This is a genomic window from Nocardia sp. NPDC051750 (assembly GCF_044453135.1).
GTDB lineage: Bacteria > Actinomycetota > Actinomycetes > Mycobacteriales > Mycobacteriaceae > Nocardia.
Window position 1 is genome coordinate 553,390 of record NZ_JBITCK010000004.1, and the last position, 57,671, is coordinate 611,060.

The 57,671-nt window shown below is 68.6% G+C and carries 51 protein-coding genes, 1 pseudogene and 1 riboswitch (1 of these 53 running past the window's edge); of the genes and pseudogenes, 45 read left to right on the plus strand and 7 right to left on the minus strand.

Annotated features, from left to right (window positions below):
• Positions 1 to 473, minus strand: the beginning of a protein-coding gene (metE, locus tag ACIA75_RS20950) for a 5-methyltetrahydropteroyltriglutamate--homocysteine S-methyltransferase (protein ID WP_397106374.1). Its footprint begins 1,795 nt before the window's first position; only the first 473 of its 2,268 coding nucleotides appear in the window; the start codon lies at positions 471 to 473; its stop codon lies beyond the left edge, outside the window.
• A 150-nt stretch (positions 474 to 623) separates the two neighbouring features.
• Positions 624 to 817, minus strand: a riboswitch (cobalamin riboswitch).
• 277 nt (positions 818 to 1,094) lie between these two features.
• Between metE and ACIA75_RS20955 the strand changes: the two genes are divergently transcribed.
• The 3 genes from ACIA75_RS20955 to coaD are packed head-to-tail and all read left to right on the plus strand — an operon-like array spanning position 1,095 to position 5,572.
• Positions 1,095 to 4,493, plus strand: coding sequence for a pyruvate carboxylase (locus tag ACIA75_RS20955; RefSeq protein ID WP_397106376.1), 3,399 nt, complete (start codon positions 1,095 to 1,097; stop codon positions 4,491 to 4,493).
• Positions 4,490 to 5,083 (plus strand): 16S rRNA (guanine(966)-N(2))-methyltransferase RsmD, encoded by a 594-nt coding sequence (rsmD, locus tag ACIA75_RS20960; RefSeq protein WP_397106379.1) that lies wholly within the window; start codon positions 4,490 to 4,492, stop codon positions 5,081 to 5,083. Before ACIA75_RS20955 ends, rsmD begins: the two co-directional genes overlap by 4 nt.
• 3 nt (positions 5,084 to 5,086) lie before the next feature.
• Complete coding sequence (coaD, locus tag ACIA75_RS20965; protein ID WP_397106381.1) at positions 5,087 to 5,572, plus strand: pantetheine-phosphate adenylyltransferase; 486 nt, start codon at positions 5,087 to 5,089, stop codon at positions 5,570 to 5,572.
• Here coaD and ACIA75_RS20970 read toward each other — a convergent pair.
• Entirely contained in the window at positions 5,540 to 6,115 is a 576-nt protein-coding gene (locus ACIA75_RS20970) for a GtrA family protein (RefSeq protein ID WP_397106383.1), read from the minus strand. The genes coaD and ACIA75_RS20970 overlap by 33 nt on opposite strands.
• Before the next feature lie 224 nt (positions 6,116 to 6,339).
• Here ACIA75_RS20970 and ACIA75_RS20975 point away from each other — a divergent pair, with 224 nt between their 5' ends.
• The 13 genes from ACIA75_RS20975 (at position 6,340) to smc (ending at position 18,918) form a co-directional block, all read left to right on the plus strand.
• Positions 6,340 to 7,107, plus strand: a complete 768-nt coding sequence (locus ACIA75_RS20975) for a DivIVA domain-containing protein (RefSeq protein WP_397106720.1) — start codon at positions 6,340 to 6,342, stop codon at positions 7,105 to 7,107.
• 176 nt (positions 7,108 to 7,283) lie between these two features.
• Positions 7,284 to 7,943 carry a YceD family protein gene (locus ACIA75_RS20980; RefSeq protein ID WP_397106385.1) on the plus strand — a complete coding sequence of 220 codons (660 nt, stop codon included), beginning with the start codon at positions 7,284 to 7,286 and terminating at the stop codon, positions 7,941 to 7,943.
• A 2-nt stretch (positions 7,944 to 7,945) separates the two neighbouring features.
• On the plus strand, positions 7,946 to 8,128 hold the full coding sequence (gene rpmF / locus ACIA75_RS20985) for a 50S ribosomal protein L32 (RefSeq protein ID WP_083884195.1): 183 nt from the start codon (positions 7,946 to 7,948) through the stop codon (positions 8,126 to 8,128).
• A gap of 14 nt (positions 8,129 to 8,142) precedes the next feature.
• The gene (gene rnc / locus ACIA75_RS20990) at positions 8,143 to 8,865 is read left to right on the plus strand and encodes a ribonuclease III (protein WP_397106388.1); all 723 of its coding nucleotides are present in this window, start codon (positions 8,143 to 8,145) and stop codon (positions 8,863 to 8,865) included.
• A 1-nt stretch (position 8,866) separates the two neighbouring features.
• On the plus strand, positions 8,867 to 9,754 hold the full coding sequence (mutM, locus tag ACIA75_RS20995; protein WP_397106390.1) for a bifunctional DNA-formamidopyrimidine glycosylase/DNA-(apurinic or apyrimidinic site) lyase: 888 nt from the start codon (positions 8,867 to 8,869) through the stop codon (positions 9,752 to 9,754).
• A gap of 81 nt (positions 9,755 to 9,835) precedes the next feature.
• Positions 9,836 to 10,417 (plus strand): dihydrofolate reductase family protein, encoded by a 582-nt coding sequence (locus ACIA75_RS21000; protein ID WP_397106392.1) that lies wholly within the window; start codon positions 9,836 to 9,838, stop codon positions 10,415 to 10,417.
• Between the two features lie 3 nt (positions 10,418 to 10,420).
• Positions 10,421 to 11,476 (plus strand): PHP domain-containing protein, encoded by a 1,056-nt coding sequence (locus ACIA75_RS21005; RefSeq protein ID WP_397106394.1) that lies wholly within the window; start codon positions 10,421 to 10,423, stop codon positions 11,474 to 11,476.
• Positions 11,477 to 11,626: 150 nt separating this feature from the next.
• Positions 11,627 to 13,150, plus strand: coding sequence for a PstS family phosphate ABC transporter substrate-binding protein (locus ACIA75_RS21010; protein WP_397106396.1), 1,524 nt, complete (start codon positions 11,627 to 11,629; stop codon positions 13,148 to 13,150).
• Positions 13,151 to 13,339: 189 nt separating this feature from the next.
• Positions 13,340 to 13,483 carry a hypothetical protein gene (locus ACIA75_RS21015; RefSeq protein ID WP_397106398.1) on the plus strand — a complete coding sequence of 48 codons (144 nt, stop codon included), beginning with the start codon at positions 13,340 to 13,342 and terminating at the stop codon, positions 13,481 to 13,483.
• A gap of 33 nt (positions 13,484 to 13,516) precedes the next feature.
• On the plus strand, positions 13,517 to 13,990 hold the full coding sequence (locus ACIA75_RS21020) for an OsmC family protein (RefSeq protein ID WP_397106400.1): 474 nt from the start codon (positions 13,517 to 13,519) through the stop codon (positions 13,988 to 13,990).
• A gap of 2 nt (positions 13,991 to 13,992) precedes the next feature.
• Positions 13,993 to 14,298 carry an acylphosphatase gene (locus ACIA75_RS21025; RefSeq protein ID WP_397106402.1) on the plus strand — a complete coding sequence of 102 codons (306 nt, stop codon included), beginning with the start codon at positions 13,993 to 13,995 and terminating at the stop codon, positions 14,296 to 14,298.
• A gap of 377 nt (positions 14,299 to 14,675) precedes the next feature.
• Positions 14,676 to 15,101 (plus strand): DUF1707 domain-containing protein, encoded by a 426-nt coding sequence (locus tag ACIA75_RS21030; protein WP_397106404.1) that lies wholly within the window; start codon positions 14,676 to 14,678, stop codon positions 15,099 to 15,101.
• A 202-nt stretch (positions 15,102 to 15,303) separates the two neighbouring features.
• A complete protein-coding gene (gene smc / locus ACIA75_RS21035) occupies positions 15,304 to 18,918 on the plus strand; it encodes a chromosome segregation protein SMC (protein ID WP_397106406.1) in 3,615 nt (1,204 codons plus the stop codon).
• 226 nt (positions 18,919 to 19,144) lie between these two features.
• Here the strand turns inward: smc and ACIA75_RS21040 are convergent, their stop codons facing one another.
• Positions 19,145 to 19,534 carry a DUF2237 family protein gene (locus ACIA75_RS21040; protein ID WP_030521801.1) on the minus strand — a complete coding sequence of 130 codons (390 nt, stop codon included), beginning with the start codon at positions 19,532 to 19,534 and terminating at the stop codon, positions 19,145 to 19,147.
• 177 nt (positions 19,535 to 19,711) lie between these two features.
• Here ACIA75_RS21040 and ftsY point away from each other — a divergent pair, with 177 nt between their 5' ends.
• From ftsY to ffh, 6 genes are all read left to right on the plus strand, one after another.
• A complete protein-coding gene (gene ftsY, locus ACIA75_RS21045) occupies positions 19,712 to 21,487 on the plus strand; it encodes a signal recognition particle-docking protein FtsY (protein ID WP_397106409.1) in 1,776 nt (591 codons plus the stop codon).
• A 262-nt stretch (positions 21,488 to 21,749) separates the two neighbouring features.
• A complete protein-coding gene (locus ACIA75_RS21050) occupies positions 21,750 to 23,054 on the plus strand; it encodes an ammonium transporter (RefSeq protein ID WP_397106722.1) in 1,305 nt (434 codons plus the stop codon).
• A 5-nt stretch (positions 23,055 to 23,059) separates the two neighbouring features.
• Complete coding sequence (locus tag ACIA75_RS21055) at positions 23,060 to 23,398, plus strand: P-II family nitrogen regulator (protein WP_280401346.1); 339 nt, start codon at positions 23,060 to 23,062, stop codon at positions 23,396 to 23,398.
• A 116-nt stretch (positions 23,399 to 23,514) separates the two neighbouring features.
• A complete protein-coding gene (locus tag ACIA75_RS21060) occupies positions 23,515 to 25,986 on the plus strand; it encodes a [protein-PII] uridylyltransferase (protein ID WP_397106412.1) in 2,472 nt (823 codons plus the stop codon).
• A gap of 123 nt (positions 25,987 to 26,109) precedes the next feature.
• Entirely contained in the window at positions 26,110 to 26,418 is a 309-nt protein-coding gene (locus ACIA75_RS21065) for a hypothetical protein (protein WP_397106414.1), read from the plus strand.
• A gap of 148 nt (positions 26,419 to 26,566) precedes the next feature.
• Complete coding sequence (ffh, locus tag ACIA75_RS21070; RefSeq protein ID WP_397106416.1) at positions 26,567 to 28,129, plus strand: signal recognition particle protein; 1,563 nt, start codon at positions 26,567 to 26,569, stop codon at positions 28,127 to 28,129.
• Positions 28,130 to 28,367: 238 nt separating this feature from the next.
• Here the strand turns inward: ffh and ACIA75_RS21075 are convergent, their stop codons facing one another.
• On the minus strand, positions 28,368 to 30,242 hold the full coding sequence (locus ACIA75_RS21075) for a VWA domain-containing protein (protein WP_397106418.1): 1,875 nt from the start codon (positions 30,240 to 30,242) through the stop codon (positions 28,368 to 28,370).
• A 332-nt stretch (positions 30,243 to 30,574) separates the two neighbouring features.
• On the opposite strand from ACIA75_RS21075, the gene rpsP reads away from it, so the two are divergent.
• The 4 genes from rpsP to trmD are packed head-to-tail and all read left to right on the plus strand — an operon-like array spanning position 30,575 to position 32,488.
• Positions 30,575 to 31,024, plus strand: coding sequence for a 30S ribosomal protein S16 (gene rpsP, locus ACIA75_RS21080; protein WP_397106420.1), 450 nt, complete (start codon positions 30,575 to 30,577; stop codon positions 31,022 to 31,024).
• On the plus strand, positions 31,024 to 31,266 hold the full coding sequence (locus ACIA75_RS21085; protein WP_033241373.1) for an RNA-binding protein: 243 nt from the start codon (positions 31,024 to 31,026) through the stop codon (positions 31,264 to 31,266). The genes rpsP and ACIA75_RS21085 overlap by 1 nt, the downstream gene beginning before the upstream one ends.
• Positions 31,267 to 31,791 (plus strand): ribosome maturation factor RimM, encoded by a 525-nt coding sequence (gene rimM / locus ACIA75_RS21090; protein ID WP_397106423.1) that lies wholly within the window; start codon positions 31,267 to 31,269, stop codon positions 31,789 to 31,791.
• 10 nt (positions 31,792 to 31,801) lie between these two features.
• On the plus strand, positions 31,802 to 32,488 hold the full coding sequence (gene trmD / locus ACIA75_RS21095) for a tRNA (guanosine(37)-N1)-methyltransferase TrmD (protein ID WP_397106425.1): 687 nt from the start codon (positions 31,802 to 31,804) through the stop codon (positions 32,486 to 32,488).
• 15 nt (positions 32,489 to 32,503) lie between these two features.
• On the opposite strand, the gene ACIA75_RS21100 is transcribed toward trmD, so the two are convergent.
• The gene (locus tag ACIA75_RS21100) at positions 32,504 to 33,355 is read right to left on the minus strand and encodes a LuxR C-terminal-related transcriptional regulator (protein WP_397106427.1); all 852 of its coding nucleotides are present in this window, start codon (positions 33,353 to 33,355) and stop codon (positions 32,504 to 32,506) included.
• A gap of 88 nt (positions 33,356 to 33,443) precedes the next feature.
• On the opposite strand from ACIA75_RS21100, the gene ACIA75_RS21105 reads away from it, so the two are divergent.
• The 13 genes from ACIA75_RS21105 to ACIA75_RS21165 all read left to right on the plus strand — a co-directional run bounded on the left by ACIA75_RS21105 (position 33,444) and on the right by ACIA75_RS21165 (position 47,556).
• The gene (locus ACIA75_RS21105) at positions 33,444 to 35,066 is read left to right on the plus strand and encodes an AMP-binding protein (RefSeq protein WP_397106429.1); all 1,623 of its coding nucleotides are present in this window, start codon (positions 33,444 to 33,446) and stop codon (positions 35,064 to 35,066) included.
• Between the two features lie 313 nt (positions 35,067 to 35,379).
• Entirely contained in the window at positions 35,380 to 37,875 is a 2,496-nt protein-coding gene (locus tag ACIA75_RS21110) for a Tex family protein (RefSeq protein WP_397106724.1), read from the plus strand.
• 29 nt (positions 37,876 to 37,904) lie between these two features.
• A complete protein-coding gene (locus ACIA75_RS21115; RefSeq protein WP_397106431.1) occupies positions 37,905 to 38,837 on the plus strand; it encodes a hypothetical protein in 933 nt (310 codons plus the stop codon).
• A 126-nt stretch (positions 38,838 to 38,963) separates the two neighbouring features.
• A complete protein-coding gene (rplS, locus tag ACIA75_RS21120) occupies positions 38,964 to 39,305 on the plus strand; it encodes a 50S ribosomal protein L19 (RefSeq protein WP_357235862.1) in 342 nt (113 codons plus the stop codon).
• A 113-nt stretch (positions 39,306 to 39,418) separates the two neighbouring features.
• Positions 39,419 to 40,207 (plus strand): signal peptidase I, encoded by a 789-nt coding sequence (lepB, locus tag ACIA75_RS21125; RefSeq protein ID WP_397106434.1) that lies wholly within the window; start codon positions 39,419 to 39,421, stop codon positions 40,205 to 40,207.
• Positions 40,208 to 40,241: 34 nt separating this feature from the next.
• Positions 40,242 to 40,967 carry a ribonuclease HII gene (locus ACIA75_RS21130; protein WP_397106436.1) on the plus strand — a complete coding sequence of 242 codons (726 nt, stop codon included), beginning with the start codon at positions 40,242 to 40,244 and terminating at the stop codon, positions 40,965 to 40,967.
• 140 nt (positions 40,968 to 41,107) lie between these two features.
• A complete protein-coding gene (locus ACIA75_RS21135) occupies positions 41,108 to 41,413 on the plus strand; it encodes a DUF2469 domain-containing protein (RefSeq protein WP_011210678.1) in 306 nt (101 codons plus the stop codon).
• A gap of 363 nt (positions 41,414 to 41,776) precedes the next feature.
• Positions 41,777 to 42,133, plus strand: coding sequence for a YraN family protein (locus ACIA75_RS21140; RefSeq protein ID WP_397106438.1), 357 nt, complete (start codon positions 41,777 to 41,779; stop codon positions 42,131 to 42,133).
• Positions 42,133 to 43,641 carry a YifB family Mg chelatase-like AAA ATPase gene (locus ACIA75_RS21145; protein ID WP_397106440.1) on the plus strand — a complete coding sequence of 503 codons (1,509 nt, stop codon included), beginning with the start codon at positions 42,133 to 42,135 and terminating at the stop codon, positions 43,639 to 43,641. The genes ACIA75_RS21140 and ACIA75_RS21145 overlap by 1 nt, the downstream gene beginning before the upstream one ends.
• Positions 43,638 to 44,846, plus strand: a complete 1,209-nt coding sequence (gene dprA, locus ACIA75_RS21150) for a DNA-processing protein DprA (protein WP_397106442.1) — start codon at positions 43,638 to 43,640, stop codon at positions 44,844 to 44,846. The genes ACIA75_RS21145 and dprA overlap by 4 nt, the downstream gene beginning before the upstream one ends.
• Positions 44,847 to 45,086: 240 nt before the next feature.
• Positions 45,087 to 46,010, plus strand: coding sequence for a tyrosine recombinase XerC (locus ACIA75_RS21155; RefSeq protein ID WP_397106445.1), 924 nt, complete (start codon positions 45,087 to 45,089; stop codon positions 46,008 to 46,010).
• An 828-nt stretch (positions 46,011 to 46,838) separates the two neighbouring features.
• Positions 46,839 to 47,225, plus strand: coding sequence for a YidH family protein (locus ACIA75_RS21160; RefSeq protein WP_397106447.1), 387 nt, complete (start codon positions 46,839 to 46,841; stop codon positions 47,223 to 47,225).
• Positions 47,226 to 47,235: 10 nt separating this feature from the next.
• The gene (locus tag ACIA75_RS21165) at positions 47,236 to 47,556 is read left to right on the plus strand and encodes a DUF202 domain-containing protein (protein ID WP_397106449.1); all 321 of its coding nucleotides are present in this window, start codon (positions 47,236 to 47,238) and stop codon (positions 47,554 to 47,556) included.
• Between the two features lie 286 nt (positions 47,557 to 47,842).
• Here the strand turns inward: ACIA75_RS21165 and ACIA75_RS21170 are convergent, their stop codons facing one another.
• Positions 47,843 to 48,385, minus strand: coding sequence for a M23 family metallopeptidase (locus ACIA75_RS21170; protein ID WP_397106451.1), 543 nt, complete (start codon positions 48,383 to 48,385; stop codon positions 47,843 to 47,845).
• Positions 48,386 to 50,569: 2,184 nt separating this feature from the next.
• Here ACIA75_RS21170 and rpsB point away from each other — a divergent pair.
• The 5 genes and pseudogenes from rpsB to ACIA75_RS21195 form a co-directional block, all read left to right on the plus strand.
• Complete coding sequence (rpsB, locus tag ACIA75_RS21175) at positions 50,570 to 51,412, plus strand: 30S ribosomal protein S2 (RefSeq protein ID WP_397106453.1); 843 nt, start codon at positions 50,570 to 50,572, stop codon at positions 51,410 to 51,412.
• Positions 51,413 to 51,560: 148 nt separating this feature from the next.
• Positions 51,561 to 52,385, plus strand: a complete 825-nt coding sequence (gene tsf / locus ACIA75_RS21180) for a translation elongation factor Ts (RefSeq protein ID WP_397106455.1) — start codon at positions 51,561 to 51,563, stop codon at positions 52,383 to 52,385.
• A gap of 257 nt (positions 52,386 to 52,642) precedes the next feature.
• Positions 52,643 to 53,371, plus strand: a complete 729-nt coding sequence (pyrH, locus tag ACIA75_RS21185) for a UMP kinase (protein ID WP_397106457.1) — start codon at positions 52,643 to 52,645, stop codon at positions 53,369 to 53,371.
• Positions 53,372 to 53,421: 50 nt separating this feature from the next.
• A complete protein-coding gene (frr, locus tag ACIA75_RS21190; RefSeq protein ID WP_397106459.1) occupies positions 53,422 to 53,979 on the plus strand; it encodes a ribosome recycling factor in 558 nt (185 codons plus the stop codon).
• A 526-nt stretch (positions 53,980 to 54,505) separates the two neighbouring features.
• Positions 54,506 to 55,327: pseudogene (locus ACIA75_RS21195) on the plus strand (phosphatidate cytidylyltransferase); the annotation flags it as partial.
• A 15-nt stretch (positions 55,328 to 55,342) separates the two neighbouring features.
• Here the strand turns inward: ACIA75_RS21195 and ACIA75_RS21200 are convergent.
• The gene (locus ACIA75_RS21200) at positions 55,343 to 55,729 is read right to left on the minus strand and encodes a lipopolysaccharide assembly LapA domain-containing protein (protein WP_397106461.1); all 387 of its coding nucleotides are present in this window, start codon (positions 55,727 to 55,729) and stop codon (positions 55,343 to 55,345) included.
• 143 nt (positions 55,730 to 55,872) lie between these two features.
• On the opposite strand from ACIA75_RS21200, the gene rlmN reads away from it, so the two are divergent.
• Complete coding sequence (gene rlmN / locus ACIA75_RS21205; RefSeq protein WP_397106463.1) at positions 55,873 to 56,982, plus strand: 23S rRNA (adenine(2503)-C(2))-methyltransferase RlmN; 1,110 nt, start codon at positions 55,873 to 55,875, stop codon at positions 56,980 to 56,982.
• Positions 56,983 to 57,671: the final 689 nt, after the last annotated feature.

The following is a 57,671-nucleotide window of genomic DNA, read 5'->3' on the forward strand; positions in this document are numbered from 1 at the left end:
CGGGCAGGGACACCGAGTTCGATCGCCTCACTCAGCTGCGCGAGCACCTCGCCGGGGTACAGCGCGAACGTCGTCTCCGGCCCGATCTCGGGGACCAGGTAGTGATAGTTGGTATCGAACCATTTGGTCATCTCCAGTGGTTCCACCGCATCGGTACCGCGGGCCGCGGCGAAATAGCGGTCCAGCGGATCGGTGATATCGGTGACCCGCGGCGGCAGGGCGCCGAGCAGTGCCGCCGTGTCGAGCATCTGGTCGTAGTAGGAGAAGGTGCCGACCGGGATCGAATCCAGGCCCGCGGCCTGCAGTTCGGCATACTGATCGCGGCGCAGGGTGCGCCCGGTTTCGTGTAGCTGTTCGGCGTCGATGCGCCCGGCCCAATAGGATTCGGTCGCGCGTTTGAGCTCCCGGCGCGGCCCCACCCGGGGAAGTCCGAGAACGGTTGCGGTGAACGGGCTGTGCGAAGTAACAGTCACGGTGTTCTCCAGTGCTGATGGTCGGCCGACCCTCGCCTTACGCGGGCGCACGGACACCGATGAGACCCCGGATTCCCGGCCGCACGGCCGGAACATGTCAGCATTGGTGGACCGCGACGCCCAATCCACGAGGCGGTGGTCACCGGGTACGGCGTACCCGGTACAACCGGCAGGTCTTCGGACTCGCGGGCTCCGGCCGATCGGCCGACCTACTGACCATCGCTTCCCAGGCTGTGCGCCCAGTGCTGATGATGGCGTTCGTTCCTGCTCACCGCTGCGGGACAGTTCCGGATTCCCACCGGATTCCCTCTCACCCGCTCGGTGCGGGCTTCGACGCCGTGCCGGTCGTTCGGGGCTCCGAGTCGACCGGCCGGCGAACCAGCTGCGTGATCCACCATAGTCCGCACCGCATCCGGCGGGGCCGGGCCGGAGCCCGATGGGGGTGCGGAAAGTTGCCGGGTGTTGTCCGTACCCGGCCGGGCGCACCATCCGCCGCCGCCTGCGGTGAGATATGACCGGACGATGACCAATACTTCGCAGTGCTGCCATACCCCCTTGTGAAGATTCTGCGAAGTGGACTTCGGAGTCGATCCTGGATGTGGCGCCGGGTACGTTGGGTCAATGTTCTCGAAAGTCTTGGTTGCCAATCGTGGCGAAATCGCCATCCGGGCCTTCCGTGCGGCCTACGAGCTCGGTATCGGAACGGTTGCCGTGTTCCCGCACGAAGACCGGAATTCGGTCCACCGCCTGAAGGCGGACGAGGCATACGAGATCGGTGAGGAAGGGCATCCGGTCCGGGCCTATCTATCGGTCGACGCGATCATCGAGGCGGCCAAGACCGCCGGCGCCGACGCCATCTACCCCGGATACGGGTTCCTCTCGGAGAACCCGGACCTCGCCGCCGCCTGTGCGAACGAGGGCATCACGTTCATCGGCCCGTCGGCCGAGGTCCTCGAACTGGCCGGTAACAAAGCCCGCGCGATCGCGGCGGCGAAGGCGGCCGGGCTGCCCGTGCTGAATTCCAGCGCCCCCTCCGCGGATGTCGGCGAACTGCTCGCGGCGGCCGAATCCATGGAGTTCCCGGTATTCGTGAAGGCGGTCGCCGGTGGCGGCGGCCGGGGGATGCGCCGGGTACAGACCCGCGAGCAATTGCGCGAGTCGATCGAGGCGGCGTCCCGCGAGGCCGAATCCGCGTTCGGCGATCCGACGGTCTTCCTGGAACAAGCGGTGGTGAACCCCCGACATATCGAGGTGCAGATCCTGGCCGATACCCAGGGCAATGTGATGCACCTGTTCGAGCGTGACTGTTCGCTGCAGCGCCGGCACCAGAAGGTGATCGAGCTGGCGCCCGCCCCGAACCTGGACCCGGAACTGCGGGACCGGATCTGCGCCGACGCGGTGGCATTCGCGCGGCAGATCGGCTACAGCTGCGCGGGCACCGTCGAATTCCTGCTCGACGAACGCGGTAACCATGTCTTCATCGAGATGAATCCGCGGATCCAGGTCGAGCACACGGTGACCGAGGAGATCACCGATGTGGACCTCGTGCAGTCGCAGCTGCGGATCGCGGCCGGGGAGAGCCTGGCCGATCTGGGGTTGAGCCAGGACACGGTGACCATTCGCGGTGCCGCGCTGCAATGCCGGATCACCACCGAGGATCCGTCCAACGGCTTCCGGCCCGACGTCGGCCGGATCACCGCCTACCGCACCCCCGGTGGCGCGGGAATCCGGCTCGACGGCGGCGCGAATCTGGGTGCCGAGATCGGGGCCTACTTCGATTCCATGCTGGTCAAGCTCAGCTGCCGGGGCCGGGATTTCCCGGCAGCGGTCGCCCGGGCGCGCCGTGCGCTGATGGAGTTCCGGATCCGCGGGGTCACCACCAATATCCAGTTCCTGCTGGCGGTTCTCGACGACCCCGATTTCAAAGCCGGGCGGGTTACCACCTCGTTCATCGACGAGCGTCCCCAACTGCTCTCCTTGCGTGAACCGGCCGACCGCGGCACCAAGATCCTGAACTACCTGGCCGATATCACCGTGAACAAACCGCACGGTGCGCGGCCGACCGCGGTGTACCCGCACGACAAACTGCCGGCGATCGACCTGTCGGTGCCGCCGCCCGACGGGTCCCGGCAGAAACTGCTGACGCTGGGGCCGGAGGGTTTCGCGCGGGCGCTGCGCGAACAGAAGGCCGTCGGGGTTACCGATACGACCTTCCGCGACGCCCACCAATCACTGCTGGCGACCCGGGTGCGGACCAACGGCCTGCTCGATGTCGCGGGGCACGTCGCCCGGCTGACTCCCGAATTGCTCTCGGTCGAATGCTGGGGCGGGGCGACCTACGATGTCGCCCTGCGGTTCCTGTACGAGGATCCGTGGGAGCGGCTGGCGGCGTTGCGCGAGGCGATCCCGAATATCTGCCTGCAGATGTTGCTCCGCGGCCGCAACACCGTCGGCTATACGCCCTATCCCGAACGGGTGACGCGGGCCTTCGTCGCCGAGGCCACCGCGACCGGGATCGATATCTTCCGGATCTTCGACGCGCTCAACAATGTCGACCAGATGCGTCCGGCGATCGATGCGGTCCGCGAGACGGGCACCGCGGTAGCCGAGGTCGCCCTGAGCTACACCGGGGATCTGACCAGCCCGGACGAAAAGCTCTACACCCTGGACTACTACCTGAAACTGGCCGAGCAGATCGTCGACGCGGGCGCGCATGTGCTGGCGATCAAGGATATGGCGGGTCTGCTGCGCGCCCCGGCGGCGGCGAAACTGGTGACCGCGCTGCGCAGTAATTTCGATCTGCCGGTCCATGTGCACACCCACGACACCCCGGGCGGTCAGCTGGCCACCTATCTGGCGGCGTGGCAGGCCGGCGCCGACGCCGTCGACGGTGCCGCCGCGGCCATGGCCGGGACCACCAGCCAGCCCGCGCTGTCGGCGATCGTCGCCGCTGCCGCACACAGCGATTACGACACCGGCCTGAACCTGGGCAATGTCTGTGATCTGGAGCCGTACTGGGAGGCGCTGCGCAAGGTCTACGCCCCGTTCGAATCGGGTCTGCCCGCCCCGACCGGCCGCGTCTACACCCACGAGATCCCCGGCGGCCAGCTGTCGAACCTGCGGCAGCAGGCCATCGCGCTCGGCCTGGGCGACCGGTTCGAGGAGGTCGAGGCGAAATACGCCGCGGCCGACCGGCTGCTGGGCCGGTTGATCAAGGTCACCCCGTCGTCGAAGGTCGTCGGTGATCTCGCGCTGTCGCTGGTCGGGTCCGGTGTGGAGGTCGCCGATTTCGCCGCCGACCCCGGCCGCTACGACATCCCCGATTCGGTGATCGGGTTCCTGCGCGGCGAACTCGGCACCCCGGCGGGCGGCTGGCCCGAACCGTTCCGGGAGAAGGCGCTCGCCGGCCGTGGTGCCGCCAAGCCGGAGACCCCGCTCTCGGCGGAGGACGAGGCCGGGCTGGCCGGGACCTCCCAGGAGCGTCGCGGCACCCTGAACCGGCTGCTGTTCCCCGGACCCACCGCCGAATTCCTCGCGCATCGCGAGAAGTACGGCGATACGACCGGGCTGTCGGCGAATCAGTTCTTCTACGGCCTGCGCCACGGCGAAGAACATCGCGTCCAGTTGGAGAAGGGCGTCATCCTGCTGATCGGGCTGGAAGCCATCTCCGAACCCGACGAGCGCGGTATGCGCACGGTGATGTGCATTCTCAACGGGCAACTGCGCCCGGTCTCGGTGCGCGACCGCTCCATCGCCAGCGAGATCCCGGCCGCGGAGAAAGCCGATAAGAACAACCCGCACCAGATCGCCGCACCGTTCGCCGGTGTGGTCACTCTCACCGTGGCCGAAGGTGACACCGTCGCGTCCGGCGACACCATCGCCACGATCGAGGCCATGAAGATGGAGGCCGCCATCACCGCGCCCCGCGGGGGTGTCGTGGGCCGGGTGGCCATCACCCAGGTGCAACAGGTCGAAGGCGGTGACCTCCTGGTCGAACTGGGCGAGCGCGAGTCCGAATGACCCGGATCGTCGCCGGGATCGCCGGCGGGCGGCGCCTGCGCGTGCCGCCCGCCGGGACCCGGCCCACCTCGGACCGGGTCCGCGAGGCGCTGTTCTCCTCGATCGAGGCCCGGCTGGACCTCGACGGTGCCCGGGTACTCGACCTCTACGCCGGGTCGGGCGCGCTGGGGCTCGAGGCGCTGTCCCGCGGCGCCGAATCAGCATTGCTGGTGGAATCGGACCGGCGCGCGGCGGCGGTGCTACGCGGCAATATCGCGGATCTGGGATTCGGTGCGGCGCAGCTCCGGGTCGGTGCGGTGACCCAGGTGCTGGCACAGGGCGGCGCGGGCGCTTTCGACCTCGTCTTCGCCGACCCGCCCTACGATCTGCCCACCGCGTCCGTCGAGGGAGATCTCCGGGCGCTCGCGGCACACGACTGGCTGGCCGAGGACGCGCTGCTGCTGATCGAACGGTCCGCGCGGTCGGCGGAGATCGAGTGGCCCGCGGGGTTCGCCGGGCGCGCGGCGAAACGCTACGGCGAGACCCGGATCGAATCGGCCGTGTACTCCGGCGTCGCCGTGGTGAGTCACACCTCACCTGCTAGCGTTTGAGCCATGGCAGGAGCATTGTGCCCGGGTTCGTTCGATCCGGTGACCAACGGTCACCTCGACGTCTTCCGCCGGGCCGCGGCCCAGTTCGACGAGGTCGTCGTCACGGTCAATGTGAACAAGAAGAAGCAGGGCATGTTCGGTATCGAGGAGCGCATCGAAATGCTGCGCGACGCCACCGCCGATCTGCCGAACGTGCGGATCGCGTCCTGGGACGGCCTGACGGTCGATTTCGCGCGGGAACAGGGCATCACCGCCATCGTCAAGGGCCTGCGCGATGCCGGGGATTTCGGCTATGAACTGCAGATGGCACAGATGAACAAGAAACTGGCCGGGGTGGACACCTTCTTCATCGCCACCAATCCGGCGTTCAGCTATCTGTCCAGCTCACTTGTCAAGGAAGTGGCGGCCTTCGGCGGCGATGTCAGCGATATGCTGCCGCCGCTGGTACACAAGCGGTTACTCGACCGGCTCGCCGAGCGCGCGAGCTGATCCTTCGCGCGCGGCCGTCACTTCCCGGGCCCGCTGCAGCGGCCGGAACACCAGCCCGCGTAATGCCAGGAAACGCAGCCCGCCGACCGCGGCGCTGATGGCCAGGACCGCCGCCGCCTGCGCCGGTTCGCTCAGCGTCGGGGCGAGGACTTCCAGCGCTGCCAGCGCCGATGTGCTGATACCCAGGCCCAGCAGCGCCAGGCCGCCGCCCTCCCACTGGGCCGTGAACCAGCCGACCCGTTCGGCCGCGTGGAAGGTGAGCCGGCGGTGCAGTTCGTTGGCCAGGACCGTGCTCACCACCGAACCGGCGACATTGGCCAGCAGGGTTCCCGCGCCGGTGAGGGTGAGGAACAGCAGCACATAGGAGATGTTGCTCAACCCGCCGACCAGCGCGAACCGGATCAACTGGGGAAATGCCCGATCGCCCCGCAGATACCGGAGCAGCCGCCGCTGCCAGGCGACCGCCGATATCGATTCCGGCCAATCGATATCCAGATCCCCGGTGGTCAGTGCCCTGGACTGGGGCAGCTGCAGGATGGTCATGGGCGGTTTCCGATCGGGCAAAGGATTACGGCCCGCCGCGGTGTGCGTGGGGGCTCCTACGAATTTATCACCAAGCGGAGAGAAGGTCTCCAGTTGGCTCCGAAGTCTGTGGATATCCGGCGGAACCAGCGACACACCGAAAGGTGGTTCGGCTCTGCCGAGGGGCCGGGGCACACTGGGAACGGCGTGATATTTCGCCGATCGTCAGCAGGAGGGCAGTGAGCATGTACCGGGTATTCGAGGCGCTCGACGAACTGGTCGCCATAGTCGAGGAGGCACGCGGGATCCCCGCGACTCGTAACTGCATCGTCCCGCGTCCGGAAACGCTCGATCTGCTCGACGACGTCCGCGACGCCTTGCCGACCGAGATCGACGACGCCCAGGATGTGCTGGACCACCGGGACAAGATCGTCGACGACGCCCGCGGGCTCGCGGAGGACACCGTCCGGACCGCCGACGAACAGGCCACCGGCGCCGTCGCCGCCGCCCGCGCGGAAGCGGACCGGATCCTCGCCGAGGCGAAGGCGCACGCCGACCGGATGGTCGCCGAGGCCACTGCGCACGCGGACCGGGTGGTCGATACGGCCACCACCGAGGCGCAGCGCCTGGTCGCCGACGCCAAGGCCGAATACGAATCGGTCACCGGCCGGGCCCGGACCGAAGCCGACCGGATGGCCGAGGCCGGACGGGCGTCCTATGACCGCTCAGTGGCCGACGGGCAGGCCGAACAGCGGCGCCTGGTGGAGGACACCGAGGTCGTCCGGGCCGCGCATGCCGAATCGGCGCGGCTCATCGATACCGCACAGGCCGACGCGGACCGGATGCGGGCCGATTGCGACCACTACGTCGACACGAAACTCGCTGAATTCGAGGACACTCTCGGCGGCGCCCTGCGCACCGTCGGCCGCGGCCGGCAGCAGTTGCGCAACGGGCTGGGTGTGCCCGATTATGCCGCGGAATTCGGCGCCGGCCCGCTGCGGGACCGGCGCTAACCGCTGCGGGACCGGCGCTGGCCCGCCGCTGGACCGGCGCCGGCAGGCTACCGGACCGTCGCTGGAGCGCTGCGGTATTTTGGAGCTGACCACACGGTTCGCGTACTGTGGTGTGGTTGCTCGCCGACTCCGGCGCCCAGCACAAATCCCCGAACGACCCAGTGGAGTGTTCTTCGATGCCTGCCGATACGACAGCGCGCTCGCGTTCCGGTGCACGTCGTGCACACGACGCGGGTTTCGTGCTCGATGTCCGCAGCCTCGGTCGCGCCCCCGGATCGATGCGCGAACTGCGGCGAACCGTCACCACCTCCGAACGGCTCGGGCTCGACCTGATCGCCGTGCCGGCCGGTTCCGAAGTCGAATTGGACCTGGTTCTGCAGTCGGTATCAGAAGGTGTGCTCGTCACGGGAACCCTGACCGCGCCGCTGACCGGTGAATGCTCACGCTGCCTGGAATCGTTCACCGATACCGTCGATCTCTCGCTGACCGAACTGTTCGCCTACCCGGACAGCACCACGGATCGGACCACGGAGGACGACGAGATCTACCGGATGGTCGACGACCTCATCGACCTCGAACCCCTGGTGGTCGACCAGCTCGGCCTGGAATTGCCGCTGCAGCCGCTGTGCACTCCCGAATGCGCGGGACTGTGCCCGGAGTGCGGTGTTCGGATGGCGATTGCAGGATCTGATCACGGGCATGAGATACTGGATCCCCGCTGGGCCGGGCTGGCGAAATTCGCCTCCGGATCGCCCGGCAGCGGCAGCCCCGACAAGGGTGCGGCCACCGGAGATCATTCCGCAGACATTGCACGTAACAGCACAGAGGAGAAGTAGTCGTGGCCGTTCCCAAGCGCCGGATGTCCCGTTCCAATACCCGGTCGCGGCGCAGCCAGTGGAAAGCTGCCGCGCCTACCCTGATCACCTGCCCGAACCGGGCCTGCGGTGAGAAGACCCTGCCGCATATCGCGTGCCCGTCCTGCGGTACCTACAAGGGCCGCCAGGTCACGTCCGCCGTCTGATCCCCGGTCTACCGTTGACCGCGGGCAAGGACGAACCCGGCGAGCGGCCGGATCAAGCAGGTCTGCTCGCCGCGCTGGGTGTCGAGGTGCAGCCCGAATTGCTGCGCCTGGCGCTGACACATCGCTCGTACGCGTACGAGAACGGCGGACTGCCGACCAATGAGCGGCTCGAATTCCTCGGGGATTCGGTACTCGGCCTGAGCATCACCGAGCGGCTGTACCACGAACATCCGGAGAAGTCCGAGGGTGAGCTGGCCAAGCTGCGCGCGAGTGTGGTGAATATGCACGCACTCGCCGAGGTGGCCCGCAATCTCGGTACCGGCGGTCTGGGTGCGCATCTGCTGCTCGGCAAAGGTGAGGAGCTCACCGGCGGCCGGGACAAACCGAGCATCCTGGCCGACGGGATGGAATCGCTGCTCGGTGCCGTGCACCTCGAGCACGGTATCGACGTGGCCCGGGAAGTCGTGTTGCGGCTGTTCGCCGATCTGCTGGAACGGGGCCCCCGGATGGGTGCCGGGCTGGACTTCAAGACCAGCCTGCAGGAGCTGACCGCCGAACGCGGTCTCGGCGTGCCCAACTACGAGATCACCTCCACCGGACCCGACCACGACAAAGAGTTCACCGCGACCACGGTGATCGCCGGGAACGCCTACGGTCAGGGTGTCGGGCGGTCGAAGAAGGAAGCCGAACAGAAGGCGGCGGGCGCGGCCTACCGCGCGTTGACCGGCGAATCCTGAGGTGCCCGAGCTTCCCGAGGTCGAGGTCGTCCGCCGCGGCCTGACCCAGCATCTGTGCGGCCGGACCGTGGAATCGGTCACCGTCACCCACCCACGGTCGGTGCGGCGGCATGTGGCCGGTGCCGCGGATATGGCGGCCCGGCTGACCGGTCTGTCGGTCGCCGCGGCCCGGCGTCGCGGAAAATACCTGTGGCTCACGTTCGACGAGCCCGGTGACGGCCCGGCCGATACCGCCCTGGTCGTGCACCTGGGGATGAGTGGGCAGATGCTGGTGCAGCCCGCCGGCGCCCCGGTGGAGAAACACGCGCATATCCGGGTGACCCTCGACGACGGCCGGGAGTTGCGCTTCGTCGACCAGCGAACCTTCGGTGGCTGGGTGCTGGCACCGCTGGTCGACGTGGACGGTGATCTGCTGCCGGATCTGCTCGCGCATATCGCCCGCGACCCGCTGGATCCCCGGTTCGATCCCGAACGGGTCGTGGCCGTCGCGCGGACAAAGGACACCGAGATCAAACGGGTGCTGCTGGATCAGTCGGTGATCTCCGGAATCGGCAATATCTACGCCGACGAGGCGCTGTGGCGCGCGAAAATACACGGTGGCCGGACAGCGTCCGGGATCGGCCGGCCGGTGCTGCGGCAGCTGCTCGCCGAGGCGGGCGCGGTGATGAGCGATGCGCTGGCCGCGGGCGGGACCTCGTTCGACGCGCTGTATGTGAATGTGAACGGCGAATCCGGATATTTCGAGCGGGCCCTCGCGGTCTACGGCCGCGGTGACCGGCCCTGCCCGCGCTGCGGTGCGGTGATAGTCCGGGAGAAGTTCATGAACCGCTCCTCGTTCTCGTGCCCGCGTTGCCAGCCGCCGGCTCGCCGCCGGAAAGTCGCGTCGTAGGAACCCTCGCGGCGGCACCCGCCGAGGGGTTACGGTCTTCTCGGGCAAGATCGCCAACCCGGTCAGTCTGGGAAGGACGCCATGCGCAAGCTCACCTATTACGTGGCCGCCACCATCGACGGATTCATCGCGACCGAGCAGGGCGCGGTCGATTTCTTTCCGGTCGGTGGCGACCACGGGCCCACGATCACGGCGCAGTATCCGGAGACGCTGCCGTCCGAAGTACGCGAGGCACTCGGTATCCGCAGCGCCAACGCCAACTTCGACACGGTGATCATGGGCCGGAAGACCCACGATTTCGGGGTGCGCACCGGTACGGCGAGTCCGTACGCGCATCTGCGCCAGTTCGTGGTGTCCACCACCTTGACCACGCCGCCGGATCCGGCGGTGGAGTTGATCTCCGCGGACCCGCTGGCCCGGGTGCGTGCACTCAAACGGGAGCAGGGGCTCGGGATCTGGTTGTGCGGCGGCGGCGAGCTGGCCCAGGAGTTGCTGCCGGAAATCGACCAGATATTCCTCAAGTTGTATCCGACCGTGCTCGGGCGGGGGCGGCCGCTGTTCGGCGCCGGCCCGCGGCTGCCCGAACCCGCGCAGTTCAAGATCATCACCAGCCAGGTCTTCGAGGACGGTGTCGCGTTCTTGAAGTACGCGCGGGTGAGCTGAACAGTGTCGGCGGACGGGCCGGAGACCGCCGGTCGCCCCGCGCCGGGGCCGGTCGCGGCCCTGCGCGAGATCGGTTTCTGGCTGGAGCGGAGCCGGGAGAAAACCCACCGGGTGAAGGCGTATCGACGGGCCGCCGATATCGTCGCCGGCCTCGACGAGGGCGAGCGGGAGCGGCGCCGGGCGGCACGGAACTGGCAGGAGCTGTCGGGGATCGGTCCCAAGACCGCGGCGGTGATCGAGGAGGCGTACGCCGGTGTGGTACCGGGGTATCTCGCCGAATTGCGTGCGGCCGCCAAGCCGATCGGCGCCGAGGGCGCCGCGTTGCGTGCGGAGCTGCGCGGCGATCTGCACACCCACTCGGACTGGTCCGACGGCGGAAGCCCGATCGCGGAGATGATGGGCTGCGCCGCGGCTCTCGGACATGAATATTGTGCGCTGACCGATCATTCGCCGCGGCTCACGGTGGCCAACGGTCTGTCCGCGCAGCGCTTGCGCCGTCAGCTCGAGGTGGTCGCCGAGGTGAATGCGGAGCTCGCACCGTTCCGGGTGCTCACCGGAATCGAGGTCGACATCCTGGACGACGGCAGCCTGGATCAGGACACCGACCTGCTCGCCGAACTCGACATCGTCGTCGCGAGTGTGCATTCGCGGCTGCGTGACGATCGCGACACCATGACCCGGCGGATGGTGTACGCAGTGGCGAATCCGCAGGTGGATGTGCTCGGGCACTGCACCGGCAGGTTGGTCGAGGGCGGGCGGGGAACACGGCCCGAATCGGAATTCGACGCCGAGATCGTGTTCGAGGCCTGTCGCCGCTACGGTACGGCGGTCGAGATCAACAGCCGGCCGGAGCGGCAGGATCCCCCGGAGCGGCTGATCCGGCTCGCGGCCGAGATGGGTTGCGATTTCGCCCTCGACACCGACGCCCACGCCCCGGGCCAGCTGGACTGGCAGGGCTACGGTTGCGCCCGGGCCACGGCCTGCGAGATCGCGGCCGACCGGATCATCAATACCCGCGTCGTGGACGATCTGCTGGAGTGGACCCGATCGGGCGGCTGAGCCCCGTGGCGGGGTGCGCACGAGCGCGGCGCCACCCGGGCGCATGACATCTCGGTGAACGGCATCCGAACATTTCCGGGGCTCACTCGTTTTCGCATCGAGCTGGCCAAAGATGGTGAGAAATGGGTGGATTCGGGGTGGTAGCGGCCGATGGGTAGTGATCTGTTCTTCGGTGTTGTGCTTCCGCTCGCCGGTATCGCGATCCCGGTGGGTGCCTTTGTCTGGGAATTCGTTTTCGTCGGGCGTAAACGGCTCGGCTGGCGGGTGCAGATGGATACCCCGGTCACCGGCGAAGCGGAATCGGGGCATGCCGGCGCGCTACGGCAACTACGGCAGACGGCCGGGGGCGCGGAGCGCAATCTGCAGGACCTGTCGGTGGTGCTGGTCCGGATCGAGAACAACGGCACCACCACCATCGATGCCACCGACTATGTGACCGGGCAGAACGGTCAGGCCGGATTGCATCTGCATTTCCCGCGGCGCCGGGTGATCGGGATGGCGGTCACCGAACTGAGCCAACCGGGCCTCGCCGTCTGTTTCGAACCGGATTCCGGCTTCGGCCACCGCGAACTCACCGGTCAGAGCGTCGGCGTCATCGACCTGCCGAAGGTTCCGCTGAGCCGTTCGGACCACTACAAGATCCTGGCCACGCTGGAACGGACCGAGGGCACCGGTGATTATCCGGAGCCCACGATGCAGGGTGTCGTCACCGGCGGCGGTATCACCAAGACCCGGGGCCGCTCCGGGGTGTCGAAGCTGATGCTGGGGCTGACCGGCTTCCTCGTGACCGTTATCGCCGCGATGGCCGTGGTCGATATCGTCGAAACGGATGCGCCGAGCGGCTGTGCCACGGGCCGGCTCACGGTGGTGGGTTCCACCGCGTGGAAACACGTGATCGAGGACGCGGGCTCACTCTACGAACAGACGTGCCCGGGATCGGACCTCGACTACGCGTTCGGGGGCAGTGAACTCGGAATGACGCGGGTGACGGATGAGCGCGGCGGCGACGGCACGCTCCTGGCGATCGGTGACGCGCCCAAGGGCTCGGATTTTCCCGAATTGGAGCAGCGCCCGCTGGCCCTGTCGCTGTTCAGCGTGGTTGTGCACCCGAGTGCCGAGGTAACCGACCTCTCTGTCGAGCAGATCCGCGATCTGTTCCTCGGAAAAGTCACGAACTGGCGGCAGGTGGGCGGCGCCGATCTGCCGGTGCGGGTCGTCAACCGCTATGCCGGGTCCGGTACCCGCTGGAACTTCGAGACCGGGCTGCTGGAAACCGGGCAACCCCTGGAACCCAGCATCACCTGCAACAAACTCCTGCGTGACGGCGGCCCCGGTCGCTGTCAGACCGGGAGCACGGGGGAACTGCTCGGTGAGGTCGCCGAGATGCCGGGCGCCGTCGGGTACAGCGAGTACGCGGATGCCGCGGGCACCGCGGGCGTGGACAGTGTGACGATCGGCGATGTGCCCGCGTCCCGGGACGCGGTCGCCGAAGAGACCTACCCGTTCTGGGGCGTGGAGTACGCGTTCTCCTACGGCGATTTCGCTCCCGGCTCGATCGGCGCGAGCTTCGTGCGCTTCCTCCTCCAGGATGCGGGCCAGGATGTGATCCGCAGCTACGGGAACCTGCCCTGTGCCGAACTGGCCGACCCGTCGCGGTGTCATCCGCAACGGTGACGGTGCCCGGGCCGAACCTCGCCGGCGTCCTCATGCGCTCCCGTATCCGTCCTGATTCCCGCCGTAAAGATTGCGCAAGCAACCGGTTTCGAGCCGGCACCGAGGGGTAGTTTTCCCTGCGCACCGCCGTTTCGCGGCGCCGGAATGCCGGCACCACCGGCGGTGCAGAGCCGGAACGGAAGGACGCCCATGTCCCTGGTGACCCCCGCGTTGATCGCCGCGTTTCTCGTCGGTCTGCTGCTGCTGCGGGTGCTGGCGGTGACTCTGGAAAACCGGTCGCAGCGCCGGGTCCGGGTGGCCGTGCGCCGCCCGCGCCCGCCGTACCGGCGCTGACCGCCGCCGTCCGCGGATGGCAGGATCGCCACCATGGCTGATGACACCACTGCGGCGGCTGCCGCGGCGCCGGCCGGCGCACCCCCGGGCCCGACGACACTGTGGGTGGAGCGCACCGGCACCCGGCGCTATACCGGCCGGAGCTCACGCGGCGCCGAGGTCCTGGTCGGTTCCGACGGGGTGCCCGGTGTGTTCACACCCGGTGAACTGCTGAAAATCGCGCTGGCGGCCTGTTCGGGGATGAGTTCGGATTTTCCGCTTTCCCGCCGGCTCGGTGACGATTACGACGCCACCATCCGGGTCGCCGGTGCCGCGGACCGGGAGAACGAGGTGTACCCGCAGCTGGACGAGGTGTTCGAGCTCGACCTCAGCGAACTCGACGAGGCTGCCCGGGAGCGCTTGCTGGTGACGGTGCAGCGGGCGATCGACAAGGTGTGCACGGTGGGCCGGACGCTGAAGGCGGGCACCAAGGTGACGCTGTCCTTCGATATCGATACCGCCGACTGATCATGAGCCGGGAGACAGCGGCGGCATCGGGGGACGATCCGGTGCGGCTCAGCGCCTGGGTGCACGGGTACGTGCAGGGGGTGGGGTTCCGCTGGTGGACCCGATCCCGGGCCTTGGAACTCGGGCTCACCGGGCATGCCACCAATGCCGCCGACGGGCGGGTACATGTGGTGGCCGAAGGACCGCGGCGCGCGGCGGCCGAACTGCTGGCGCTGCTGCGTTCGCCGGCGACACCCGGCCGGGTGGATCTGGTGGTCGAGAACTGGGAGCCGGCTCGCGGGGGCTTCGAAGGGTTCGTCGAGCGGTAGGACCCGCCGGGTGACGGGCGGTGGCTGCCGGGCAGCTGCTCGGCGTCGCCGGCGCCTCGGCCGCAGCGAACTACACCGGCACCGCCCCTACCAGTACCTCTGCCACCGGCAACACGAGCGGTCAGCAAGTCCAGAGCCTGGAATGGGTATTCGACCTCGGCGCGAGAGCCGGAGTTGCCGGCCGGGGTCCTCGTTCGCCGGGTCGTGCAGGTGGTGGACACCTTCGGCGACCCACAAGGTGGCCGATTGCTGGGCGGACGTCCCGCGGGCCGTGCGCGCGGTATCGGTCGTGCAGAAACCCTTGACATTCCACAGTGGGAGGAGCACGCTGAGTTCATTCCACAGTGGAGTGTGGATCGACGCGTAAGGGGAGCGATATGGAGATCTCGACCGGAATCCGCGCATCGGATGCCGAACGTGATCGATTCGTGCGGGAACTGAGCCGGCATCTGGGCGACGGCAGGATCGATCTCGCCGAATACGACCAGCGGGTCGCGCAGGTATACCGGAGCGCGACCCGCGAGGAACTGCAGGGCGTCCTCGCGGACCTGCCCGCGCTGAAGCCGGCAACCGGTCCGGCCTCCGCGTCGCGCTCGCGGTTTCCGATCTGGCAGCGGATCGAAGGCAGCGCCTGGCTGGGCGTCGGTGTGCTGGTGCTGATGATCTGGGCAGCGATCTCGCTGGGCGCGGGATCGTTCACCTACTTCTGGCCCATATGGGTCATCGGCCCGTGGGGTACCGTGCTGGCACTGCGTGCGGCAACCGGCATCGAGGCCGGCCGCTGCCATCGTCGTAAGGCATAACACCCGGTAGCCTCGGTGGTATCCGGTCGGCGGAACCACCGGGCTACGGTGCCGGGCGCCCTCGGCAACCGCACCGCGACCGCCCGCAACCGATCGGCCACCTCCGGTGCGCCGGATGGGGTTATCTCGCCGCGGCCCTATAGCATGGCTGATCGGCCTGAGCGAGGCGGACAGTACGTGGAGGCGGAAAGGGTCGTCGGCGTTGCATCTGAAGAGCTTGACGTTGAAGGGATTCAAATCCTTCGCGTCCGCGACGACACTGCGGTTCGAACCCGGAATCACCTGTGTGGTCGGCCCGAACGGGTCCGGGAAATCCAATGTCGTCGACGCGCTCACCTGGGTGATGGGCGAACAGGGTGCCAAGGCGCTGCGCGGCGGCAAGATGCAGGACGTCATCTTCGCCGGCACTTCCGGCCGGGCCGCGCTGGGACGGGCCGAGGTCACGTTGACCATCGACAACTCCGACGGTGCGCTGCCGATCGACTACGCCGAGGTCTCCATCACCCGCCGGATGTTCCGTGACGGCGCGGGCGAATACGAGATCAATGGGAACTCCTGCCGGTTGATGGATGTGCAGGAGCTGCTCAGCGATTCCGGTATCGGCCGGGAAATGCATGTCATCGTCGGTCAGGGGCAGCTCTCCGCGATTCTGGAATCGCGCCCCGAGGACCGGCGCGCGTTCATCGAGGAAGCCGCCGGTGTGCTCAAACACCGCAAACGCAAGGAAAAGGCCGTCCGCAAACTGGACGCGATGCAGGCCAACCTCGCCCGGCTCACCGACCTCACCAGCGAACTGCGCCGCCAGCTGAAACCGCTGGGCCGGCAGGCCGAAGTAGCCCGCCGGGCCCAAACGGTGCAGGCCGACCTGCGCGATGCCCGGCTGCGGCTGGCCGCCGACGATCTGGTCACCCGCCGCTCCGAGCTGGAAAGCCAGCAGAGCAAAGAAGCCTACGCACGGGAACAGCAGATCACCGTGCGCAGCGAGCTGGACGCGGCCAATGCGGCACTCGCCCAGCAGGAGTTCGAGCTCGGCCGGCTCACCCCCAGCGCCGAAGCGGCCGGTCAGCTCTGGTTCCAGCTGTCGGCGCTGGCCGAACGCGTCAACGCCACCATCCGGATCGCGGGCGACCGGGCCCGGCATCTCGACACCGCGGCCACGGCGAATACCGGCCGCGATCCGGACCAGCTCGAGGCCGAGGCCGACCGGGTGGAAGCCGAGGAAGCCGAACTGCGGGCGGCCGTCGAGATGGCCACGGAAACTCTCGAAGCCGCCCGGGATGGGCTCGCCGACCGCGAACATGCGGCCAAGGCGGCCGAACAGGCGCATCTGGCCGCGGTGCGGGCCATCGCCGACCGGCGCGAAGGTCTGGTCCGGCTCTCCGGCCAGGTCGAGAATCTGCGCACCAAGACTCAATCCATCGACGCCGAGATCGTCCGGTTGTCCACCTCCCTCGACCAGGCGCGGGTCCGGGGCGCCGAGGCACAGCGCGAATTCGATACGGTCCAGGACGAACTGGCCGAGCTGGACGCCGGCGAGGCCGGACTCGACGCCCAGCACGAACATGCCGTCGAGGCACTCGAGCACGCCGACCGGCGGGTCACCGAACTGCGTGCCGAGGATCGGGAGGCGGGCCGCCGGGTCGCCTCGCTGACCGCGCGTATCGAAGCGCTCGGCATGAACCTGGCCAGCCGGGACGGCGCGGCCTGGCTCACCGAGAACCAGCCGGCCGGACTGCTGGGCCCGCTGTCCGAGCTGATCGGCGTGCACGCCGGTTATGAGGCCGCGGTCGCGGCGGTGCTCGGTCCCGTGGCGGAAGCGGTGGTGGCCGATACCGGGGAGACCGCGGTCAGCGCCGTGCGAGCGCTCGGGAAGGCCGATGCGGGCCGGGCCGCCCTGGTCTACGAGGGCGCCGTCGCGGACACCGAGACCGCTCCCGCGCTGTCCGGTGCGGCCCGGCGCCTGCTCGAGGTGGTGGACTGCCCCGCGTCGATCCGTGCCGCCGTGGTCGCACTGACCAGCCGGGTCGTAGTGGTCGACGATCTGGACCACGCCGCCGAAGTACTCGCGCAACACCCAGAGCTGCGTATCGTCACCCGGGACGGCGATCTGGCCGGGACCGGGTGGCTGATCGGGGGATCGGACCGCTCGCCGAGCCGCCTGGAGATCCAAGCGGAGATCGATAACGCCGAGACCGAACTCCTGGCCGCGCGCCGGCACGCCGAGGAGCTGGAGGCGAGCCTCGCCGGGGCGCTCGACGAACAGACCGACCGCAAGGACGCGGTCGATCAGGCACTGCTGGCCCTGCACGAGTCGGATCAGGCGCTGGGCGGTATCTACGACCGGCTCGGCCGGCTCGGTTCGGCGGTGCGCGCGGCTACCGCCGAAGCCGAGCGGTTCACGGGCCAGCGGGCCACCGCGGAGAGTTCGCGTGAGGAAGCGGTCACCGCACTCGCCGAACTCGAGGATCGGCTGCGCCGCGCCGAACTCGAACAGGCCGATTCCGACGGCGACGAAACCGGTGCCGGTACCGAGGCCGCCGCGTTCGCGCGGGAAGAAGCCGCCACTGCGCTGGCCGAGGCCCGGGCGATGGAAGTGGAGGCGCGCTTGGCGGTGCGCACCGCCGAAGAGCGCGCCGAATCGGTCCGCGGTAAATCGGATTCGCTGCGCCGGGCCGCCCGCGCCGAACGCGAGGCCCGGGCCCGCGCCGAACGTGCCCAGGCGGCGCGGCGGCGGGCCGCCGAGGTGGCCGCGGCGGTCGCCGAGTCCGGCGCCGAACTCGCCCGCGAACTGGAACGGGTGGTCGCGGCCGCCGCCACCCGCCGCGACGAACTGGTGCGCCGGCGCACCGAATGCGCCGCGACGGTGGAGCAGATCAAAGAACGGGTGCGGGCATTGAACACCCAGCTCGGTCAGCTCACCGACGCCGTGCATCGCGACGAGGTCGCCAAGGCACAGGCCGCGCTGCGGATCGAACAGCTGGAGACGACCATCGCCGAGCAGTTCGGTATCGCACTCGACGATCTGATCGCCGAATACGGACCCGATATCGCGCTGCCGCCCAGCGACCTGGAACTGCGCGAATACGAGCAGGCCAAGGAACGCGGTGAACAGGTCACCGCACCCGCCCCGATGCCGTTCGACCGCGCCTCCCAGGAGCGCCGCGCCAAACGCGCCGAGAAGGATCTGGCCACCCTCGGCAAAGTGAACCCGCTGGCGCTCGAGGAATTCGCCGCGCTCGAGGAACGGTACAACTTCCTGGCGACCCAGCTCGAGGATGTGAAGAAGGCCCGCCAGGACCTGCTCGATGTGGTGGCCGAGGTGGACGATCGCATCCTGCAGGTCTTCACCGACGCCTACGCCGATGTCGAACGAGAATTCGTGCAGGTTTTCTCCGCACTCTTCCCCGGCGGCGAAGGCCGGCTGCTGCTCACCGATCCCGGCGATATGCTCACCACCGGGATCGAGGTGGAAGCCCGCCCCCCCGGTAAGAAGGTCAAACGATTGTCCCTGCTCTCCGGTGGCGAGAAATCACTGACCGCGGTAGCGCTGCTGGTCGCCATCTTCCGCGCCCGGCCCTCGCCCTTCTATGTGATGGACGAGGTGGAGGCGGCGCTGGACGACACCAACCTGCGCCGGCTCATCGGTTTGTTCGAACAGCTGCGGGAGAAGAGCCAGCTGATCGTCATCACCCACCAGAAGCCGACCATGGAGATCGCCGACGCGCTCTACGGCGTGAGTATGCGCGGCGACGGAATCACCCAGGTGATCTCGCAGCGGTTGCGCGGCGAGAACCTCGCCGCGGGTACCCCGGCCTGATCGGATAGCTCGGTCCGCTCCGGAGCAGTGTGGTTCCGTCCGTCCGGGCTATCTGCCGCCGAACCGGTCGCGGTCGTTCGATCGGGAACGCGTCCGGCCCCACAGCCGTGGCCTGAGGCGGCGATCTCATTTCACCCAGAGGGGCCAGGGCTGCCGTTGCCCGCTCATGCGGCACTTGTAACAGCTCACTCCGGAGGACGCCATGTCCCACGTAGGCCGCCGCGGATCAGAGCAGATCGCTCACATCGTCGGGTACGTCGACGGCGTATTTTCGCAGGATCTCCATGGCTATCACTTCCAGGGCATTCTCATGGGTCGCCGCCAGCACCACCGGTGCGGCGACACCGTCCTCGTGCGCGTGTAACCAGCGCACTGCCACGACACACCATCTGTCCCCGGGCTGCAGGCCCGGAAAGTTGTTCTCCGGACGCGGCGTGCTCAGATCGTTTCCGATGGACGCCTGGTGCTCCAGGAACTCGGCTGTGACGACCGTGCACACGGTGTGGCTGCCCAGATCTTCCGGGCCGGTGCTGCAGCAGCCGTCCCGGTAGAACCCGGTCAGAGGATCGGTGCCGCACTCTTGTAGCGGACCCCCAAGCACGTTTCGATCGGTCACATCGCCGATCCTATGGGCCAGTCGCGAGAACTTCCGCAGGACAAGAAATCTCACCGGCGGTGTTCTTCCGGCTGAGCTGGGAATGTGCAGCGTATGGGCGTGCGCCGGATCCCGTCCGGCGCGCGGGCCGGACGGGGTCGGGCGGCGGTCCGCGGTGGCTCTGCAAGGATGGGCGGTGTGAGTGCGCAAGCCTGGATTCTGATCGCAGCGATCGCCGCCGTACTGCTGGTCGCGCTCGTGGCCGGTTTCATCCGGTACAAACGCGGCCGGGTCTCGCTCGCCCCGCCGGCCGAAAAAGGGGAGCTGGCCGATAAGTCGGGTGGTTACCAGGCGGCGGGTGGATTCTCCTTCAGCCAGGGTGGGCAGGCCACGGCCGCACCGGCACGGCCGAGTCCCACTGAGCGGACAGATACCGAGGGGCAGCCGCATATCGGCGACGACGCCGCGCTCCCGCGTGACGCTCCACGCCGCGGGATCACCGATGTCCCGCTCCCGGATACCGTCGACACGGCCACCGCACCACCGGCGGAGCCGGCCGCACCACCGGCCGCGGGGTCCACGGACTCGGCCCCTACGGCGCCCCCGGAACCGGAGGCCGAGGTACGTCCCGACGCCGGGACGACTGTGGGCCCTGATGCCGGTACCGCGCCGGACACCGACGCTGGTACGGCCGTAGGCACAGAGGCCGGCGCCGGAACGGCTGCACCCTCCGAGACCGGAACGACGGTGCCCCCCGAGACCGAGACCGGGACCGGGGTGCCGCAGGACGCCGGGACCGCCGCGCCCGCGGAACCCGGCACAACCACGCCGTCGACGGGTGGGACGACCGCGCCTGCGGAACCGGACACCGCTACACCGACCGGAGACGGGACGGCGGCTGCGACCGCCGCCTCCGCACCGGATACCGACACCGCACCGGCGCAGCCCGCCGACCCGGCGGCCGGCGGGCCGCCTGCGGCGCCCGCCGAGGCTCCGGTGGTCGCCCCGGATACCGCCGCGGCCGCCCATCTCGTTCCCGAGGTCGAGGAGATCGAACCGACCTCCGGACGCCTGACCCGCCTGCGCGGCCGGCTGTCGCGCTCGCAGAACGCGGTCGGCAAGAGCCTGCTGGGTCTGCTCGGCGGCGGCGATCTCGACGAGGAGTCCTGGGAAGAGGTCGAGGACACGCTGGTCCTCGCCGATATCGGAACGGCCGTCACCTCCGTGATCGTGGAACGGCTGCGGGAGGAGATGGCCGCCCGCAGCGTGCGCACCACCGAGCAGGCGCGGGCGGTCCTGCGCGATGTACTCGTCGAATCGCTGCGGCCCGAACTGGACCGTTCGGTCCGGGCCCTGCCGCATGCCGATCATCCGTCGATCCTGCTCGTGGTCGGCGTCAACGGCACCGGTAAGACGACCACCACCGGCAAACTCGCCCGGGTGCTCGTGGCCGACGGCCGGCGGGTGCTGCTGGGCGCGGCCGATACCTTCCGTGCGGCCGCGGCCGACCAGTTGCAGACCTGGGGCGAGCGGGTCGGCGCGGAGACCGTCCGGGGCCGTGAAGGTGCGGATCCGGCCGCGGTGGCGTTCGACGCCGTGGCCACCGGTATCGACGCCGGAGTGGACGCGGTGCTCATCGATACCGCCGGCCGCCTGCACACCAAGACCGGACTGATGGACGAGCTCGGCAAGGTCAAACGGGTGGTGGAGAAAAAGGCCTCGGTGGACGAGGTGCTGCTGGTGCTGGACGCCACCGTCGGCCAGAACGGGCTCATGCAAGCCCGTATCTTCGCCGAGGTGGTCGATATCAGCGGGGTCGTCCTGACGAAACTGGACGGGACCGCGAAGGGCGGGATCGTCTTCCAGATCCAGCACGAGCTCGGGGTACCGGTCAAGCTGGTCGGTCTCGGCGAGGGTGCCGATGATCTGGCTCCGTTCGAACCGGCGGCCTTCGTGGACGCGCTCCTCGGGTGATCACCGCCCCCGCCGGCGGTTGCGGGGGCGTTCAGCCGACATGACACGCGATGCCGCGATCCCTCTCGAAAACGCCGCGCGACCGACCTCACGACCCGCAGTGACCGGCGCGTTCGGCGGAGGCAACACACTGGAAACAAAACGGCGCGATCCATTCACCTAGGTGAAACACCGGGGCGTCACGGATGAAACACCCAATGAGGACCCTTCTGTAGCGGGCCCGAAGTCGTGCAGACGGCGGGCCGGAAGATGAGGGAGGTAACTGGTGGAAACCGTGATCGGAGCGCCCAATGCCGGCGATACCGCATGGATATTGACGAGCGCCGCGCTCGTGCTGCTGATGACACCCGGCCTGGCGTTCTTCTACGGCGGTATGGTCCGTGGCAAGAACGTGCTCAACATGATCATGATGAGCATCAGCGCCATGGCCGTCGTCACAGTGCTCTGGGTGCTGTACGGCTTTTCGGTCGCGTTCGGGACCGACAAGGGTGGCCTACTCGGTGACCCCGGACAGTTCTTCGGCCTGAAGACCCTGATCGCCGGATTCGGTGACGAATCGGCGGGTGTCCCGCTCATCGGGAACATCCCCGCCACCGTATTCGTCGCATTCCAGGCGATGTTCGCGATCATCACCGTCGCACTGATCTCCGGTGCGGTCGCCGACCGGCTGAAGTTCACTGCCTGGCTGGTATTCAGCGGCGTCTGGGCCACCGTGGTCTATTTCCCGGTCGCGCACTGGGTCTGGGGTGGCGGCTGGATCATGGAGAAGGTCGAGGCCATCGACTTCGCCGGTGGTACCGCCGTCCACATCAATTCCGGCGCCGCCGCGCTTGCCCTGGCGATAGTGGTCGGTAAGCGCGCGGGCTGGCCGAAAACTCCCTTCCGGCCGCACAATCTGCCGTTCGTGATGCTGGGTGCCGCGCTGCTGTGGTTCGGCTGGTTCGGTTTCAACGCCGGTTCGGCGGCCGCCGCCGACGGTGTGGCCGGTGCCGCCTTCATCACCACCCTGGTCGCGACTGCCGCCGCCATGATCGGCTGGCTCGTGGTCGAGAAGATCCGCGACGGGAAGCCCACCTCGCTGGGTGCCGCCTCCGGTATCGTCGCCGGCCTGGTCGCCATCACGCCGTCCTGTTCCTCGGTGAACGTCCTGGGCGCGCTGGCCATCGGCGTGATCGCCGGCGTGGTCTGTGCTCTGGCGGTGAGCCTGAAGTTCAAATTCGGCTACGACGATTCGCTCGATGTCGTAGGTATCCACATGGTCGGCGGTATCCTCGGCACGGTGCTGATCGGCCTGTTCGCCGCTCCCGAGGCACCCGCCGGTGCCGAGGGCCTGTTCTACGGCGGTGATCTCGAGTTGCTGGGCCGACAGGCGCTCGGTGCGGTCGCGGTGCTGGTGTACTCCTTCGTGATCGCCCTGGTGATCGCGTACGCGATCAAGTTCACCATCGGCCTGCGCGCCGACGCCGAAGCGGAGTCCACCGGTATGGACGATTCCGAACACGCGGAGACGGCATACGATTTCGCTGCACTGGGTGGTACCGCACGTTCGGCCGGCAAGGAGGCATGAACCCCATGAAACTGATCACCGCAATCGTCAAACCGTTCACGCTCGAAGACGTCAAAACCGGCTTGGAACAGGCGGGCGTATTCGGTATGACCGTGAGCGAGGTCCAGGGCTACGGCCGGCAGAAGGGCCATACCGAGGTCTACCGCGGCGCCGAGTATTCGGTCGATTTCGTGCCGAAGGTACGGGTCGAGGTCGTAGTCGACGATGCCATGGTGGACCGGGTCGTGGACCTGATCGTCGAAGCCGCACGCACCGGCAAGATCGGGGACGGCAAGGTCTGGGTCTCGCCGGTCGAGACCATCGTCCGGGTCCGCACGGGCGAACGCGGCACCGACGCACTATAGAACGCTGCCGCAACGACAGCGCGAGAACGCTGCCGCGTCGACAGCGGTGTAAACGACGACAGCGGCCCCGCTCCCACCCTTACCGGTCGGGGCGGGGTCGCCTGTGTGAACGGGTGGTGGTTTGGTTGGGTGAGGACCGGCAGAAACGGGATTCCGGGCGGGCCGGCGCAACGCCACCGGGCCCGGCGGCCGTGCTGTCGCAGGGTGCCGCCGATCTGGTCCGGGCCCGCGACCAGTTGCTCGGCGGCGGACAGCCCCGGCATCCGCGGCTGGACGCCGAATCGCTGCGCTCGGCCCTGGTCGACCTGTACGAGCTGTGGCTGACCAGCAAAGGGGCCGAGGTCGGGATAACGCCCGGCAGCGGGCTGGCGATCATGGCGGTGGGCGGGCTCGGCCGGCGCGAGATGTTGCCGTACTCCGATCTGGATCTGGTGCTGCTACACGAGGATATGGATCCGAAACGGGTCGCCGAGATCGCCGACGGGCTCTGGTATCCGCTGTGGGACGCCCACATCAAACTCGACCACAGCGTGCGCACGGTCCCGCAGGCCTTGAAGGTGGCCGCCGACGATCTCGTCGCGGCGCTCGGCATGCTGGACGCCCGGCATATCGCGGGAAACCCCGAACTCAGTGACCGGATCATCGCCGGTATCCGCAAGGACTGGCGCAGCGGTATCCGGGGCCGGTTCGACGAACTGCTCGCGGGCGTCCGTTCCCGGTGGGAGCGTAGCGGGGAGGTCGCCCATCGCACCGAACCCGATCTGAAGAACGGCCGCGGCGGGTTGCGCGATATCCAACTGCTGGACGCCCTGGCCATTGCCCAGCTCACCGATGCCATGCCGGGTCTGGGACCGGACGCGCCGGGCGGCGGTCTGGGGCAGGCGCATCGGCGACTCCTGGACGTCCGCACCGAACTGCACCGGGTGGCGGGCCGGGCCCGGGACCAACTGCGTGCCCAGGATGCCGACGAGATCGGTGCGGCGCTGCGCCTCGGTGACCGATTCGAGCTGGCCCGCACGCTCAGCGACGCGGCGCGCACGGTCGGGTATTCGGTGGATGTCGGGCTGCGTACCGCCGGTAACGCGCTACCGCGCCGGGGTTTGGCGCGGCTGCGGCGGATGCCGGTGCGGCGGCCGCTGGACGAGGGTGTGGTCGAGCATGCGGGGGAGGTGGTGCTGGCCCGGGATGCCCGGCCACAGCGGGACCCCGGCCTGATCCTGCGGGTCGCCGCGGCGTCGGCGCAGACCGGGCTGCCGATGTCGGCGACCACACTCAACCGGCTGTCCGAGGACGCCCCGGAGTTGCGGGAGCCGTGGCCGAAGGACGCCCTCAACGATCTGCTGGTCCTGCTCGGTTCGGGGCGCGGGGTGATCGACGCGGTGGAGGCGCTCGACCGGACCGGCCTGTGGGGCAGGCTGCTTCCGGAATGGGGCGCGGTGCGGGATCTGCCGCCGCGCGACGCGTTGCATATCTGGACCGTGGACCGGCATTCGGTGGAAACCGTCGCCTATGCCAGTGCGCTGAGCACCCGGGTCGCCCGGCCCGATCTGCTGGCGCTGGGCGCGCTGCTGCACGATATCGGCAAGGGCCGCACCGAGGACCACTGCGTGGTCGGTGCCGAACTCGCCACCCAGATCGGCCGGCGGATGGGTTTGTGGCCGTCGGATGTGGAAGTTCTCAGCGCCCTGGTACGGCACCATCTGCTGCTGCCCGATGTGGCGACCCACCGCGATATCGACGATCCGGCGACGGTGCAATACGTCGTGGACGCCCTGGAGCACGATCCGCGCCGGCTGGAGCTGTTGCATGCGCTGGCCGAGGCGGATTCGCTGGCGACCGGTCCGGGCGTCTGGGGTGACTGGAAGGCCACCCTGATGGGCGAACTGGTCCGCCGCTGCCGCACCGTGATGGCGGGGGAGGACCTGCCCGAACCCGAACCCATTCCCGGCGAGTTGCTCGCCCGCGCGGCCGCCGGCGGCGTGCACGTCGAATTGGCCCCGGGCGACGGTAAATACACCCATCTCGCCACCGTCATCGCCCCGGATGCTCCAGGTTTGCTGGCCGATACCGCGGGGGTGCTGGCACTGCATTCGCTGCGGGTGCTGTCGGCGTCGGTCGGCGGGGCGGGGGAGTCGGCGATCAACACCTTCGTCGTGACGCCGACCTTCGGCGGGCCACCCGACGCGGGCCTGCTGCGCCAGGAACTCAAACGGGCGATCGCCGGCGCTCTCGATGTCCGGGCGGCCTTGACCGCGCGCGAACGCGATATGCCCGGTGCGGCTCGCTACGCCCAGGCCGAACCCCGGCTGATGTGGTCGCAGACGCCCGTTGCGGGACAGTTCATCCTGCAGCTACGTGCCGAGGACCGGCTCGGTCTGCTGTGCCGGTTGTCCGCTGTGCTGTCGGCCGCGGGCGCCGATGTGCGCTGGGCCAAGGTGGTGACCATGGGATCGTTCGTCGTCGATGTGTTCTGCGTGGACTTGGGCGACGACGCCGGTCCGCAACGGCGCACGGCGATCGAAACCTCGATCCTGGCGGAGGTTCCGCGCCCGGCGCCGCGTAAACCACCGGAGCAGGAGCGAAACTAGGCAGTGTCGAAGGTCACCGTTGCGCGTCGATTGCCCTCCAGTTGCTAACAAGTCCGGAGGCACACCGGATTCGGCCCCTACGATTCGGGAGTCAGCTGTCGCGCTCATGAGGGGAGCAGGTCGGTGGCAATCCAAGTGGTTACTTCGTCGATCATGACCAGCGATATGACCCCTCATATCGCCCGATGTGTGGGCGACGCCTACTGGGTGGTGACCTGGCTGCCCGGGCGGACGCTCACCGAGAACCAGGCGATGGCCGCGATGAACGTGGCCGCCGCCGTCGCGACCACCGGCGTACCGCCGGACGACGACTGGTCGCGCCTGGACTCCCTGGCCCGCGGTCTCGGCCTCACCGGCCGGGAAGCGGCCTATCTGGTCGCGGTGGAACAGCACGACTATCAGCGCGGGTTCTCCACCCCCGCCCCCGGCTGATCGCTGCGCCGGGTACCGGCGCCGATATGTTCTCGAGTACAGTGCGGGCACCGACGGTGCGAGCCAGGTCACGCCGCCGCGCCCGCTACGCTGGGACGCCCATTACCCTGGGACTCAGTGACGTCACTCGAGATCAGGAGCGCGCCAGGTGTTCGAATCCCTATCCGACCGGTTGACCGGTGCCCTGAAGGACCTTCGCGGTAAGGGACGCCTGTCGCCGGCCGATATCGACGCCACCTGCCGGGAGATCCGCCTGGCGCTGCTGGAAGCCGATGTCGCGTTGCCCGTGGTCCGCGGTTTCATCGGCCGGATCAAGGAACGCGCCAAGGGCGCGGAGGTGTCCGCGGCGCTCAACCCGGCCCAGCAGGTCGTCAAGATCGTCAACGAGGAACTCGTCGGGATCCTCGGCGGGGAGACCAGGCGCCTCACCCTGGCCAAGACCCCGCCGACGGTGATCATGCTCGCCGGCCTGCAGGGTTCCGGTAAGACCACACTGGCCGGAAAGCTCGCCAAATGGCTGCGCGATCAAGGGCATCAGCCGTTGCTGGTGGCCTGCGATCTGCAGCGGCCCGGCGCCGTGACCCAGCTGCAGGTGGTGGGCGAACGCGCCGGTGTGCCGGTGTTCGCGCCGCATCCCGGCACCTCGATCGGTGGCGGCGAGAACGCGCTCGGGGTCAGTGCGGCCGATCCGATCACGGTCGCCGAATCCGGTATCGCCGAGGCGCGCGCCAAACAGTACGACGTGGTGATCGTCGATACCGCCGGCCGTCTCGGTATCGACGCCGAACTGATGGCGCAGGCGGCCGGTATCCGGGACGCCGTGCAACCCGACGAGACCCTGTTCGTGCTCGACGCCATGATCGGCCAGGACGCGGTATCCACCGCCGAAGCGTTCCGGGACGGCGTCGGATTCACCGGTGTGGTGCTCACCAAACTCGACGGCGACGCCCGCGGTGGTGCGGCGCTGAGCGTGCGCAATGTCACCGGATCGCCGATCATGTTCGCCTCCACCGGCGAGAAGCTCGAGGATTTCGACGTCTTCCACCCCGACCGGATGGCCAGCCGCATCCTCGGGATGGGCGATGTGCTCACGCTCATCGAGCAGGCCGAGCAGGTCTACGACGCGGAGCAGGCCGAGGAGGCCGCGCGCAAGATCGGCAGCGGCGATCTCACGCTCGAGGATTTCCTCGATCAGATGCTGGCCATCCGGAAGCTGGGGCCCATCGGCAACCTGCTCGGGATGCTGCCCGGCGCCGGCCAGATGAAAGATGTGCTCGCCCAAGTCGACGATAAGCAACTCGATCGGGTCCAGGCCATCATCCGCGGTATGACTCCCGCCGAACGGGACAACCCGAAGATCATCAACGCCTCCCGGCGCCTGCGTATCGCCAACGGGTCGGGCGTTCAGGTCTCCGATGTCAACCAACTGGTGGACCGGTTCTTCGAGGCCCGCAAGATGATGACCGCGATGGGCCGCCAGATGGGGATGCCCGGCGGCAACCGGCGCAACAAGAACAAGAAGGGAAAGAAGGGCAAGAAGGGCGGTCGCGGACCCACCCAGCCGAAGATGCGGGGCGGTTTCCCGGGGATGCCCGGGATGCCCGGGGGCGGCGGTATGCCGGACCTTTCGAACATGCCCCCCGGGCTGGATCAGCTGCCTCCCGGCCTGGAGAACTTCGATCTCTCCAAGTTCAAATTCCCGGATAAGTAGTCCGGCCGGACGTTGCCGATGCACAGCGGTCACTGCCCGGAGGAACTCGCCGAGGCCGGCTCCGCGCCGCCGACGAGATCGCGGCCGTCCGCGCCGAAACCGCGGACCGGCTGGAGAAAGACCGAACGCGAACGCCGCCGGCCGCCTGGATGACGGTGAGCTGCGCTTCCGGGCCCGACTCGGCGAAACGATCGGGTCTCCCCTGAGCGGGTGTAGCCCACTCAGGGGAGACGCGAACTCAGTGCCTGCGACGAGCCGATAGCAGTGCGGCGACGACGGCGGCCAGGGCGACCACCGAGGCACCCGCGAGGGCGACCCAGACCAGCGGGGATACACCGCTGTCGGAGGTTTCGCCGGCCTGCGCGGCCGGATCGCCGGAGGCCGCCGGCTTCGAATTCTCGCCGAAGGTGCCTGCACTCGCTTCGTTCGTGTACTGCGGACCCGGTTCGGGCTCGCCGGTGATATCGACTTCCAGCTCGATGGGCACCGGTGCGACCTTGTCCGTCGGGCTCAGTTTGACCGCGATGTAGTACCAGCCCGCCACAGCTTGACCGGCGACCTGGGGGTCGGCGGACTCTCGATTGAGGTACCGGATGGGCGCGGTCGCGATCGCCGGATCGTGGGACGGCAACGTCTGTTCGCTGCCGGTGTAGGCCGTGGTGTCGGAGTCGAGTTCCGCACGGTACGGGTTGTAGAGCGAGGTGGCGATATTCGAGGTGTATTCGCTGCCCCGTTCCGGGATATCCGCGAAGCGCACTCGGTAGGCCAGGCCCTGACCCCATTCCAGCTTCACCCGGTAGAAGACGAACTCCCCCCGCTGCACGGTATCGGTGTAGCGGCCGGACCCGGGCAGCTCCGCGGCTGTGTGGAACGATCCACCACCGACAATCGGTGCGGTGGGGCCGTCGGGCGCGGTGAACTCCACCGGCGGCCCGGCTGCGGGGCCGGCATCGGTGACTGCCGGCTCCACCCCTACGGACAGTTCCACCGGCAGTTGCGCCGGTGCGTTATCCGAGGCCAGGCCCCACTCCAGCGCGAAATAGTAGCGGCCACCGCCCCGACAGTTATCGGAGTCCGTGCTGCCCGACGCGGCTTCCGCGGCGCCCTTCCAGATGCTGCCGACCGTCAACGCGACGCCGTCGCCCGTCCGGGTGGCCAGTTCCTTCTCTTCGGTATGGCAATCCTGGCCGTCGGCACCGTAGACCCGGAGGTCGAGCCGGTCGTTCGAGCTGAGGGAGTCGTGGTGGCGTGGGAACGAGACCGTCCCGGTGAAATACGCGGTCGCACCCTCGGGGACGTCCACGGCGTAGTACCGCGGCGTCTCCCGGCCCAGGACGTCCAGATACTGGCCCGGTGTGGCGACCGGTGCGTCCCGGTATTCCGGTGTCCCGGCGATCGGAATACCGGTCGCGGCGTAGGTGCGCAGGGCGGCGGCGCTGACGCGCGGCAGGACCTGTTCGAGGGTTTTTCCGTCGGCGGCGTCGGTGTAGGTGCCGCCGGTGGATTGGGCGATGCAGGTCAGCTGGGCGCGGGAGGGATCGTCGACACCGAACCCGATGGCGTGCACGACGATCTCGTTGCCCTGGGCGCTGAGTTCGCGGGCGACGTCGCAGGGGTCGGGTGGGGCGCAGGTGTCCAGGCCGTCGGAGACCAGCACGATCGAGCGCGGTCCTTGCTGGGGCAGCGCGGCGGCGGCTGCTTTCAGCGAGGTGCCGATGGGGGTGTAGCCGCGGGGCACGATCTGGTCGGTCGCTGTGGTCAGTGCGGGTTTGTCGATGGTGTCGGCGGGGTGCAGGACTGTGACGTCCTGGCAGCCTGCGGTTTTTTCCGCGTCGGTGTTGCCGGTGCCGGTGCCGTAGGCGGTGAGCCCGACCTTCGCGGTGTCGGGTGCGGCGGTGACGAAGCTGCGGACGGCGTTCTTGGCGGCGTCCATTTTGGTGCCGCCGCCGGGGTCGGCGGCCAGCATGGATCCCGACGCGTCCAGGACCAGCATGGTCGGTGTGTATTCGGTGCCAGGTGGTGGCGATTGTTGCGCGAGTGCGGGCATGGCCACCGGCACCAGTGCGATCACCCCCGCTACCACCGCGGCCAGGGCCCTGTTCAGAAACGACACGGTGTCCGTACTCCCATTCGTTGCCGCCGCGCGTGGTCGGCGCGACGCAGCGGACCCTACGCACCTGGTCTACGGGCCGCCAGCCAACGGCATATCTCGCCCGCCGGCCGGCGCCTCCTTCACCGTCGTACCGTTCTGCCCGCGCGGCGAGGGCGGCGATTTCGGTGACGGACCGGCATCTGGCAGAATGGTCGATCGTCCTTCCGGACAGTGTCAGCCCGTCTCCGGTTACGTACCGCGCGGCGGTCACACACTTCATTCGCAAAACCGGGCTCACGAACCGCGTGCGTCGCTGAATTGCGCCGTGACCACAATGAAAGGCAGATCAGCAGATGGCTGTTCGCATCAAACTCACCCGTATGGGCAAGATCCGCAACCCGCAGTACCGCGTTGTCGTCGCGGACGCCCGCACCCGCCGTGACGGCCGGGCCATCGAGTCCATCGGCAAGTACCACCCCAAGGAAGAGCCCTCGCTGATCGAGATCAACTCGGAGCGGGCGCAGTACTGGCTGGGTGTCGGCGCGCAGCCGACCGAGCCCGTCCAGCGGTTGCTGGAGATCACCGGCGACTGGCAGAAATTCAAGGGCCTGCCGGGCACCGAGGGCACGCTGAAGGTCGCCGAGCCCAAGCCGTCCAAGCTGGACCTGTTCAACGCCGCGCTGGCCGCCGCCGAGAACGAGCCGACCACCGAGGCCGTGACCCCCAAGAAGAAGGCCAAGAAGGACAAGGAAGGCGAAGCCGAGTCGGCTGAGGCCACCGAGTCCGCCGAGGCTGCCGAGTAATGAGCGTCGTCGTCGCCGATGCCGTAGAACATCTGGTTCGCGGCATCGTCGCCAATCCCGATGATGTCCGCGTCGAGCTGATCACCGGCCGGCGCGGACGCACGGTCGAGGTGCACGTCCATCCCGAGGACCTGGGCAAGGTCATCGGGCGGGGCGGTCGCACCGCGACCGCGCTGCGCACCCTCGTCGCCGGAATCGGCGGCCGGGGTATCCGGGTCGACGTGGTCGACACCGATCAGTAGATGGAACTCGTAGTCGGCCGGGTCGCCAAATCGCACGGCGTGCGCGGCGAACTGGTCGTCGAGGTGCGCACCGACGAACCGGAGGCGCGTTTTGCGCCGGGCGCGACCCTGCGGGGCCGCGCCGCGCGGTCGAAAGAGGAACGTGACTTCACCGTGGAGTCGGCCCGGGAACATTCGGGCCGGCTCCTCGTGCAATTGGCCGGTGTCACCGATCGCGGTGCCGCGGACGCCTTGCGCGGGACCTTGTTCCTGGTGGACAGCGCGGATATCGGGTCCGCGGAGGATCCTGACGAGTTCTACGACCACGAGCTCGAGGGTCTGCGTGTGGAACTGACCGACGGAACTCCCGTCGGTACCGTCCTCGACGTCCTGCATTCCGCGGCCGGTGAACTGCTGTCGGTCCGCGCCGCCGAGGGTGGTCGCGAGATTCTGATTCCGTTCGTCACCGCTATCGTGCCGACGGTGTCGATCGCCGACGGGTTGATCGTTATCGACCCGCCCGAGGGCCTGCTGGACCCCGAATGAGGCGGTCGTCGTGAAGATCGACGTGGTCACCATCTTCCCGGAGTACCTGGAACCGCTGCGTACCGCGTTGCTGGGCAAGGCCATCGACAAGGGCCTGCTCTCGGTCGATGTCCACGATCTGCGCCGGTGGACCCACGATGTGCACAAATCCGTCGACGATTCGCCGTACGGCGGCGGGCCGGGCATGGTGATGAAACCCACGATCTGGGGTGACGCGCTCGACGAGGTGTGCCCCGACGACGCCCTGCTCGTGGTCCCGACTCCCGCCGGCGTGCCGTTCACTCAGGCGACGGCCGTGCGCTGGGCCGCCGAACAGCATCTGGTCTTCGCCTGCGGCCGGTACGAGGGCATCGACCAGCGGGTATTCGACGACGCGGCGCGCCGGGTCCGGGTCGAAGAGGTCAGTATCGGCGACTATGTGCTGATCGGCGGGGAAGCCGCGGTACTCGTGATGACCGAGGCGGTGGTCCGGTTGATTCCGGGGGTGCTCGGCAACCAGCAGTCGCACGAACAGGATTCGTTCTCCGACGGCCTGCTCGAAGGCCCCAGCTACACCCGCCCGGTGACGTGGCGGGGACTCGAGGTCCCGCCGATCCTGCTGTCCGGTGACCATGCCAAGGTCGCGGCCTGGCGCCGAGAGCAGTCGATGAACCGTACCCGGGAACGCCGCCCGGATCTGCTGCCCGGAACCGACTGACCCGGTTCGGGCCGATCAGGGAAGCAGGCCGTACCGGCGAGCGGTGACCACGGCCTCGTGCCGGGAACCGGCGTCGAGTTTGTGCATGGCGCTGCGCAGGTAGCTCTTGACGGTTTCGGGTCCGATGGAAAGCCGTTGCGCAGCAGCCTGATTGGAACAGCCGAGGGATACCTGCAGCAGAACGTCGAGTTCCCGGGGAGACAGCCGGGGCGCATCCGGTGCGGGCGGGCCGGACAGGGCCCGGGTCAGTTTGTCGCCGAGTGCGCACAGCGACTCGCCCAGGTGCCGGTCGGCGGAGGTTTCCGCGAGCGCGCGGAGCTCGGCCTGCACGGCGCGCAGTTCGTCGACGAGCGCACCGCCGGTGGCGGGCGATGCCGCGGCCTCCAGCAGGCGCAGCCGCCGATCGACCTCGTCGCGGATCGTGATCTCCGTGGCCAGCCGGCGACCGGCCTGCAGCATCGCTTCGGCGGTCCGGCCCGCGATCGGGTCGCGCCCGCGCGTGGCCGCGTACAGCACCGCGCGGGACCGGTCGCCCACGACCACGGGCACCGCCAATACCGAACGGATCCCCTCACCGAGCACCGGGCCGTCGTAGTGGTGGGTGATCGACAGCGCGCTGCCGTAATCGGCGACCGACGCCGGGCGTCGCGAATCGATGACCTGGCCGCCGAGGCCGGAGGCCCGCCGTACCGACAATCCGCGCAAACCGTTGGTGCGGACACCGCAGAACTCGCTGAGCAGCAGCGTATCGGCCGCTACTTCGCCGCCGAAGACCACCGGAACCCCGGTGCTGCCCGCCAGCCGGCGGATCTCGGCGCGCAGCGCGTCGCTGTCGCGGGGGCGCAGCAGTGCGGGCGGAGTGGTCATGGAGGTTCACCCCTTTTCGGGGGTAGTGCCGACAAACTGTGACCTACATCCTATTGCAGTACCGGACCGCTGACCGAGGAGATGCGAGATGGGTGCCGACCCGAACGCACGTGTGCGCGAACTGCTGGACTCCTACGACCGCCCCGACGCCTGCGCGGCCGAGCTGCTCTGCGACCGGCATCCGGCGGAATCCGTGGCGTTCACCATCGTCGAGGGCGATCTGTCGGCCGTCGACCTGACCTACGGTGAGCTGCGCGAACGCTCCGAGCGATTCGCCGACGCCTTGGCCGGGCTCGGCGTGGGACCGGGCGATCGGGTGGCCACGCTGATGGCGAAATCCGCGGATCTGGCGGTGGTGCTGCTGGGTATCTGGCGGCGCGGCGCGGTCCATGTCCCGCTGTTCACCGCATTCGCGCCGCCGGCGATCGCCTTCCGGCTGCACGCCAGTGGCACCCGGGTGGTGATCTCCGATCCGGACCAGGCCGGCAAGCTCGCACCGGGCGGAGATATCCCCGCGGACCCGCCCTGGCGGACCGTGGTCACCGGTGCGGGCGACATTCCGGGTGCCGTGCGGATGGATGATCTACCGGTCTCGGGCGCGGGTATTCCCCCGGTGGCGGCAGGCGGTGACGGTCTCCTGGTCCAGCTGTTCACCAGCGGCACCACCGGCACACCGAAAGGGGTCCCGATTCCGGTCCGCGCGCTCGCCTCGTTCCACGCGTACCAGGAATTCGCGCTCGACGTCCGCCCCGAGGACATCTTCTGGAATGCCGCGGACCCCGGCTGGGCCTACGGCCTGTACTACGCCATCCTCGGACCGTTGGCTTCGGGCACCAGGAGCCTGCTGTTGCACGCGGGGTTCTCCCCGGAGCTGACCTGGCAGGTACTGCGCCGGTTCGGGGTCACCAACTTCGCCGCCGCACCCACGGTCTATCGGGCGCTGCGGGCGGGATCCGACGGGCAAGCCGTCCGGTTGCGCCGCGCCTCGTCGGCGGGTGAGCCGTTGACGCCGGAGGTGGTCGCCTGGTCGGCCGACGCGCTCGGGGTCGCGGTGCGCGATCACTACGGTCAGACCGAGCACGGCATGGTCATCTGTAATGCCTGGCACGACCACCTGAACGCGGCGGCGCCCGCCGGATCCATGGGCCGGTCGTTGCCCGGGTGGGAGTGCGCCGTACTCGCCGACGACGCCGATATCGAGGCCCCCGCAGGACAACTCGGCCGGATTGCCATCGACACCCAGCACAGCGCCCTGCTCTGGTTCCTCGGCTACCTGGACACGCCCGAACGCTCCGCCCAGCGCTATACGGCCGACGGGCGCTGGTATCTGACCGGTGACGCCGGCTCTCGCGACGCCGACGGCTTCTTCCGCTTCTCGGCCCGCGACGACGATGTGATCATCATGGCCGGCTACCGGATCGGCCCGTTCGAGGTGGAGAGCGTGCTGGTGCTGCACGACGATGTGGCCGAGGCCGCCGTCGTCGGACTGCCGGACGAGATTCGCGGCGAAGTCCTGGAGGCATTCGTGGTGCTGCGGGACGGGGTCGCCGCGACCGGCGCATTGGCACAAGAGTTGCAGACCCTGGTGAAGAAGAAATTCGCCGCGCACGCCTACCCGCGGCAGGTGCATTTCGTCTCCGCCCTCCCCAAGACGCCCAGCGGCAAGGTCCAGCGCTTCCTGCTCCGTGATCAGGGCCGCGCGGCCGGCTAGACGTACCTCCGCCTCCGTTCCGGCCTGCGGTTCTTGCGTCTCTTCGCGTTCGCGCCGGAGTGCGCGGTCGAGCCAGGGGCGTGCTCGGCTGCGCCCGGCAGGTGGTGTCGCGTTCCGTCGTAAGGTGTCGTGCTGACTCCGGCTCGTGCACGGACCGCGGTCGAGCTCTGCCCAACTGGGCCTGTCAGGGCGACGGGTGTCGTGGCGCGGATGCGCGAGAGCAAGGGGCGGGCCGGGTGAGGTTCGCCTGTCAGCAAGCGAAGGTAGTGTGCGGGTCGTGACGACAGCGCCAGAGACCTCGAGTCCCGAGACGATCCCCACCGGCTCGACCGAAGCCACCGGTACCGGCCCGGCCGTTAACGGCACCGTGACCCGGCGCATCGCCGACGAACTGGCGGTGCGGGAGAATCAGGTCACCGCCGCCGTCGAACTACTCGACGGCGGTTCCACCGTGCCGTTCATCGCGCGCTATCGCAAAGAGGTCACCGGGGGCTTGGACGACGCGCAGTTGCGCACCCTCGAAGAACGCCTGCACTATCTGCGCGAACTCGACGAACGCCGCGCCACCGTGATCGAATCCATCCGGAGCCAGGGCAAACTCGACGACGCACTGCACCGGCAGCTGCTGCTGGCCGAGACCAAGGCCCGCCTCGAGGATATCTACCTGCCCTACAAACCCAAGCGCCGCACCAAGGCTCAGATCGCCCGCGAGGCCGGTCACGAACCCGTCGCCGACGCGCTTCTCGGTGATCCGGCCACCGACCCGGCCGGCTACACCGCCGAACAACTCGAGGGCGCACGGGCCATCCTGGTCGAACGGTTCGCCGAGGACCCCGATCTGGTCGGCGAACTCCGGGAGATGATGTGGACCCGGGGCCGGGTCACCGCCGCGGTCCGCGCCGGTAAGGAAGAGGCCGGGGCGAAATTCGCCGACTATTTCGACTTCGCCGAGGAATTCGCGGCGCTGCCTTCGCACCGCATTCTGGCGTTGCTGCGCGGCGAGAAGGAAGAGGTGCTCACCCTGCATCTCGATCCCGAGCCCGCGGATTCCGAACTCGCGCCGGGTGAGCGCAGCGTCTACGAGGCCCGGATCGCGCAGCAGTTCTCGATCGCCGATCAGGGCCGCCCCGCCGACAGCTGGCTGCTCGACACCGTGCGCTGGGCCTGGCGGACGAAACTTCAGGTCAGCCTCGGCATCGATACCCGGATGCGGTTGCGGCAGGCCGCCGAACGCGACGCGGTCGACGTGTTTGCGGCCAATCTGCGCGATCTGTTGCTGGCCGCGCCGGCCGGTACCCGCGCCACCATGGGCCTGGATCCCGGCTACCGCACCGGCGTGAAGGTCGCGGTCGTCGACGGCACCGGAAAAGTTGTCGCCACCGAGGTCATTTATCCGCACAAACCGCAGAACCAGACCGAGAAATCGCTGGCGGTACTCGGCGCGCTGGTGGCGCGGTTCGGCGTCGAACTCATCGCCATCGGTAACGGCACCGCCTCCCGGGAAACCGACGCGCTCGCCGCCCAGTTGATCGAGCGGATCCCGGAGAACAAGCCGACCAAGATCGTGGTGTCGGAGGCCGGCGCCTCGGTGTATTCGGCCTCGGCCTATGCCTCGCAGGAACTGCCCGATATGGATGTCTCGCTGCGTGGCGCGGTATCCATCGCCCGCCGGTTGCAGGATCCGCTGGCCGAACTGGTCAAGATCGAACCGAAATCCATCGGGGTGGGGCAGTACCAGCACGATGTCTCGGAAACGCTGCTGGCGCGGTCGCTGGGCGCGGTGGTCGAGGATGCCGTGAACGCGGTCGGTGTCGATGTGAACACGGCCTCGGTTCCGCTGCTGTCGCGCGTCTCCGGGATCACCGGTTCGGTCGCGGAAAGTATTGTCGCGCACCGGGACAGCAACGGTCCGTTCCCGAGCCGCACCGCCCTGCTGGACGTACCGCGACTGGGGCCCAAGGCTTTCGAACAGTGCGCGGGCTTCCTGCGTATCCGCGGCGGCGACAATCCGCTGGATACCTCGTCCGTGCACCCCGAGGCCTACCCGGTGGTGCACCGGATCCTCGAATCCACGGGCAGCGGTATCGCCGAGATCATCGGCAACGGGGCGGTGTTGCGCGGCCTGCGGCCCGCCGATTTCACCGATGAGACCTTCGGCGTGCCGACGGTCACCGATATCATCGGCGAACTGGAGAAACCCGGCCGCGATCCGCGGCCCGAATTCAAAACCGCCGAATTCGCGGCCGGTATCGAAAAGGTCGCCGATCTGGCGCCCGGGATGGTGCTCGAAGGTGTGGTCACCAATGTCGCCGCCTTCGGTGCCTTCGTCGATGTGGGTGTCCACCAGGACGGCCTGGTGCACGTCTCGGCGATGTCGAAGAATTTCGTCCGGGATCCGCGCGAAATCGTCAAATCCGGTGATGTGGTCAAGGTGAAGGTCCTCGAGGTCGATATCCCGCGGCAGCGTATCGGCCTGTCGCTGCGGCTCGACGACGAACCCGGCGCCGGGAAACCGGAACGCGGCCAGGGCCCGGCCGGTGACCGCGGCCGCGGTACCGGCGGCCGGGACGCCGCCCGCGCCGGCGGGTCCGAGCGGGGCGGCCAGGGCCGGGGCGCGAAGAACCGTGGTGGTCAGGGTAACGGCGCCCGTCAGGGCAGCGGTTCCGGTCAGGGTAACGGCGGCGGTCAGGGCAACAGCGGAGGTGGCCAGGGCCGCAATCGGGGCCAGAACCGGGACTCACGGCGCGATAATGCACCGGTGAACGGCGCCATGGCCGATGCGCTGCGGCGGGCGGGTTTCGGCAAATAACCGGGTAACGACATGGTGCGGGGGCCGGGATGCGGAAGTGGCTGTCCGAAGATGTGATCGCCGCCGGCCGGCTTCCGCTGCTGTGCTTCCTGATCGGCTTCATCATCGGATTCCTGGTGATCCGGGTCAGTGTCCGGCTGATCCGGGCACGGGTCCGGTGGTGGCCGGGCAACCTGAAATCCGGCGGTGTGCACATCCACCACATGGTGTTCGGGGTGGTGCTGGTCCTGATCTCCGGAATGGGTTTGATCGCCACCTCCGATAACAGCGGGCCGGCCGTCGCGGCCGGGCTGGCGGCCTCGTTCGGGGTGGGCGCGGCGCTCGTTCTGGACGAGTTCGCGCTGCTCTACTACCTGCGCGATGTCTACTGGGAGGAGCAGGGCCGCACCTCCGTGGACGCGGTCTTCGTCGCCCTCGCGGTGACCGGCCTGCTGCTGCTGGGCCTGCACCCGCTGTGGCTGCTCGAGGTCAACGGCCTGCGCGACCAGCCGGGCGGGTGGGCGCGGGCGCTGGTCGTCGGATTCGCGCTGGTGAACCTGGCGCTGGCCGCCGTGGTCATCGCCAAGGGCAAGATCTGGACCGGGCTGTTCGGGATGTTCTTCCTGCCATTGCTGGTGGTCGGAGCGCTGCGGCTGAGCCGGCCCGGCGCGCCGTGGGCACGCTGGCGCTACGGTGGGCGCCGCCGGTTGATGTATCGCGCGATCGTCCGGGAACGCCGCTACCGGCGCCCGGTGGTCCGGGCCAAGATCTTCGTTCAGGATCTGATCGCCGGGAAACCGGATGTCGACCATGTCCGGTCGGCGGCCGAGGCGGAACTGGCGCGCCGGGTGGTCCCGGCGCCACCCGCCCCGCCCCGGGAGCATCCGCTGCTGCGTGATCTGCATCTGTGGCCGCCCGATACTGCTGCCGAACCGGACAACGCCCCGGAGCGGCCGGGGCCGGTTTCCGGAAGAGAGCCCTGATCTGGCACAATGCACGGGTTGCCCTGGGCGTGTTCCGCTCGGGCGCATCCCACATTCGGAGCACGAACCGGTCGAGCACCCGCGCCGCCAGGTTCCTCTGTTCGCGCGACCATCAGAAGGATGATCATGAACACCCTTGATTTCGTCGACGAGAGCTCGCTGCGCAGCGATGTCCCCGACTTCCGTCCGGGCGACACCCTCAATGTGCATGTGAAGGTCATCGAGGGCTCCAAGGAACGTATCCAGCTCTTCAAAGGCGTCGTCATCCGCCGTCAGGGTGGCGGTATCCGCGAAACCTTCACCGTGCGCAAGGTGTCGTTCGGTGTCGGTGTGGAGCGCACCTTCCCGGTGCACAGCCCCACCATCGATCACATCGATGTGGTGACCCGCGGCGACGTCCGCCGCGCCAAGCTGTACTACTTGCGGGAGCTGCGCGGTAAGGCCGCCAAGATCAAAGAAAAGCGCTGACCTGCCGCTGATCGCCGACACCCGCGTGCCTCGGTGCGCGGCGGTGACCTCGACGAATGCCATAAGTAGCCCGGTGCCGCGTATCCGCTGCGGCGCCGGGCTACGCTGTTCGCGTGGCAGACGAGAGTTGGTCGGTGTCGGGGTCCGATTCCGCGGACGGGCGGCGGCGCAGTCGCCGGGCGAAGCGGACCGTCAAAGCGAAGAAGCAGCGGCCGTTCTGGCAGGAGCTTCCGATCCTGCTGGTGATCGCGGCGATCATCGCCGCCCTGATGGTGACCTTCGTCGGTCGGCCCTACGTCATCCCCTCGCAATCCATGGAGCCCACCCTGCACGGATGCGCCGGCTGCACCGGTGACCGCATCTATGTGCAGAAGGTGAGCTACTACTGGAGCGACCCGAAGCCCGGCGATGTCGTGGTCTTCGTCGGCCCGCCCTCCTGGAACGGGCACTACCGGTCGATCCGCTCGGACAATACGGTGGTCCGCGGCGTCCAGAACTTCTTCTCCTTCTTCGGCCTGGTGCCGCCGGACGAGAACGATCTGGTGAAACGGGTGATCGCGGTCGGCGGGCAGACGGTCGAATGCTGCGACGAGCAGGGCCGGGTGATGGTCGACGGGCAGCCGCTCAACGAGCCCTATGTCGAGGACGACTACCCGTGGACAGCCGGTCAGCCGAACGCTTCCTACCCGGTGGGCCGGGTTTTCGGACCCGTGACCGTCCCCCAGGGCAACCTGTGGGTGATGGGCGACAACCGTAACGAATCCGCGGACTCCCGGGCCCATGTCGGCGACGAATTCCAGGGCACCGTGCCGATCGACAATGTACGCGGCAAGGCGGTGTTCAAGATCTGGCCGCCGGGCCGGATCGGTCCCATCGAGGGCGTGAATCCGCAGGAGAATTGAGTCGGGGCGGATCGAAGTGGGTACGAACGCACGGATGAAACCGGTACGGGAACAGAGTTGGCCACCCCGGGTGGTGATGCGCCGGGCGGGCGGATTGCGCACGCTGGAATCGGTGCTGCACCGCTGCGGGCTCGGCCCGGTCGCCGGGGTGGACGAGGCGGGGCGCGGGCCCAGCGCGGGCCCGCTGGTGGTGGCCGCCTGTGTGCTCGGGCCGAAAGCGCACGACGCACTGGCCGGCCTCGACGATTCCAAGAAACTGAGCGAGGCGACACGGGAGGCGCTCTATCCGGTGATCACCCGGCTGGCGGCGGCCTGGTCGGTGGTGGTTTTCCCGGCGGCGGAGATCGACGCCATCGGCATCCACGTGGCGAATATCCAGGGGATGCGCCGGGCCGTCGCCGGTCTCGGCTGCACGCCCGGCTACGTCCTCACCGACGGTTTCCGGGTGCCCGGGCTGCCGGTACCGTCGCTCCCGGTGATCGGCGGTGACGCGACCGCGGCCTGTATCGCGGCGGCCAGTGTGCTGGCCAAGGTCACCCGGGACCGGATGATGGTCGAACTCGATCAGCGCCTGCCCGGGTACGGGTTCGCCGAGCACAAGGGTTACAACACCACCCAGCACACCGAGGCACTCCGCCGGCTCGGCCCGTGCCCGGAACATCGCAGGTCGTGGCGCAATGTGCGGGACTGTACCGTTCCGGTGACGCCGGCCGGGGAAATACTGGCCGACGTGAGCGCCGGGGCCGGCGGGGCCGCCTGACCGAGCACCACACGACGGTCCCGCCGCCACCCCGGGCGCCGCCCGGAAGGCCCGCTGACCGGCCCACGGTGACATCGGTCGGCGGCATGAGCGATGATGACAACACACGCATGTCGGCGAGAAGGAGGACGTTCCACCCGATGAGTGCCGAGGACCTCGAGAAATACGAAACCGAGATGGAGCTCTCGCTGTACCGGGAGTACAAGGACATCGTCGGTCAGTTCTCGTACGTGGTGGAAACCGAGCGCCGTTTCTATCTGGCGAACTCCGTGGAGCTCCGCCCGCAGAACGCCGACGGCGAGGTGTACTTCGAAGTCCGGATGAGCGACGCGTGGGTCTGGGATATGTACCGGCCGGCGCGGTTCGTGAAACACGTCCGGGTGATCACCTTCAAGGATGTCAATATCGAGGAGCTGGAGAAGCCGGACCTGCGCCTACCGGAGTGATCCGCTGCCGCTGCCCGCCGGGTCTCGAGTTCGGCGGGTCAGCAGCGGCGCTCCGGTCGCTCGGCGGCGGCCGAACAAATTCCGGCACTCGTGGCCAGGTGCGTCGTGGTGCGCCAGGCGATCCAGCTGTTCGGCGCGACCGCCGTGATGTTCGAGGGCGCGACCGCCGTGATTTCCCAGGGAACTCGGTCGAGCCTCCAACGAACTGTCCGGTCAGCGCCGGTATTGGTGACTGCAGCTCGCCGATCCGGTCGCCCGACCTGCAGATATCCCAGTTATCCACACGTCGGGTTTGTCCACAGGGCTACGATTTCCGCAGGTCGGGACGGGCTCGGCGGCCAGCTTGCGCATGATGCTGGGCGGGTGGGACACAACATTGCGCTCGGCGCACAAGGGGAGGAACTGGCGGCCCGGTATCTGCAGGCCGCCGGCATGGAGATCGTCTGCCGGAACTGGCGCTGCCGGTACGGCGAACTGGATCTGATCGTCCGGGACGCGGGCGTCACGGTGTTCGTCGAGGTGAAAACCAGATCGGGTCTCGGCTTCGGGATACCGGCCGAAGCCGTGACCCATGACAAACGGCGGCGTATCCGCCGGCTGGCCCTGCTCTGGCTCACCGAACAGGACGGACCGTGGCAGCGCATCCGGTTCGATGTGGTCTCGGTTCTGCTGTCGCGGACCGGTGAGCCCGTGATCGAGCACCTCGAGGGGGTGTTCTGATGCCGCTGGGCCGGGCCTGCTCGATCGCGGTACGCGGGATCGACGGACAGGTCGTGGAGATCGAGGCCGATATCGGGCAGGGGCTGCCGTCGGTTCATCTGGTGGGACTGCCGGACACCTCGCTGCAGGAATCGCGGGACCGGGTGCGTGCGGCAGTGGCCAACACCGGCGAGAAATGGCCCGACGGGCGGGTGATCCTGGCGCTGTCGCCCGCCACTTTGCCGAAAGTGGGCTCTGTTTACGATCTTGCGCTGGCCGTAGCGGTGCTGGACGCGGCCGATATCGTTCCGTCGAGTCGGCTCGCCGGGACGGTATTGCTGGGAGAACTGGCGCTCGACGGCCGATTGCGGCGGGTGCGCGGGATCTTGCCCGCGGTGCTCGCGGCACGCCGCGCGGGCCGGAAAACAGCGGTCGTCCCGGAGGAAGCGCTGTCCGAAGCGGGTCTGGTCGCCGGAATCAGGGTCCTCGGCGCGCCGACGTTGCGTGCCACCCTCGACTGGTTACGCGGCGAGCGCGAACTCGCCGAATCCGGGGCGCTTCTGCCGCAACAGGTACCTCCGGTCGGGGATCTACGCGATGTCTCGGGCCAGCACGAGGCCCGGTGGGCGCTGGAGGTCGCCGCGGCCGGTGGACATCACCTCCTGCTCACCGGTTCGCCCGGTATCGGGAAAACGATGCTCGCGCAGCGGCTACCCGGCGTGTTGCCGCCGCTGTCGGAGAACGAAGCGCTGGAGGTCACCGCCATCCATTCGGTCGCCGGTACCCTCTCCGACGAACAGCCGTTGATCACCACACCCCCGTTCGTCGCACCCCACCATTCGACATCGGTCAGCGCCATGGTCGGCGGCGGATCGGGTTCGGCGCGGCCCGGTGCGGTCAGCCGTGCTCACCGGGGAGTGCTGTTCCTGGACGAATGCGCCGAAATCGGTGCCAAGGTGCTCGAGGCGATGCGCACTCCGCTCGAGGAGGGCGAGGTCCGGATCGCCCGCCGCGACGGGGTCGCCCGGTTCCCGGCCCGTTTCCAGCTCATCCTGGCCGCGAATCCCTGCCCCTGCGCCCCCGCCCGCGATGTCGACTGTATCTGCCCACCGCTGGCCCGGCGCCGCTACCTGGGCAAACTATCCGGTCCGTTGATGGACCGCATCGATATCTGGCTGCAGATGCATCCGATGTCGACCGCCGGGCTGACGGCCGGCGACTCCGAGGACAGTGCGACAGTTCGCGCGCGGGTCACAGCGGCCCGGTCGGCAGCGGCGGCGCGCTGGTGCGAGTACGGCTGGCGCACCAACGGCGAAGTGCCCGGACACGCCCTGCGACGGCAATTTCCGCTACCCGGCGAAGTCACGGCACCGGTGGAGGCGGCACTGCGGCTCGGCCGGATATCGGCGCGGGGCGCCGACCGTGCGCTGCGAGTGGCCTGGACGGTCTGCGATCTGCGCGGTGGCGACCGGCCCAGCGCACATGACGTCATGCAGGCGCTCAACTTCCGGCAACGGGGGACGCAATGAACCCCGGCGGGCTCGGATCATCGGGGGCGCAGGGGGCCGCCGGTGAGTCCGACGAACGCCGGCTCGCCTGGGCCTACCTGTCCCGGGTCGTGCTCGGGCCGTGTCCGGCGCTGACCGCGCTGATCGATTCGATCGGCATTGTGGAAGCGGCCCGCGCAGTCCGGGAACGGGAACTACCGGATGTGCTGCGCGCCGCGACAGCGCAACGCCGAAGCCGGGACCTGGCGGCACAGGACCTGGAGGCGATCCAGGCACTCGGCGGCCGGCTGGTCACACCGGACGATCCGGAGTGGCCGGCGTGGCGGATGCTGGGGCTGTCGCAGCTGCAACCCGGGCGTGACCCCGACGGCGCGGTCCCACTGGTGTTCTGGGTGCGCGGAAACCGCAACCTGGCCGAACTGACCGAGCGGGCGCTGGCGGTGGTCGGTGCCCGCTGCAGCACCGGGTACGGCGACCGGGTCGCCGGCGCGCTGGCCGGGGAACTCGCGGCCCACGGCTGGACTGTCGTCTCCGGTGCCGCGTTCGGTATCGACGGGATGGCCCATCGTGCGGCGCTCGCGGTCGGTGGCGCCACGATTGCCGTCATGGCGTGCGGTGCCGACCGGCCCTACCCCGCCCAGCACGATCGCCTCCTGGACCGGATCGCCGAAACAGGCCTGGTGATCAGTGAGTACCCACCGGGCACCGTGGCCCGCAAACATCATTTCCTGGCCCGGAACCGGCTCATAGCGGCCCTGTCTGACGGTGTACTCGTCGTCGAGGCCGGGATACGCAGTGGTGCGCGCAATACGGTGAAGTGGGCTCGCCGCATGGGCCGCCCCGCCCTGGCAGTACCCGGTTCGGTGGATTCGGCGGCCTCCGCGGGCTGCCACCGGATGATCCGCGACGGGGAAGCGACGCTGGTCGCCTGCGTGGACGACATCCTCGCGGACGCCGCGCCACTCCACCTGCCCGTGGCGGGCCGGGCGACAGCGCCGGGAGAACAGCTCACCGGTGCCCAGGCCGCTGTGTACGCCGCGTTGCCCGACACCGGCGGGTGCTGGCCGCATGAGTTGTGCGCAGCAACCGGGGTGGCCGTGGCCGAGGTTCGCGCCGCCCTGGCCGCCTTGGATCTGGCCGGGTTGGCCGGCAGTGCTGAGTCGGGCTGGTATCGGCTGAGACCGAAAGCTGGGAATACCACCCCGCGGTCCAGGGGACAGCAGTGACAGGAAAATCTTCGACCTTGCTCCTGCTCCGGTGCGGCTACGTGGTCCAAGCCGCTCGTCGCGGGCACGGGTGCGCGCCTGGGGAGCCCGCCGGGATCGCTCTCTGCAGGTACACGCAGCGGGGCGGATTCGCAGGGAGCGATTCGTGTTGTGCAGAGAGGTCGCGTGGTCGCCCGCGACCGGCAACCGATACCGGCGCGTGGGCTTGCGGAGCGACGGCCCGCAGGCGACGGTGAAAGGGTGGACGAGCTACCCCCGGATCTGGCGGCACTGCTGGCCGAATATGGGCGATACCTGGAACTCGGCCGCAACCGGTCGGCCCATACAGTGCGCGCCTATCTCGGCGACACACGATCCCTGCTCCGGCATCTGCTCGCACAGGCCGCCGATGCCTCGCTGCGTGAACTGGACCTGACAACACTGCGCTCCTGGCTGGCGGCGCACGCGGAACACGGGGCGGCTCGGACGAGTATGGCCCGGCGGGCCTCCGCCGCGCGGACATTCACCGCGTGGCTCACCCACACCGGCCGGCTCGAGGTGGACCCGGGTGTGCGGCTCGCGGCGCCCAAAGCCCATCGCAGCCTGCCCGCGGTACTGGGGCAGGAGCAGGCCGGTCGGGTGATGTCGGCGGTGGAAACCGGTGCGGCACAACAGGAACCGATGGCGTTGCGCGATCGATTGATCATCGAGATGCTCTACGCCACCGGGATCCGGGTGAGCGAACTGTGTGGGCTCGATATCGATGATGTGGACCGGGAACGCCGGGTCGTGCGGGTACTGGGTAAAGGGAATCGGGAAAGGTCCGCCCCGTTCGGCGGCCCGGCCGATGATGCTGTGCACCAGTGGCTGCACCACGGCCGGCCCCTGCTGGCCGCCCCCGAATCCGGCCGTGCGCTGCTGGTGGGCCGGCGCGGCCGGCGCCTGGACCAGCGGCAGGCCAGGACCGTTGTGCATGCCGCGGTGACCGCGGTTCCGGGCACAGCGGATATGGGCCCGCACGGGCTCCGGCATACCGCGGCCACCCACCTGCTCGAAGGCGGCGCCGACCTGCGTGTGGTGCAGGAACTGCTGGGCCACGCCAGTCTCGCCACCACCCAGCTCTACACCCACGTCTCCATCGACCGACTCCGGAAGGCCCACGACCAGGCGCACCCCCGTGCATGAAGCCGCTGTCGGCGCAACAGAAGCCGCTTCCGGCCGTGTGGACAGGCAGGCACACAACAGCCGGTGCACCCGGCAGGGCAGGCCGGCTGTCGCTGGTCGGGCGCACCGGTTGTCGATGACTGCTGGGCCGGTTGGTGCCAGGCCCGACGGAGGGGCGATCGCCGGTGGCAGAGGGGGTGACCACATTCGGCTCAGAGCACATGCTGGAGGACCAGATCGGCAACCTCTGACACCGGGACGGTCGTGACCACCTCGAGCGTTGCGACTGTTCGCAGTAGCGGCTCCACTGTATGGAGGTAAGGACCTGGGCCGGCGCGGTGAGCAGCACGATGTAGTCGAAGCGGGGGTAGAAGCGGACCTGATTCCTTGGTAGTGCACGGGACGAAGAGCGCTCCCCCGCGCTCCGGCGACTCGTCCGCGAGCAGTATGTGGATCCGGTCCTCGCGCCACAGGCTTTCGCCTTCGACCGTTTCGTAGTAGTCGCGAAGTCGGTGTCCACGGTCCGATGGCCCCGGGCGGCGAGCTCGTGCAGCAGTGATGATTTGCCGACTCCGGACATTCCCGTGACCAGCACACGCTTCCTATCCGTCAAGGGGAGGGGCGGTGGGCTGGTTGACGGTCGGTTCCTGGCTCGACGTCGGCGGACGATCCGGCGATGGCAGTATCGCTACGGTCCACGGGCCGTGCTCGGCTGGACATGCTGGAGACGGCGCGGGTTCGTGGACGTGTCGCAGCGTGGGCGTTTACGCTGTCCAGCGGATCCGCCCACCCGGGTCGATCAGCGGATCGGGAGGTGAGTGTGCAGATCACGCCCAGCACAAATGCCCGATGAGCACGCCGCAGGGAAAAGCCCGCGAGCCGGACGGCGGCGCGCTCGTAGAACATGCTGCGGCGCCGATCGACTATCGGTTCACCCTTGCCAACGAACGGACCTTCCTGTCGTGGATCCGAACAGCGCTCGGTTTGCTGGCGGGCGGGGTCGCGGTGCACACCGTGGTCGTGGAGCATTGGCAAACGGATTTCCGCGCCGCGCTGGCCATCAGTTGCCTCGTGCTGTCGCTGGTGGTCGCGGTGGGCGCCTACCTGCACTGGCGACGGATCCGCGCGGCCATGGACGCGGGCCGGCCCCTGCCGGGCACCGTGCTCGTTCCGATCCTGTCTGCCGGGACGGCGTTCGTCGCGGTTCTCGCCTGCGTGGCGGTGTTGTTGCATTGAGGCCCTGACCGTGCCCGATCCCACCGAAATACGCCTGGCGGCGGAACGGACCGCGCTGTCGTGGCGGCGCACGTGCCTGGGCGCCGTAGCGGTCGCCCTGCTGCTTCTCCGGGCCGTGCTGGAAGCCGGATGGGAGGCGGCCGCGCTGGCTCCCGGTATCGCGGGCCTGGTTCTTCTCGTTGTGGCGGCACTGGGTTACCGGCGCAACCTTCGTCTCCACCACGGTGCCGGCGGCTCGGGGGCCGCCACTGTCCGGTGGGCGACCGTGGCGGTCGTCTTGACCGCTGTCGTCACCCTCGGCTTCGTGCTGGCCACCCCGGTTGCCGCGTAGGCGTACCTCCGCATTCGCTCCGGCCGTGCGCACCCTGCGTACCTCCGCATTCGCTCCGGCCGTGCGCACCCTGCGTACCTCCGCATTCGCTCCGGCCGTGCGCGTTGTGCGTATTTCGGCGGTCGCTCCGGTTGTGTGCGGTCTGCTAGCCGGTATGAGTTCTCACTCCTCTGATCGGTGGCGTCCGGTTTCGCCGCTCCCGTATCGGTTTGTCCGATGCGGGTTGGATAGCGGCAACCGACATATGCGGTGCGGCGGCGGTTCCGAACGGGCGCGCGGGTCCGGATCAGCGCCCGCTCGGCATTCCGGCCGGCGCAGCCGGTTCGGCTGTGCCGCTCGGGTGCACCGGTTTCAGCCGGACCGGGGTCAGGCGCAGGAGGCCGAGCGGGTCCAGGTACTCCCGTTTCGCTCGGCCGGTGCTCTCGCGGCGCAGGCCCCAGTGCAGGCAGGTTGCCGCACACCCGGCGTGTCCGGGCTGGAGAACGCCGATCTGGGTGCCGCGGCTGACCCTGCTACCCACTGTGATCTCCGGCGTCACCGGTTCGTAGGTCGTCCGCAGTTCTCCCTCGTGACGGATGGATACGACCGGCTTACCGGCTACTCGGCCGGCGAAGACGACGGTTCCCGGGCCGGCCGCGTAGACCGGTTGCCCAGGACTTCCGGTGAGGTCGACGCCGCGGTGTCCTGGCATCCAGTCCTGTTCCGGCGGGTCGAAGGGCCGCTCGATCGCCGGGCGCGGCCGCAGCGGCCACCCGAACGATTCGTTCGGGGCGGCCGCCGCGGCGCCGCCGGATACCGACGCCGGCAGCAGCGCCGAGAGAACCAGCACGGTCCTGACTCCCACTGCCGCGGGGCGGGCGTACCCCCTCCATACGCCCGTCCCGGCGGCGGTGTTCCTATTCCGGACCATGCGGGCACCGGCAAGGCGGTGCGGCGATCAGCGGGGCGAGCCGGATCACTGTGCCCACCAACTCACCCAGGAGCGGAATCACCCGGCACGCCGACCCGGCCGCAGACCCCGACCCGGCCGCAGATCCCGACCAGGGCACAGATCCCGACCCGGGCGCTGACTTCGACCCGGCTTCTGACTTCGATCGGGGAGCTGACTTCGATCGGCGGTCGCTCTCCGAGCCCGAACCCGAACCCGACCCGCATCCGGCGACCCCGCTCGCTGTGATGAGTTGTGTGCCCGAGGAGACGGTGGGAGCGAACCCGGACCGGACCGGCCGCACGTGGCCCACGACCTGTGGAGCCATATCACTGTGGGCGACGGGAAGGCCTCGGATGGCCGTCGCGCTCTCGAAGCGCTGCGTACTGCCGCTCGCGGCTGGAACGGATGGCATGACGCGCGCCGCCGCGCCGGCTCCCTCCGCACCCGGGATCCGAGCATCCGCTGCGGGCACTGTCCCTGCGGCGGCCGGGGGACGGCCGTCCGCCGTTGCGCTGATTCCGGCCGGTTCCGGCACAGCGGATGCGCCGGAATCGGCGGTGGCCGTGACGCCCGGCATCAGGGAGAACGCGAGGAGGACGGTCGTGAAGGTGGCGCCGAACAGCACGCCCGATCGCCGTCGCGACACGGTCGTCCGGTGGTGCCGGTGCCGGCGGCGGGCCAGGTCCGAGCCCCTCCCGACCCGCTGGTCGGGCCTGGCCGGCGGCCGTGTAGTCCGGATGCGGCCACCGCCGTGCCCTCTCTGATACGTGGACGATCGGCGCGTGGCATCACCGAGTGCTGTCCGCGCCGTGCGTGACATCGCCGGGTTGGATGGTTCGCCATTTTCCTGCGCCGTTCGTGGGGGAGTGCCGCGATGTCCCTGCCGCCCGCCGGACGTTATCGCTCGGTCGGCGGTGCCACCCTGCCCGTTCCCTTCCCGGCCTCGGATCGACCGATATCGTTCGCCGGCATAATCTTCCGGCCCCGGGCGCTGGATCGGGTTCCATACGGGTGAGCGCCGGAAACGGCGGCCGGGTACGAGGCGGTGTGGAGTCGCGGGTGGAAGCGGTGCCACAGCCGGCCGCACAGCGGGCAATCGAGGGGTGCGCCCCGGGGCGGTCCGCTGCGATCCGCAGGAATCGGGCGCCGGCGATGAATCGGGGTGATTCGCGGGCCGGACGACGCCGCAGGTCATTCGCCGCTCATAGCGCCGGGCCCGCCGTTCGACAGCGCTGGGACCGGTGGTGCGGGCATCCCCGGGACCTTCGGGCTGGGCTGCCGTCGACCCGGATGGCCGAGACTCCGGCTCGGTGGTTGTCACCGGTACACCACCCGCCTCCGGCCGGCCGGGGTTCACCCGGCGGCGGGTATCGGCGCACCGTCCGTGACCGGCGATACGTGGGCGGAGGCCGTGCCGGGCGCGCGGCGCAGGGTCGGCGGGGCGGCCGTGCCGACACCGGATCGGACCCCGCTCTCCGGTGTCCGTCGAGCGGTGCGGCGGATGTTCGGGGGACCTTCGGGGCCACGGCGGGCGGGACTCCGCGTTGCGTTCGCCGTGGGCTTCCGGTGGCCGATCGCGGAGTGCGATATGAGGCCAGCTCGGTGGCGCCGGTGGGAGCCCGCCGGGGGTGGACCGATCGTCTTTCACGGTGTCGTCACTGGTCATATGCTGAGCTTGCCCAAGGAGGATTCCGTCCGGAACCCGCAATTCCGGTACCTGTGGATAACCCGGCTGCTGTGAATATCTTCTTTTTCAGAGGAGTGGTTCGCGCAGGGCCGGTCGTGCCCGTGCGACCGGCCGATTTCCGATTCCCGCAGCCCACGCCGTAAACTGGCCGAGCGGTCTGTGTTCGCGCTTTGTTCGTGCGGGCACCGATCGACTTCGCGCACCACCGTGCTTGTTCATCACGGCGCTGCCCGCCTCGTGCTCCTCGCGGAGCCGAAGGCCGTCGGCGCAATTCCCGAACAGGGGACGCCTCGGCTGGTCCCGATCCACCGATCGGGTCCGAGCGTTCTGTGGTGCCAGGGCAGCAGGCCGCCGGCCCGCTGCGACAACCGGCAACGAAAGAGAGTACGAGAGCTATGGCTGTCGTAACAATGAAGCAGCTGCTCGACAGCGGCGCGCACTTCGGGCACCAGACCCGTCGCTGGAACCCGAAGATGAAGCGGTTCATCTTCACCGACCGCAACGGCATCTACATCATCGACCTGCAGCAGACGCTGACCTACATCGATAAGGCCTACGAGTTCGTCAAGGAGACCGTCGCCCACGGCGGCACCGTCCTGTTCGTCGGCACCAAGAAGCAGGCCCAGGAGTCCATCGCGGCCGAGGCCACCCGGGTCGGTATGCCCTATGTGAACCAGCGCTGGCTGGGCGGCATGCTCACCAACTTCTCCACCGTGCACAAGCGCCTGCAGCGCCTCAAGGAACTCGAGGCCATGGAGCAGACCGGTGGTTTCGAGGGGCGTACCAAGAAGGAAATCCTCATGCTCACGCGTGAGATGAACAAGCTGGACCGCACCCTCGGCGGTATCCGCGATATGCAGAAGGTGCCCTCGGCCATCTGGGTCGTCGACACCAACAAAGAGCACATCGCCGTCGGCGAGGCCCGTAAGCTGAACATCCCGGTCATCGCGATCCTGGACACCAACTGCGATCCCGACCTGGTCGACTACCCGATCCCGGGTAACGACGACGCGATCCGTTCCGCCGCCCTGCTCACCAAGGTCGTCGCCTCCGCGGTGGCCGAGGGCGTGCAGGCCCGGGCCGGCCGTTCCGGCGGCGACGACAAGCCCGAAGCCGCGGCCGCCGAGCCGCTGCCGGAGTGGGAGCAGGAGCTGCTGGCGCAGGCGGCCCCGGCCGCCGAGACCCCCGCCGCCGAGGCCCCGGCCGAAGCGCCCGCGGAGACCCCGGCCGAGGCCTGAGTCGTCAACCCCGTGTCCGGCCGGCGCTCACCGGCACTGCCGAGGTGAGCGCCGCCGAACCCGAATTTCCCACAGCGGTGGTCACGGTTGCATCAGTCGTGACCACCGCTGACCGGTACCTGACATTCTCGAAGGAGGCTCGCCCCCGATGGCGAACTACACCGCCGCTGACGTGAAGCGGCTGCGGGAGCTCACCGGCTCCGGAATGATGGACTGCAAGAACGCGCTGGTCGAGACCGGCGGCGATTTCGACAAGGCCGTGGAGCTGCTGCGCATCAAAGGTGCCAAGGATGTCGGCAAGCGGGCCGAGCGCACTACCGCGGAGGGCCTGGTCATCGCCAAGGACGGCGTGATGATCGAGATCAACTCCGAAACCGACTTCGTCGCCAAGAACGCCGAATTCCAGGAGCTGGCCGACCAGATCGTCACCGCCGCCGCGGCCGCCAAACCGGCCGATGTGGACGCGCTGAAGGCCGTGGCGCTCGACGGCCGGACCGTCGACGAGGCGCTGCAGGCGCTGGCCGCCAAGATCGGCGAGAAGCTGGAACTGCGTCGCGCTGTCTCCCTGGACGGCCCGGTCGCCACCTACCTGCACAAGCGGGCGTCGGATCTGCCGCCGGCCGTCGGTGTGCTGGTCGAGTACACCGGTTCCGGCGACGCCGCCGCGGAGGCCGCCCGCGCCGCCGCCATGCAGGTCGCCGCGCTCAAGGCCAAGTACGTCACCCGCGACGAGGTCCCGGCCGACCTCGTCGAGAACGAGCGCCGCATCGCGGAGCAGACCGCTCGTGAGGAAGGCAAGCCCGAGGCTGCCCTGCCGAAGATCACCGAGGGTCGCGTGAACGGTTTCTTCAAGGATGTCGTGCTGCTCGAACAGCCGTCGGTCACCGACAACAAGAAGACCGTGAAGGCCCTGCTGGACGAAGCCGGTGTCACCGTCACCAAGTTCGCCCGGTTCGAGGTCGGTCAGGCCTGATCGCTTCGCGTAAACCCCCGTCGTAGGCACTGCGGCGGGGGTTTCGTGCTGAGCGGGGTGGTTTTACCGTCGGCCGCCCCGTCGTATCGGCGCGGAGCGGCGTAGGGCAGGATAGAGGCCGCCTTGTGTTGGCCCTGCCACGTCGCCGCGCGCCGCGCCCGAGCCACTCGGAAGCGGGCGGTACCGGTTCCCCGGCGACCTCGCACCACGAACACGACCCACCGAGCACTGCCGATCGCCGAAGGAGACGCCGACCGATGACGCACCCCGGGACCGACCGCCCAGGATATGGCCGGGTATTGCTGAAACTGGGTGGTGAGATGTTCGGCGGCGGCACTGTGGGGCTGGATCCCGATGTGGTGCAAACTGTTGCGGAGCAGATCGCCGAGGTCGTCTCCACCGGTGTACAGGTCGCGGTGGTGATCGGCGGCGGGAACTTCTTTCGCGGTGCCGAACTCGAGGAACGCGGGATGGAACGCGCCCGATCCGATTACATGGGCATGCTCGGCACGGTCATGAACAGTCTCGCGCTGCAGGATTTCCTGCAGAAACAGGGCGTCGATACCCGGGTGCAGACCGCCATCACCATGGGGCAGGTCGCCGAACCCTACCTGCCGTTGCGTGCCAAGCGGCATCTGGAGAAAGGGCGCGTCGTGATCTTCGGTGCGGGAATGGGGATGCCGTATTTCTCGACCGACACCACGGCCGCGCAGCGTGCACTGGAGATCGGCGCCGAGGTGGTGCTGATGGCCAAGGCCGTCGACGGGGTGTTCGACGCCGATCCGCGGCTGGACCCGAACGCCAGCATGTTCGAGGAGATCACCCACAAGGAAGCCATCGAACGCGATCTGAAGGTCGCCGATGCGACGGCGTTCAGTTTGTGTATGGACAACCAGATGCCGATCCTGGTGTTCAATTTGTTGACCAAGGGCAATATCGCCCGGGCGGTGGCCGGTGAGAAGATCGGCACATTGGTTCGATCCTGATACCGCGGGCCCGCGGGTCATGACGATGACGACGCAGTGGAGGAACGGTCGTGATTGAAGAAGCGCTCTTCGACGCCGAGGAAAAGATGGAGAAAGCCGTCTCGGTGGCGAAGGACGATCTCGGCAGCATCCGGACCGGGCGTGCGAACCCGGGGATGTTCGCGCGGGTCGTGGTGGACTATTACGGATCGCCGACCCCGATCACCCAGATGTCGAGTATCACCGTGCCGGAGCCGCGGATGGTGGTGGTCAAACCCTACGAGCAGGCGCAGCTGGGGCCGATCGAGACCGCGATCCGCAATTCCGACCTGGGGGTGAACCCGACCAACAACGGCGACATCCTCCGTATCTCGATCCCGCAGCTCACCGAGGAACGGCGCCGCGAACTGGTCAAACAGGCCAAGCAGAAGGGCGAGGACGCCAAGGTCTCGATCCGCAATGTGCGCCGTAAGTCCATGGACGAGCTGGGCCGGATCCAGAAGGACGGCGAGGCCGGCGAGGACGAGGTCGGGCGGGCCGAGAAGGAGCTGGACAAGACCACGGCCAGGTATGTCGGTCAGATCGACGAGCTGGTGAAACACAAGGAATCCGAACTGCTCGAGATCTGAGCGGCGATCTGGATGTTTCCGCTGTAGCAGCGGTGGTGTACTTTGCGCAGGCGCGTCGGGTGACGTGGGATGCGCAGATCGTCCGAGACGGCACGAGCGGTAGGTGCCGTGCGGAATACGGTGTCGCAGCGACACCGGGCCGGCGTCCACCGGACCACCGGGTCCGCGGATTGACGCACAATGAGAACAGCGGAGCGGAGCTACGCGCGCTTCGGGTGGGAACGAACGGAACGACGACGAGTTGAGCGACGGGACAATCGTGGCCGAGAAAGCCGCCGCGACCGGTGCGGCCCGACCGCAGCCGCCGGCCGAGGGCAGATCCGAATCGACACCGGCAGCGACCGGTGCGTCCGCAGCGGCGGCATCGACCGGTGCGGGCACGGGCACCGGGTCGGGTGCGGGCGCTGCGTCCACCGGTACATCTGCGGCCGGGGGGCCCACGGAGGCGTCCGCCGGTTCTGCGCCGGCCGGTGGGTCCGCGGGGTCCGGGCCCGCGGGCGATGCACCCGCGGACACTGCGACACGGCGGTCCCGGGCGGGCCGGAATCTCCCGGCCGCTCTCGCCGTCGGTCTGACCCTCGGGGTGTCGCTCATCGCCATCCTGCTGTTCGTACCGAAGGTTTTCATCGGTGTCGCCGGTGTCGCAGTCGGCATCGCCACCTGGGAGGTGGCCAAACGGCTGCGGGAAGCCGATGTGCTGGTACCCCGCACCCCGCTGATTCTCGGCGGTCAGGCGGTGTTCTGGATGGGCTGGCCGTTCGGTGCCGGTGGAATGGCCGGTTCGTTCGCGGCCACGGTGCTGGCCTGTATGGTCTGGCGGCTGTTCGACCACGGCCTGCACACCGCACCCCGCAACTTTCTGCGCGATACCGCCATCACGGTGTTCACCCTGGCCTGGATCCCGCTGCTGGCCTCGTTCGCGGTGCTGCTTCTGCTGGAGGATCCGGACGGCAACCTGCGGGTGCTGACCTTCATGATCCTGGTGGTGTGCTCCGATGTGGGCGGTTATGTGGCCGGTGTGCTGTTCGGCCGCCACCCGATGGTGCCTTCGATCAGCCCGAAGAAATCCTGGGAGGGTTTCTGCGGGTCGCTGGTGTTCGCGATCATCGGCGGTCTGCTCACCGTGACCCTGCTGCTGGAAGCGAACTCCATGATCGGAGTGGTGCTCGGGGTGGGTCTGGTTGTGATCGCGACCCTGGGCGATCTGATCGAATCGCAGATCAAGCGCGAGCTGGGCATCAAAGATATGGGCACGATGCTGCCCGGGCACGGCGGCATCATGGACCGGCTCGATTCCATGCTGCCCTCGGCGTTCGTGTCCTGGCTGGTACTCAGCACACTCGTCTGACGCCCGCCCGCCGGGTCAGGGCTTGTGCACCGCCCGGCGCAGCTGAACAATCCGGACGCCGCCCACCAGAGCCATCACCAGGGCGCCCGCTATCACCGAGAGCAGGATCGTCACACCCAGCGGCAGCGAGAAGCTCCAGAAGAGCATTTCGACATCGGCATCCTGCGAGTTCTGGATGATGAAGATGAGCAGGACGATGCCGAGGATCGCCGCGACGATCAACGCGATCCAGGTATTGCCGACCCGGGATTTGCCCACCTCCTTGCGTCGGCGGGTCCGGTCGGTCGTTTTCCGGCCGGTAGCGGCGGGTGCCGGTTTGCCGCCGATCGGCTCGGTCGGCCGTCCGGCCGGCGTACCGGGGACAGCACCGGGCTCAGGGGTTCGATCATCAGAGGTCGCCATATGTCGATGATTGCCGACAGCTATCGCCGGCGCACGGATTTCCGCTCCGCTCGTCGATCGCGCCGCCGGGTCGGTGTGCCTCCCCGCACCTCGAGGTGGCTTGTCGCTGGTCACATCGGGCGAGATGCCACACTGGTAGCACTATGACCGCGCCCTTGCCCTTGGTTTTCGACGCACCCCGCCGCGGGATGCCGCCCCGCCACCTCGCCGATCTCGATGCCGAGGGGCGTCGCGCCGCCATGGCCGAACTCGGGCTGCCGAAGTTCCGCGCCGACCAGATCGCCCGCCAGTACTACGGCCGGCTGCAGGCCGATCCCGCCGAAATGACCGACCTGCCCGCTGCCGTGCGGGCTACTGTCGCCGAAACGCTCTTCCCGCCGCTGCTGACCCCCGTCCGGCATATCACCTGTGATGCCGGTGAGACCCGCAAGACGTTGTGGCGGGCCGGTGACGGGACGCTGCTGGAGAGCGTGCTCATGCGCTACCCCGACCGCGCCACCCTGTGCATCTCCAGCCAGGCCGGCTGCGGTATGGCCTGTCCGTTCTGCGCTACCGGCCAGGGCGGGCTGAACCGCAACCTGTCCACCGCCGAGATCGTCGACCAGGTGCGTGCCGCCGCGGCCGATCTCCGCGACGGCGCCGTCCCCGGCGGGGCCGGCCGCCTCTCGAATATCGTGTTCATGGGGATGGGGGAGCCGCTGGCCAACTACAAGCGGGTGGTGAACGCGGTCCGCCGTATCACCTCGCCCGCCCCGGACGGTCTCGGGATCTCGCAGCGCAATGTGGTGGTGTCGACGGTGGGCCTGGCCCCGGCGATCCGCAAACTCGCCGACGAGGATCTCTCGGTCACCCTGGCCGTATCCCTGCACACTCCCGACGACGAACTCCGCGACACCCTGGTCCCGGTGAACAACCGCTGGCCGGTATCCGAGGTCCTCGACGCGGCGCGCTACTACGCCGATAAATCCGGCCGTCGTGTCTCCATCGAATACGCGCTGATCCGCGATATCAACGACCAGCCGTGGCGGGCGGATATGCTCGGCGCGAAACTTCACAAGGCGCTCGGCCCGCGCGTGCACGTGAACGTCATTCCGCTGAACCCCACCCCCGGGAGCAAATGGGATGCCAGCCCGAAACCGGTCGAACGAGAATTCGTGCGCCGGGTCGAGGCACAGGGCGTGCCCTGCACGGTCCGTGATACCCGCGGCCAGGAGATCGCCGCCGCCTGCGGCCAGCTGGCCGCCGAGGCGTAGCGCAGTCAGGCTTTCACCTGGTGAGCTTGTCTGGGAAATACTGCGCTTCGGCGCTCAGCAGATCCAGTCCGGCTCGAGGTAGATCTTCGCAGATTTCGACCGCTAGTCCGTCGTGGTCGCGTGGCTGACCGAGCATACGAAGTCAGGGCTGCGTGTTAGCCGTCTTCCCCCGCCGGGGGACGTACCGATTGGATTGCGCAGCTCGAAGACCGGTGGAAGCCTTGCTGGTCGGCACCTGCGGCACGCGCGGGCCCGGCGTCGTAAACCACCGCCGCCGCGTCGATTTGCCCGGTGCGGCCGCTAATCGTTGCCGTGTCCTCGCCTCTATTCGCCACTTCGCAGGGCAAGCTCGCAGCGCTGGCTGTGCGACCGCGACAGCCAGGGTTCGGCAACCTTGACCGGATCCCGTACTGGTATCTCGCACACGAACACTTTGCTGGAGGACCGAGACTTCGGCCGGAACGGTCCGAACTGGCTGTTTCGAGCAGGACGACCAGCATCGGCGGTTCCCTATCTGATGCCGGACGAACAACCGACTCTCACGCTTGTGCACCAGGATGGTCTCCGCCTAGAACAGGAACGTAATGAGTGGCCGCACGTCCTGGCCCGGCTCGACCTGTAGTGGAATTCAGTGTCGGCATCGCGAGTTGCATCGACGTGATCTCCTGTGTGGCAGTGCTTTCCGTTGG

Excerpts from the sequence above, each read along its gene's own strand:
- ACIA75_RS20955 (WP_397106376.1), top strand. The coding sequence starts at position 1,095 with ATGTTCTCGAAAGTCTTGGTTGCCAATCGTGGCGAAATCGCCATCCGG.
- rsmD (WP_397106379.1), top strand. The coding sequence starts at position 4,490 with ATGACCCGGATCGTCGCCGGGATCGCCGGCGGGCGGCGCCTGCGCGTG.
- coaD (WP_397106381.1), top strand. The coding sequence starts at position 5,087 with ATGGCAGGAGCATTGTGCCCGGGTTCGTTCGATCCGGTGACCAACGGT.
- ACIA75_RS20970 (WP_397106383.1), bottom strand. The coding sequence starts at position 6,115 with ATGACCATCCTGCAGCTGCCCCAGTCCAGGGCACTGACCACCGGGGAT.
- ACIA75_RS20975 (WP_397106720.1), top strand. The coding sequence starts at position 6,340 with ATGTACCGGGTATTCGAGGCGCTCGACGAACTGGTCGCCATAGTCGAG.
- ACIA75_RS20980 (WP_397106385.1), top strand. The coding sequence starts at position 7,284 with ATGCCTGCCGATACGACAGCGCGCTCGCGTTCCGGTGCACGTCGTGCA.
- ACIA75_RS21000 (WP_397106392.1), top strand. The coding sequence starts at position 9,836 with ATGCGCAAGCTCACCTATTACGTGGCCGCCACCATCGACGGATTCATC.
- ACIA75_RS21010 (WP_397106396.1), top strand. The coding sequence starts at position 11,627 with ATGGGTAGTGATCTGTTCTTCGGTGTTGTGCTTCCGCTCGCCGGTATC.
- ACIA75_RS21015 (WP_397106398.1), top strand. The coding sequence starts at position 13,340 with ATGTCCCTGGTGACCCCCGCGTTGATCGCCGCGTTTCTCGTCGGTCTG.
- ACIA75_RS21020 (WP_397106400.1), top strand. The coding sequence starts at position 13,517 with ATGGCTGATGACACCACTGCGGCGGCTGCCGCGGCGCCGGCCGGCGCA.
- ACIA75_RS21025 (WP_397106402.1), top strand. The coding sequence starts at position 13,993 with ATGAGCCGGGAGACAGCGGCGGCATCGGGGGACGATCCGGTGCGGCTC.
- ACIA75_RS21030 (WP_397106404.1), top strand. The coding sequence starts at position 14,676 with ATGGAGATCTCGACCGGAATCCGCGCATCGGATGCCGAACGTGATCGA.
- ACIA75_RS21055 (WP_280401346.1), top strand. The coding sequence starts at position 23,060 with ATGAAACTGATCACCGCAATCGTCAAACCGTTCACGCTCGAAGACGTC.
- rpsP (WP_397106420.1), top strand. The coding sequence starts at position 30,575 with ATGGCTGTTCGCATCAAACTCACCCGTATGGGCAAGATCCGCAACCCG.
- ACIA75_RS21085 (WP_033241373.1), top strand. The coding sequence starts at position 31,024 with ATGAGCGTCGTCGTCGCCGATGCCGTAGAACATCTGGTTCGCGGCATC.
- rimM (WP_397106423.1), top strand. The coding sequence starts at position 31,267 with ATGGAACTCGTAGTCGGCCGGGTCGCCAAATCGCACGGCGTGCGCGGC.
- ACIA75_RS21100 (WP_397106427.1), bottom strand. The coding sequence starts at position 33,355 with ATGACCACTCCGCCCGCACTGCTGCGCCCCCGCGACAGCGACGCGCTG.
- ACIA75_RS21105 (WP_397106429.1), top strand. The coding sequence starts at position 33,444 with ATGGGTGCCGACCCGAACGCACGTGTGCGCGAACTGCTGGACTCCTAC.
- ACIA75_RS21115 (WP_397106431.1), top strand. The coding sequence starts at position 37,905 with ATGCGGAAGTGGCTGTCCGAAGATGTGATCGCCGCCGGCCGGCTTCCG.
- rplS (WP_357235862.1), top strand. The coding sequence starts at position 38,964 with ATGAACACCCTTGATTTCGTCGACGAGAGCTCGCTGCGCAGCGATGTC.
- ACIA75_RS21130 (WP_397106436.1), top strand. The coding sequence starts at position 40,242 with ATGAAACCGGTACGGGAACAGAGTTGGCCACCCCGGGTGGTGATGCGC.
- ACIA75_RS21135 (WP_011210678.1), top strand. The coding sequence starts at position 41,108 with ATGAGTGCCGAGGACCTCGAGAAATACGAAACCGAGATGGAGCTCTCG.
- ACIA75_RS21145 (WP_397106440.1), top strand. The coding sequence starts at position 42,133 with ATGCCGCTGGGCCGGGCCTGCTCGATCGCGGTACGCGGGATCGACGGA.
- dprA (WP_397106442.1), top strand. The coding sequence starts at position 43,638 with ATGAACCCCGGCGGGCTCGGATCATCGGGGGCGCAGGGGGCCGCCGGT.
- ACIA75_RS21160 (WP_397106447.1), top strand. The coding sequence starts at position 46,839 with ATGAGCACGCCGCAGGGAAAAGCCCGCGAGCCGGACGGCGGCGCGCTC.
- rpsB (WP_397106453.1), top strand. The coding sequence starts at position 50,570 with ATGGCTGTCGTAACAATGAAGCAGCTGCTCGACAGCGGCGCGCACTTC.
- tsf (WP_397106455.1), top strand. The coding sequence starts at position 51,561 with ATGGCGAACTACACCGCCGCTGACGTGAAGCGGCTGCGGGAGCTCACC.
- pyrH (WP_397106457.1), top strand. The coding sequence starts at position 52,643 with ATGACGCACCCCGGGACCGACCGCCCAGGATATGGCCGGGTATTGCTG.
- ACIA75_RS21200 (WP_397106461.1), bottom strand. The coding sequence starts at position 55,729 with ATGGCGACCTCTGATGATCGAACCCCTGAGCCCGGTGCTGTCCCCGGT.
- rlmN (WP_397106463.1), top strand. The coding sequence starts at position 55,873 with ATGACCGCGCCCTTGCCCTTGGTTTTCGACGCACCCCGCCGCGGGATG.